The following is a 55,866-nucleotide window of genomic DNA, read 5'->3' as shown; positions in this document are numbered from 1 at the left end:
GCGACAGCAGCGGGTGGCGGCGTGCGGTGGCCATCGCGACGGTGGTCGCGGCGAGCCCGCCGAGCAGTTCCCACGGCGCCGCGTTCTCCCGCGTCTCGTAGCCGCACACGGCGCAGACGGCCAGCCAGACGCCGACGTCGACCAGCACGGCGAGCCGACGGCGCCCCCTCTCGTTCACGGCAGCACGCTATCCGGCGCCACCCCGCCGCGACACTGCCGAAAGTCAAGTGTCAGGCGCCGGTGGTCACGCGGATGAAGTCCAGCGCCTGCGGCCACGACAGCGCGTAGGCGCGCTCGTTCACCTCGTTGCCATGCCTGCCGCGGTCGCTGAAGCCATGCTCGGCGTGCGGATAGAGGTGCACGATGCTCGGCCCGCTCGCGCGGGACTGCAGCGCCTCCTGCAGCCGGGCGAAGCTCTCCCACGGCACCAGCGAGTCGGCTCCGGGGTAGAGCATCAGCACCGGCGCGGCGATGCGGCCGGTGTGCTCGACGGCGTCGAGCGTGTGGTTCGGCGCCGGGGTGCCGGGCACGGTCGGGTGGTAGGCCACCACACCGGCCACGCGCTGGTCCCGCGCGCCGAAGAGCAGCGCGTACCGCCCGCCCATGCACCAGCCGATCACCCCGACCCGGTCCAGGCCGAGCTCACCGAGCATGTGGTCGAGCAGCCGCCCCGCCTCGGCCAGGCAGTTCTCGTCGTCGAGCTCGGCCATCAGCTCGAACAGCCGCTCGCGGGGCGTGTCGTCGATGCTCGGCCCGTGCCACGGGTCCCAGCTCAGCGCCGTGACCCCGGCCCTGGCGATGTCGTCGGCGAACTCGCGCAGCTGCTGCCCGATCCCGGTGACCATGGGCAGCAGGAGCATTCCGCTGGTGCCGCCGGTCACCGGGCGGGAGAGGTAGGCGTTCAGGTCGCCGACCGCGACGGTCGACGTCTCGATCTCCGCTGTCATGCCCGGCACGGTAGTCCCACCATCAGGCATGATGATCGGCCGGAGGTGGTGCTCATGACCCGCCCGAGGCGCACCCTGGCCGAACAGCTCGGCGGACCGCTGCCCACCGGGATCGAGGCGCTGGCCGACGAGCACAAAGAGCTGCTCGGCGAGGCGCTCCACGCGGCCCGCAGGCGGCAGGCCGCCGCGCTGGCGACCGCGGCGGAGGGCTCGCTGGACTACGTGCCGTTCTTCCTGCGCGGCGCCGTGCGGAAGGCGGTGGGTTTGTGAGCGAGGCCCTGCGCGCGCTGGAGGCGCAGGCCGAGATCCGCAAGCTGGCCAGGGTCCTCGGCGAGCCCGCGGAACGGCTCGGCTTCCTCGCCGAGGTCCCGCCCGGGGACATCCAGGCCCTGCGCGAGCGGGCCACGACCGTGCTGTTCGACGCCAACGTGGCCGTGCTGCGGCGGATGGCCGCCGCGAGCAGGCTGCTGCCCGCCTCCGTGCTGGCGCGGATCGCGGAGAAGGTGTTCGGCCCGCTGCTGTGCGCCCGCATCGCGGGCCTGGTGGACGCGCACCGGGGCGTGGAGATCGCGAGCCACCTCCCCGCGCCGTTCCTCGCCGACGTCGCCGCCGAGCTCGATCCGCGCCGGGCCAGCGCGGTCCTCGCGGGCATCCCGACGAGCACGGTCGGCGCCGTGGCCCGCGAGCTCGCGCGCCGCGAGGACTGGATCACCGTCGGCCGGTTCGTCGGGCACGTGCCGGCCGAGGCCGTGGCCGCGAGCATCGACGTGCTCGACGACGCCGCCGTGCTGCGCGTGGCGTTCGTCCTCGACGACAAGTCGCGGCTGCCTGCCGTGCTGCGGCTGCTGCCCGCCACCCGGCTCGACGGCGTGGTGCGCGCCGCCGTGCGGGAGGGGCTGTGGGCGGAGGCGTTCGACGTGCTGCTGCGCCTCGAACCACCGCTCGCCGGCGACCTGGCCGCGGCCGTCGCGGCGCTGCCCGCGACCGACCGGGAACGGGCCGCGGCGAAGGCTCGTGCGCTGGGGCTGCTCGACGAGCTGGGCCCCGCCCGCGACGCGCTGCTCAGCTGACGCGCCGCCCCTCGCGCCACACGGCCCAGGTCAGCGGGACCCCCGGCCGGTAGGCGAGGTGGGTGACCGACGGCGCGTCGAGCACGTGCACATCCGCCCTGGCGCCGACGCGGAGCACGCCGACCGCGCCGTCCCCCGCGTCGCGGCGCAGGGCCCGCGCGCCGCCCGCCGTGGCCGCCCACACCGCCTCGTCGACCGACAGGCCCATCTGCAGCACGGCGGTGGCGACGCAGAACGCCATCGACGTGGTGTAGGAGCTGCCCGGGTTGGCGTTGGTCGCGAGCGCGATCGTCGCCCCGGCGTCGAGCAGGCGGCGCGCCGGGGCGAGCGGTTGCCGGGTGGACAGGTCGCACGCGGGCAGCAGGGTGGCCACGGTGTCCGAACCGGCGAGCGCCTCGACGTCGGCGTCGGCGAGGTGGGTGCAGTGGTCCACGCTGGCCGCGCCGTGCCGCACGGCGAGCCGCACGCCGGGGCCCCGGCCGAGCTGGTTGCCGTGCACGCGCAGGCCCAGCCCGCGGTCGGCCGCCGCCCGCAGCACGCGCGCGTTCTGCTCCTCGTCGAACGCGCCGGTCTCGCAGAACACATCGGCCCACCGCACGTACCCGGCCACGGCGTCGAGCATCTCGCCGCACACGAGGTCCAGATAGGAGCCGGGGTCCGTGCCCTCCGGCACCAGGTGCGCGCCGAGGAAGGTGACCTCGTCGGCCACGTCCGCCGCGATGCGGGCCGCACGCCGCTCGTCGGCGACGGTCAGCCCGTAGCCGGTCTTGGTCTCGACACAGGTCGTGCCCTGCCGGGCGGCCTCGGCGAGGTGCCGGGCGAGGGTGGCGGCCAGCTCCTCGTCGCTCGCCTCCCGGGTGGCCGCCACGGTCACCGCGATGCCGCCCGCCGTGTAGGGCGCCCCGGCCATCCGCGCCTCGAACTCGGCGGTGCGGTCGCCCGCGAAGACCAGGTGGGTGTGGCTGTCCACCCAGCCGGGCAGCACGGCCCGGCCTGCCACGTCGACGGCCTCGTCGGCGAGCGGGGCGGCCGCCGCCTCGCCGACCCACGCGACGCGCTCGCCCTCCAGCACCAGCGCGGCGTCCCGCAACCGGCCCAGCCCGGGCTCGTTGGTGGTGAGCTCACCGATGTTGGTGAGCAGCGTCGATCTCCCGGTCATGTCCCCGACCACAGCCTCCCGATCTCCTCCGCCAGCACCGCGGCGGGCCGCTCGACCAGCAGATGTTCGCCGCCGCGGACCACCTCCCGGCCCGCGACCAGCACGTCCCGCACGTCGGCGGCCGTCGCGGCCATCGGCGCGCCGCCCGGCTCGGTGCCCGCGGTGCGCACCGACGACAGGTCGACGCCGACCAGGTCGGCGGCCGCGCCCGGGACCAGCTCACCGACGCCGGTCCAGCCCAGCGCCCGGTGGTCGGTGGCGGCGGCCAGCAGCTCGGCGGGGGTGAACCGGCCGCGCGACTGCGCGGCCAGCCGCTCGTCCAGCTCCAGCGCCTGCAGCTCGGCGAAGGGGTCCACCACGGCGTGGCTGTCGCTGCCCAGGCACAGGCGCACGCCCGCGTCGTGCAGCGCGCGGGCCGGGCCGATGCCGTCCCCGAGGTCGCGTTCGGTGGTCGGGCAGAAGCAGGCGCGGGTGCCGGACCTGGCCAGTGCCGACCGGTCGCTCTCCCCGACGTGGGTGGCGTGCACGGCGACCGTGTCCGGCCCGAGCACACCCGCGTCGGACAGCACGGCGGTGGGGCTGCGGCCGTGGTGGCGCAGGCATTCCTCGTTCTCGGCGCGCTGCTCGGACAGGTGCACGTGCAGGGGCTTCCCGCGCGCCCACCCGGCCACGACCGGCAGCGCCCACACCGGGACCGCGCGCACCGAGTGCACGGCGGCGCCCAGCCGCACGTGCCCGCCCTCGGGACGGAACGCCTCGACCCGGCGCACCCAGCCCTCGGCGTCGCCGTCGCCGAAGCGCACCTGGTGCTCGTCGAGGTCCCGGCCGAAACCGCCGGTCAGGTAGCAGGTGTCGAGCAGGGTCAGCCGGATGCCCGCGTCCGCCGCGGCGGCGACGAGCGCGGCGCCCATCGCGTTCGGGTCGGCGTAGGGCCTGCCGAGCGGGTCGTGGTGGAGGTAGTGGAACTCGCCGACGCTCGTGTACCCGGCGAGCACCAGCTCCGCGTAAACGCCGCGGGCGAGCCGGTAGTAACTGTCCGGGTCGAGCCTGCCCGCGAGCGCGTACATGCGTTCCCGCCAGGTCCAGAACGTGCCGCGGTCGTGGTGGGTCCGGCCGCGCAGCGCCCGGTGGAAGGCGTGCGAGTGGGCGTTGGCGAAACCGGGCAGCACCAGTCCGGAAAGGACGGTTCCGGTGCGCGGGGCGTCCGGCGTGACCTCGGTGAGCCGTCCTTCCGCGACGCCGAGCCGCACCGCCCGTGCCACCCCTCCGGGCAGCCACGCGCGCTCGCACCAGTACGTCACCGGCACAGGTGCTCCAGCACGTCGGTGAGCGCGGCGGCGCCGCGTTCCACGTCGGCGGGCTCGGCGTGCTCCTCGGGCGCGTGGCTGACCCCGGTGGGGTTGCGGACGTAGAGCATCGCGGAGGGCACGTGCGGGGCGAGGATCGCGGCGTCGTGCCCGGCGCCGGTGGCCAGCTCGGGCACACCGCCGAGCAGGCCGCCGAGCTCGGCCCGCAGCCGGTCGTCGAACGCGACGGTGTCCGAACAGGATTCCTGCCGGACGGTGAGCGCGCAGCCCTCGTCCGCCGCGGCGGCCCGCGCCGCGGCGGTGATGTCGTCGACCAGCGCCTGGGTGCCACCGCCGGGCACGCGCGCGTCCAGCCACAGGTCCACGGTGGAGGCGATGACGTTGGTGCCGCCGGGGCTGGGCACGAGCCTGCCGACGGTGGCCCTGGCGTCCGGCACCCCGGCGGCGAGCCGCCGCACGGCCGCGACGGTGGCGGCGGCGGGCAGCATCGGGTCGCGGCGGTCGGACAGCGGGGTGGCCCCGGCGTGGTTGCCCTGGCCGGTGAAGGTGAACCGCCACCGCCCGTGCGCGATCACGGTGCTGCCCACCGCCACCGGTGAGCCCAGGTCGATGAGCCCGCGGCCCTGCTCGACGTGCAGTTCGACGAACGTGCCGATGCGGCCGAGCGCCTCCGGGTCCGGTCCGATGCGGGCGGGGTCGAGCCCGGCGGCGCGGGCGGCCTCGGCGAAGGTGACGCCTTCGGGGTCGCGCAGGTTCCGCGCGGCTTCGGCGTCGATCGCACCGGTGAGCAGCCGCGAGCCGAGGCACGGCACGCCGAACCGGCCACCCTCCTCCTCGGCGAACACCACGACCGCCAGCGGGCGGGCGGGGGTGCCGCCGCGGGCCCGCAGCGCGCCGACGGCCGTGAGCGCGCTCGCCACCCCGAGCGGCCCGTCGAACGCGCCGCCGCCGGGAACCGAGTCGAGGTGGCTGCCGGTGACGACCGCGCCGGGGCCGGGCGTGCCCCACCACGCCCACACGTTGCCGTTGCGGTCGGTCTCGGTGTCCAGGCCGAGCCGCGCGGCGTGGTCGGCGAACCAGCCACGCAGTTCCCGCTCGGCACCGTCGAACACGTGCCGGGAGTACCCGCCACGCCGCCGGTCGCACCCGATGTCCGCGATCTCCGCCAGCAGCGCCGACGCCGAGGGGCAGTGAAGGCCACCTTCACTGCGTTGGACGCAGTGAAGGTGGCCTTCACTGCCCGCGCCGGTCACGGCTCCTCCCGCATGGGCACGCGCAGGCCGCGGGCGGCGGCCACGTCGGCGGCGGTGTCGTAGCCCGCGTCGGCATGCCGCAGCACCCCCATGCCCGGGTCGTTGGTCAGCACGCGCTCGATCTTGGCGGCCGCCAGCGGTGTCCCGTCGGCGACGCACACCTGCCCGGCGTGGATCGACCGGCCCATGCCCACGCCGCCGCCGTGGTGGATCGACACCCACGTCGCGCCGGACGCCGTGTTGACCAGGGCGTTGAGCAGCGGCCAGTCCGCGATGGCGTCGGAGCCGTCGGCCATGCCCTCGGTCTCCCGGTACGGCGAGGCGACGCTGCCCGCGTCCAGGTGGTCGCGGCCGATCACCACCGGCGCCGCCAGCTCGCCCGAGGCGACCATGTCGTTGAAGCGCGCCCCGGCGAGGTGCCGCTCGCCGTAGCCGAGCCAGCAGATCCGCGCGGGCAGACCCTGGAACGCCACGCGCTCGCCCGCGAGCCGGATCCAGCGCGCGAGGGTGTCGTTGTCGCCGAACAGCTCCAGCACGGCACGGTCGGTGGCGGCGATGTCGGCCGGGTCGCCGGAAAGCGCGGCCCAGCGGAACGGGCCCTTGCCCTCGCAGAACAGCGGGCGGATGTAGGCGGGTACGAAGCCGGGGTAGTCGAACGCCCGCGCGCAGCCGCCGAGTTTCGCCTCGCCGCGCAGCGAGTTGCCGTAGTCGAAGACCTCGGCGCCGGCGTCGAGGAACCCGACCATCGCGTCGACGTGCTCGGCCATCGAGTCCCGCGCGCGGTCGGTGAACTCGTCCGGCTTGGCGGCGGCGTAGTCGGCCCAGTCGTCGACGGCCACGCCCCTCGGCAGGTACGCGAGCGGGTCGTGCGCGGAGGTCTGGTCGGTGACGATGTCCACCTCGATCCCCCGCCGGAGCAGTTCGGGCAGCACCTCGGCGGCGTTGCCGATGACCCCGACCGACAGCGCGCGCCGCGCGGACTTCGCCTCGGTGACGCGCGCGACCGCGTCGTCGAGGTCGGCGGCCAGCTCGTCGAGGTATCCGGTGCCGAGCCTGCGCCGGGCCCGCCGCGGGTCGCACTCGACGACGAGCACGGCGCCGCCGTTCATGGTGACGGCGAGCGGTTGCGCGCCGCCCATGCCGCCGAGCCCCGCGGTGACGGTGAGCGTGCCCGCGAGGCTGTCGCCGAACCGTTTCGCGGCCACCGCGGCGAACGTCTCGTAGGTGCCCTGCAGGATGCCCTGCGTGCCGATGTAGATCCACGAGCCCGCGGTCATCTGGCCGTACATCGTGAGCCCGAGCGCCTCGAGCCTGCGGAACTCCGGCCAGGTGGCCCAGTCACCGACCAGGTTCGAGTTGGCCAGCAGCACGCGGGGCGCCCACTCGTGGGTGCGCAGCACGCCGACCGGCCTGCCCGACTGCACGAGCAGGGTCTCGTCGTCGGCGAGCGCGGTGAGGCACCGGGTGATCGCGTCGAAGCTCGCCCAGTCCCGCGCGGCCTTGCCGGTGCCGCCGTAGACCACCAGGTCCTCGGGCCGCTCGGCGACCTCGGGGTCGAGGTTGTTGTGCAGCATCCGCAGCGCCGCCTCGGTCTGCCAGCCGCGTGCCGTGAGCGCCGTGCCCCGCGCCGCCCGGACACCCGGGGCCTTCTTCGTCATCGTTGCCTCCTCGCGTGGGGGTCGTGAATGGGAAACGTGGTTCTCACGACGTTCCTCACTCACGAGGGCAGGTGCTCGGTCACCGCGTCGAGAACGGCGCCCGACGCGATCAGCTCCTCGGCGGCGGCGATCTCCGGCGCCAGGTGCCGGTCGGGTCCCGGTCCCGCCACGCTGGTCCGCAGCAGGTCCCGCACCGCCGCCGTCACCGGCGCGGGCCGCAGCGGCGCCCGGAAGTCCAGCGCCCGCGCCGCGGTCAGCAGTTCCACCGCCAGCACGGTCGTGAGCCCCCGCACCGCCCGGCGCAGCTTGCGCGCGGCGCCCCACCCCATCGAGACGTGGTCCTCCTGCATCGCGCTGCTCGGGATCGAGTCGACCGACGCGGGCACGGCGAGCCGCTTCAGCTCGTTCACCACGGCCGCCTGCGTGTACTGGGCGATCATGTGGCCCGAGTCGACGCCGGGGTCGGCCGCGAGGAACGCGGGCAGGCCGTGCGAACGGGAGATGTCCAGCATCCGGTCGGTGCGGCGCTCGGCGATGCTCGCGACGTCGGCGGCCGGGATCGCGAGGAAGTCCAGCACGTAGGCCAGCGGCGCGCCGTGGAAGTTGCCGTTGGACTCGACCCGTCCGTCGGCGAGCACCACGGGGTTGTCCACGGCCGAGGCGAGCTCCCGGTCGGCGACCACCTCGGCGTGCGCGAGCGTGTCCCGCGCGGCCCCGTGCACCTGCGGCGCGCAGCGCAGCGAGTAGGCGTCCTGCACGCGGGTGCACTCGGGCCCGCGGTGGCTCGCGACGATCTCCGATCCGGCGAGCGCGGCGAACATGCGGCGGGCCGACTCGGCCTGGCCAGGGTGCGGCCGCAGCGCCTGCAGGTCGGCGGCGAACACCCGGTCGGTGCCGAGCAGCGCCTCGACGCTCATCGCGGCGGTCAGGTCGGCGACATCGAGCAGCCGCCGCAGGTCCGCGGCCGCCAGGACGAGCATGCCGAGCATGCCGTCGGTGCCGTTGGTGAGCGCCAGCCCTTCCTTCTCGGCCAGCGTCACCGGTTCGAGGCCTGCCTCGTGCAGTGCCTGCCCCGCGGGCACGCGGCTGCCCTCGGCGTCGAACACCTCGCCCTCGCCCATCAGCGCGAGCGCGACCGCGGCCAGCGGCGCCAGGTCGCCGGAGCAGCCCAGCGAGCCGTGCTCGTGGACCACCGGGGTGATCCCCGTGTTGAGCAGGGACGCCAGCGCGGCGGCCGTGCCGGGCCGGATCCCCGTGTGCCCGGTCGCGAGGCTGCGCAGCCGCAGCAGCATGAGGGCCCGCACCACCTCCGGCTCCACGGCCGCGCCGGCGCCCGCGGCGTGCGAGCGGATGAGCGAACGTTGCAGGTCGCTGCGCCGTTCGCCGGGGATGTGCCGCACCGCCAGCGCGCCGAATCCGGTCGAGACGCCGTACGTGGGCTCGTCGGCCCCGGCCAGGGCCTCGACGTGCTCCCGTGCCCGGGCGATGCGCTTCTCGGCCGCTCCGGCCAGTGCCACGGGCGCACCCGCCCGCGCCACGGCGAGCACCTGCTCCCGGCGCAGGGGTCCGCCGCCGACCTCGACGGGGGCCGGTACGTCGCGCTCGTGTGCCATGTCCCTATTTCACCGTCCCCGGCGCGGGTGCATCATCGGCGGAGAGCCGGAACCGTCTGGGATCTCAGACACAGCCGGTCGTGGAGGAACAGATGGGCGGCACGAACGTCCCCGCGCTGCGGCGCGGGCTCGCGGTTCTGGGTGTGCTCGCCCGCCACGCGGGTCCGGTGTCGGCGGCGGCGATCGCGCGCGAGCTGGCGTTGCCGCGCTCGACGACCTACCACCTGCTCGCGGAACTGGAGGCGGCCGGTTTCGTGGTGCACCTGCCCGCCGAGCGGCGCTACGGGCTGGGTATCGCCGCGTTCGAGCTCGGCTCGGCCTATCTGCGGCATGATCCGCTGGAGCGGCTGGCCGGCCCGTTGCTGCGCAGGCTCGTCGACCAGGTGGGGCACACGGCCCACCTGGGCGTGCTGCACGGCAACGAGCTGCTGTACCTGCTCAAGGAGCGGCCCGCGCGGCCGCAGACCCTCGTCACCGATGTCGGGGTGCGCCTGCCCGCGCAGCTCACGGCGTCGGGCACCGCGATGCTCGCCCACCTGCCGCGCGCGCACGTCCGCGCGCTGTTCCCCACCGCGTCGGCGTTCGTGCGCCGCACCGGCCGCGGGCCGAGGGGACCCGCCGAGCTGCGGCACCTGCTGAGCGCGCTGCGCCGACGTGGCTGGGCGGTGGAGGACGGCCACGTCACCCCCGGCTTCGCCTCGGTCGCCCATCCGGTGTTCGACCACGGTGGGCGGCCGATGGCGGCGATCAGCGTGACGTTCCGGCACGTGTGCGACGGAGCGGAGTGCGGCGGTACGTGGCCGGACCTGGCCGACCAGGTCCGGCGCACGGCGACCGAGTTGACCACCCGCATCGGCGGGCGGCCCGGTTGAGTCAGGACTTCAGGTCGCCGGAGCTGCCCGCGTCGACGAGCTGGCGCAGCTCGTCCGGTAACGACTCGCGGACCTTGCCCAGCACGCCCTGCGTGGCCTCCCCGGTCACCTCGAGCACCACGCGGGAGCCGTAGACCGCGTCGGGCTGCTGCAGGTGCCCGCGCTCGGCGACGCGCTGGGCGAACTCGTCGAACCCGAACCGCTCGCCGGTGCCCGCACCGCCCATCGTGACCGTGCGGCGCAGGTGCTCGCCGATCTCGGTGGGCAGCTGGTCGGCGAGGTGGGTCGCGACCTGCTCCGGGATGCGCTCCCCGAGGGTCTCCAGCGTCGCCCGGGTGATGCCCTCGGCCTCGCCCCGGCTCGACAGCTGGGCCCGCGCCTGCACCTGGCCGATGAAGTGGTCGTGTTCCATCGTGTCAGCCCTCCGACAAGCGCTTGGCCAGAAGTTCCTTGCCCTGCTCGCCTGCCTTGCGGTTGTTCTCCTGGATCTTGCGGAACCAGGTGGCCAGCTCCTGGTCACCCTGCTGCTCGGCGTCGGCGATGTAGGTCTCCATCTGCCAGACGTAGTGCAGCGACGCCTGCAACACCGAGATCAGGTTGTAGTTCTTGTCCTTCAGGGGGCTCTGCGGTTCGTTCGCCATCTGCGTCTCCCTTCGTCGCAATGGCAGACTTGCCCGTCGACCCGAAGTCCAAACGAGCGGAGGAGACGACGATGGAGGAGCGTGTGCTGGGCCGGACCGGCCGGGAGGTCGGTGTCGTGGGGCTCGGGGCCTGGCAGCTCGGCGGTGCGGAGTGGGGTGCCGTGGACGAGGAACAGGCGTTCTCCGTGCTCGCCGCCGCCGTCGACGCGGGGGTCACGTTCATCGACACCGCCGACGTGTACGGCGACGGCCGCAGCGAGCGGTTGATCGGCGAGTTCCTCCGGTCGCGGGGCGGCGCGGGGCTGACCGTCGCCACCAAGATGGGCCGGAGGGCGTCGCCGCACGAGCCCTCGGGCTACACGCTGGACAACTTCCGCAGGTGGACCGACCGCTCCCGGGAGAACCTGGGCGTCGACACGCTGGACCTGGTGCAGCTGCACTGCCCGCCGACGCCGGTGTACTCCACCGATGCCGTGTACGACGCGCTCGACACGCTCGTGGAGGAGAAGCGCATCGCGGCGTACGGGGTGAGCGTGGAGACGCGCGCCGAGGCGCTGACGGCGATCGCGCGGCCCGGTGTCGCGACGGTGCAGATCATTCTCAACATGCTGCGGCTGGGCCCGCTCGAGGACGTCATGCCCGCGGCCAGGGAGGCGGGCGTGGGCGTCATCGCGCGGGTCCCGCTGGCCAGCGGGCTGCTGTCCGGGCGGTACGACGAGCACACGACGTTCGCGCCGGACGACCACCGCCACTTCAACCGGCACGGCGAGAAGTTCGACGTCGGCGAGACGTTCTCGGGGGTGGACTTCGCCACCGGGCTGGCCGCTGTGCGCAGGCTGGCGCCGCTGGCGCCCGAGGGCGCGACGATGGCGCAGTTCGCGCTCCGCTGGATCGTCGACCAGCCCGGCGTGAGCGTGGTGATCCCCGGCGCCCGCGACGCGGACCAGGCGCGGGCGAACGCGGCGGTGGCCGACCTGGCGCCGCTGCCGGAGGACACCCTGCGGCAGGTGCGGGAGGTCTACGACGAGCTGATCGCGCCGGAGGTCGCCGGCCGCTGGTGACGCCGCGAGACGCGGACGCACCACCGCGCTTCGCCGCACACCGCAGGCGGGGAACGACACTGCTCCATCCGGGTGCTCTCGCGCGGCGAGCGCGGCAACGCGCCCCGGATTGTCGGGGGTGGCGGGCACCGTGTACCGCACCGTTGACCGTGAGTCGCGTCGTGCGTACGGCGCGCGGTTTCTGGGGTGAGGTGCGTGCTCGAGATCGCCGCCGGGGTTCCGGTATGGGGAGCGTGGGGCAAGGCCGGGTCGGCCGAGCAGCCCCACCCCCTGATATGCCACATGATCGACACGGCGGCCGTGGCGGAACGCCTGTACGACGTTCTGCTGGGGCCGGCGGTGCGGGCGGACCTGGAGTCGGGACTGGCCGCGCTCGGAGACGTGCGGTCGTGGGTGGCGGTGCTGTGCGGACTGCACGACATCGGCAAGTGCAGCCCGATCTTCCAAGCCATCCGGGGGAAGCTGGCGATCCGGTACCTCGGCGAGGAGGTCCGCGAGCTGATGGGCGTCCTGGACCGGGGCGCGACCGACCGGGAGGCCCGCACCGAGCACGGCACGGTGACGGCGGTGCACCTGCGGCGATGCCTGGGGCAGTGGGACGCGCCGCGCAAGCTCGGCATCGCGCTGGCCGTCGTCCTCGGCGGCCACCACGGGTACCTGCTGTCGGCCAAAGCCGTGCTGGACGCGGAGGTCCGGAAGGGACATCTTGGCGGGCCGCGATGGCACGACCTGCGGTGCGAGCTGGTGCGGGCGGTGGCGGAGCTGTGGGGACTCGGCGATCCGGCACGGGCCGGCTGGCGTGCGGTGTCCCTGGACGTGCCCGCACTGGCCGGGCTCGGCGGGCTGGCCTCGGTTTCCGACTGGATCGCCTCCGACATCAGGAACTTCGCCTACGCCGAGCTTCCGCTGACCGACCTGGTCGCCTACCGGGACGAGGCCCGCGGACGGGCAGGCAGGGCAGTGCACGGTCGGCTGCGGTGGAAGCCGTGGCGCCCGCCAGGGGACACCACGCACGCGGCGCTGTTCGGCGAAGAACCACGCCCGCTGCAGCGGGCGGTCGGGGAGCTGGTCGCCGACCGCGACGAGCCCGGGGTGCTGGTGATCGAGGCGCCGACCGGGGAGGGCAAGACCCGCGCCGGGTTCCAGGCAGCGGCCACGCTGGTGCGCGGGCTCGGCCTTTCGGGGCTGTACTTCGCGCTGCCGACCCGGGCCACGGCCGAACACGTGCACGCCGAACTGGCGGCGGCCGCGCGGGCGCTGCGGCTCGAGGAGCCTCCCGGCCTGGTACACGGCGGCGATCAGCTCTCGCCGTCCTCGGTCAACGAGGACGGGGACGGGGACGGCGATGGCGACGAACGCGCGTGGTTCACCCGCAGGCGCGGGCTGCTGTTCCCGGTCGGGGTGGGCACGATCGACCGCGCGCTGCAGGCGGTGATCCGTTCGCGGCACGTGTTCGTCCGGCTGACCGGCCTGTCCGGGAAGGTGCTGGTGGTCGACGAGGCACACGATGTCGACGCCCACATGACCACGCTGCTGCGCAGGCTGATGTGGTGGTGCGGCCGGCTGGGCATCCCGGTCGTGCTGATGTCGGCCACCCTCCCCGCCGACGACCGCGAGCAGCTCATCGCGCACTGGCGCGCCGGACGGCGCAAGCTCCTGCCCGGCCAGGTCGAGCCACGTCCGGCCGGCTGGGTGGGGCCGGGCGTCACCTGGGCCGGCGCCGAAGGCGAGCCAGTGCGCAGGCCCGTCGAGCTCTCCCCCGTCAACGCCGATCGTCCGCCGATCCGCGTGCACCACCTCGGCGACGGCCAGCTGCCCACCTGGTTGCGGAGCAGGGTGGAATCCGGCGGATGCGCGCTGGTCATCCGGAACCTGGTGCGCGATGCCGTGGGGACCTACGACCGGCTTCGCGAGGAGACCCGGACGTGGGAACGCCAGCCCGAGCTGGTCCTGCTCACCGGCCAGGTCCCGGCGGACTGGCGGGCCCGGACCGAGACATGGTTGCGCGAGAACTTCGGTCCGCACAGCGCAGATCGCCCGCACGCCATCGTGGTCGGCACCCAGGTGCTCCAGCACAGCCTGGACGTGGATTTCGACCTGCTCGCCAGCGACCTGGCGCCGATCAACGAGCTGGTCCAGCGTCTCGGCAGGACACACCGCCACCCGAGGGCGGCGCGCGCCTGCCCGGTGCCCGAGCTCGCGCTGGTCCAGCCTCCCGAGGGCCGAAGCGGCCCCGTCTTCCCGCGCGGGCTGCACACCGTCTACCACCAGGCGCTGTTGCTCCGCACGCTGTCGGTGCTGCACGAGCGGACGGAGCTGAGGTTGCCCGCCGAGGTTCCCCAGCTGGTGCACCACGTCTACACCGAGCCGGTCCCACCGCAGGGCCCGCTGCGGGAACGCTTCGAGAAGGCCGAAGCCACCCTGGTCGCGCGGGACAGCGAGGACGAGGCGCGAGTCCGCCGCTTCTACCTGCCCGCGCTGCGGCCCGGGGACCAGATCCGCGACCTGACCAGGTACCCGACCATCGCCGCACGCACCCGCAAGGACACGCCCTGGAGGCGCAGGTGACCGACGACCCGATACGCCCGGAACCGTTCGATGTCGTGCTGCTCCTGCCGGGCGATCCGCGTCCGGCAGCGCTCGACGGCACCCCGGTGGATCTGTCCGATGTGCACGAGCTGACCGACGCCGAGCAGCGGGCACTGCTCGGCTCCGCCGTGCGGATCTTCCCCGAGGACCTCACCCCGCGCGCGTACCAGGAGGTGGCCGGGTTGCCGATCCCCCGCTGCTTCGCACGCTCCGGCTGGCTGCACGAGCATCGCGCGCTGGTGCTGGACGAAGCCGCCCGCACCGGCCCGGTGCGCTTCGACCTGCACGAGGTCCTCGGCCTGCGCATCGAAGACGACGAAACGTAACCGCATCCGCGAACGAATCCCCAGGGCAGCAGCCGGAGTCCGGGGATCAGCGCGAGAGGAGCACAACAATCGTCAGCAAGACCACCAGCCCGGCCAGGACGACCATCGCCAGCGCCGTTCCAGAGAAGTGCGCCGCCACCCACATCCCGTCCGGGTCGCGACGCCTGCGCCGTTCTTCGCCTCGCTCCGGGTCACTCGGTTTGACCATGGGGACGGATGCTAGCAGAAGCATGAACATGTCCTAGAGAGTCAAGGACGATTGAGTAAGGTTGATATGTGCGCCATCCATTACTCTCAATCCGGTCCCTGGTGCCTCAGGGGTGATCCACATGAACATGTAGTGGATAGCCAACTGATGTCGAGATCCCCGCGCACGCGGGGGCGCCACCGGTCGGGAGCGCGACCGCATGCTCGTTCGCGCCCCGACCGCGTCACAGCGCTACCTGGACGGATCCCGTTCCCTCACACCGCACCAACCAGGAGATGCCGTGCGTTTTCCCCTCGCCGAGGAGCCGTGGCTGCCGGTGGTCGACCTGCGCGGCCACGCGTTCTCGGTCGGGTTCCGCGAGCTGCTCACGCGGGCCCACGAGCTGCGCTGGCTCGACGCGGAGGCGCCGCCCGTCACCGCCGCGCTGCACCGGCTGCTGATCGCACTGCTGCACCGCGTTCTGGACGGCCCGGCACACCATGACGAGTGGGCCAGGTGGTGGAAGGAACCGGCGTTGCCCGCCGACCGCATCGCCGCCTATCTCGACGAACACGCCGGGGAACTCGACCTGTTCGACCCGCGGCGGCCGTTCCTGCAGTGCCCTGCGCTGGGGCAGCTGGCGCCACGGTCGGCGGCACAGCTGGTGCATTTCCGGTCGGTGGGCAACAACGTGACGTTGTTCGACAAGACCATCGCCACCGACACGCTGCGCCTCTCCCCGGCCGAGGCGGCGCGCTGGCTGGTGACCGTGCAGTGCTACGACCCCGGCGGGCTGAAGACGCCGTTCACGAAGACCAAGCATTCACAGTCCGCGCTGGGCAACCGGTTCGGGATGGTGCTGGTCGAGGGCAACACCCTCAAAGAGACGCTGCTGCTGAACACCTGCCGGTATGATCCCGCCGCCGACCTGCCGTGGCGGTCGGCGGACGCGGCGGGCGGCGACCGTCCCGCCTGGGAGGCCGAGCCGGACGGGCCCGAACCGGACGAGCGACTGCCCCGCGGGTGGCTGGACCTGCTGACCTGGCCGTCGCGGCGAGTGCTGCTCCATCCGGCCACCGACGGAACCGGCCTTGTCGACGGCGCGGTCATCACCCCGGGCACGACGCTGAAGGGCGAACTGCACAACATCGAGCTGATGGTCGCCTTCGGCCGACAGCCCACCAGGTCCGCCAGGTCCACAAAGGAGCCTCCGCCGTGGAGCCCGGTGCGGCTGCACGAGCTGCGCGGCGTGTGGCGGCACGCGCGCACGATGCTGCTCGACGAGGACCAGCTTGTGCATCACCGCCCCAGGGCGCTCGACGAGGTGGCCGAGCGGGTCCAGGAGGATGTGCTGTCCCGGCACCAGGTGTTCACGATCCGCGTGTTCGGCCAGCAGCTCGACGACAGCGGCGGCGGCTCGGTCTACGCCTGGCTGCAGGAACAGCTCCCCGCCCCGGCGGCCCTGCTGGCCGCCCGGCGACCCGAGGTCGGCCCGGTGCTGGGCAGCTGCGTCGCGCTCGCCGACCACCTCGGCAACGCGCTGACCGGCCTGGCGACGGCATGCCGCAGGGCCTTCCATGCCGAGCACCCACCCGCGGCCAAGCGCGCGGCCCAGCGCAACGTCGGCCCGGCCCAGGACTACTGGCCGAGGCTACCGTCGCCGTTCGCGACGCTGCTGCTCGATCTCGGCACGGCGGAGGAAGCGGAAACCACGCCGAAGCCCCCGGTGCGGCAGTGGCGGGACACCGTCCACCGGCTCGCCACGGAAACCGCCGACCAGCTGGTGGCCCAGCTGCGGGAACGCCAGGGCCGGCATCTCTACGAGATCTCCGGCGCATACGAGCGCTTCGAGCGCGACGTCAAGGCGCGGTGCCAGACCTTCGACAACCAGATCGCCGGAATCCTGCCCTAGGGAGGAACGACCTTGACCCACGTTGCGGAGCTTCCCCCCGTCCACCAACGGCGGCAGGAGTTCGTCAAGCACCTCGAACGGCTCGCCCACGATCTGTCGTCCGGAACGGACCACCGGATCCGGGCGGCGCGGCGCACGTTGGCCCAGCTGCGGCGTTCGGCCACCGGGCAACTGGACGAACACGAAGCACTCGCCCTCGTCTTCGAACACCACGCGCCACGGCAGGAGGAGCGGATCTGGCTCACCGTCGCCGGGCTGTTCGCGCTCAACCCGCGAATCGACGGACATCGGCTGCGTCTCGGCGCCGCGCTCGGCGAACTCGAACGACGGCAGCCTCGCGGCACCGCGCAGAAACGGCTCCGGCAACTGCTGGCCGCCGACACCGGTGCGCTGCCGCAGCACCTGCGCACCACACTCCAGCTGCTCGCGAACCACGACATCCGGGTCGACTTCTACACGCTGCTGGACGACGCCGTAACGCTGCTGGACCCCCACCACGACGAGCAGCGGGGGCGGGACATCCGGTGGCGATGGGCCAGGGACTTCCATCAGCGGAGAAACCGCAAAGCCGACAACAACGCCTCCCAGGAGAACGACGAGTGATCCTCGAACTGCACCTGCTCCAGTCCTTCCCCGTCAGCAACCTCAACCGCGACGACCTCGGCCAGCCCAAGAGCGCGACGTTCGGCGGCGTGCCACGCGCCCGGATCTCCAGCCAGTCGCTGAAGAGGGCGGCACGGAATCGCTTCACCGAACACGGGCTGGCGGCCGAGCACCTCGGCACACGCACCAAGCGCTTGGTCTCCGCGACCGCGGAGGTACTCACCGAACGCGGCCGCGATGCCGAACTCGCCCCCGAGGTCGCCGCCGTGGCCCTGCACCAGCTGGGGTTCGGGGTCGAGAAGACGGAGAAGAACCAGCTGACCCAGTACCTGCTGTTCGTCGGCCACGACGCGGTGACGCTGCTGGCCGACTTCTGCGAGGAGAGCTGGGACACGATCGCCGAGGCGGTCGCGAAGGCCGAGAAGGCGAAGAAGCAGCCCGGCCAGGTGGCCAAGATCGCCAAGGTCAAGCCCGGCAGGGAGATCGCCGCCGCCGCGAGCCGGATCTTCGACGCCACCCGGGCTGCGGACATCGCGTTGTTCGGCCGCATGATCGCCGACAACACCGACTTCAACGTCGACGCCGCCTCGCAGGTGGCGCACGCGATCTCCACCCATGCCGTGGCGACCGAGTTCGACTTCTACACCGCGGTCGACGACCTCAAACGCGAGGACGAGCCCGGCGCGGACATGATCGGCACGATCGACTTCAACACGGCCTGCTACTACCGCTACGCCAACCTCGACCTGGCTCAGCTCGCGGGCAACCTGCGCGGCGACCACGAGCTGGTCGCGCACGCGGCACGGGCGTGGCTCGGCGCGTTCATCCATTCCACGCCCGAGGGCAAGCAGACCACCACGGCCGCCCGCACCATGCCCGAGACACTGCTCGGCACCGTGCGCACGCATGGTGCGTGGAACCTGGCCAACGCGTTCCTGCGCCCGGTCACCGGCACCGACGTGCTCGGCACCTCGACCGAACGGCTGTTCGCCCACTTCCAGACGCTGCGCGGCTTCTACGGCAGCACGGACCTGCGGACCGTGGCCGGCGCGGCGCTGAGCTGCGACCCCGCGCCGCTGCCCGCCGAGGACACCGTCACCGACCTCGACGAGTTCGTCTCCCGGCTGCTGGACACCGCGCTGGACACCGCATGACCCACACCCTCGCACTGTGCCTGGACGCTCCGATGCAGTCGTGGGGGCTGCGCTCGCGGTTCTCGAGCCGCGACACCGCGCAGGAACCCACCAAGTCGGGCGTGGTCGGGCTGCTGGCCGCCGCCCTCGGGATCCAGCGCGACCAGGACGACGAGATCCGGCACCTGGCCGCGGCCCGGATGGGGATACGGGTGGATCGCGAAGGCTTCGTCGAACGCGACTTCCACACGGTCGGAGACGTACCGAACACCGAGGGCAGGGCGCACCGCACGGTCGTCAGCCACCGCTACTACCTCGCGGACGCGGTGTTCCTCGTCGCGCTGGAACACCCTGACCGCGAGCAGCTGCTGCGCTGGCACGCCGCCCTGCTCCGCCCGCACTGGCCGATCTACCTGGGCCGCAAGGCGTTCGTGCCCGCGCGTCCGCTGGTCAGCCAGGAGCCCGAAGACGACTGGCTCGGCGTCACCGCATCGTCCGTCGCGGACACCCTGGAACGGCACGGCTGGCTGGAGAACCGGCCCTCGTATCGCGAGCGCGTGCTGAGGGCGGTCCGCGAAGGGCGGGCGCACCCGCTCCGGACCCTCGTCGACACCGAGCCGACCGATCCGCTGGCCGAGCCGCGACGCGACGTGCCGGTGTCCTTCCGCCCGCGGAACCGCCTGTTCGGGACCCGCTCCGTCCGCACGGGGCACGTCCAGCTTACCGAACCGATGATCCATGCCGGAGCACAGCCATGTACCTGAGCCGCCTCGTCCCGGACCCCAGCTCGCACGACTTTCTCCGTGACCTCGGCGACCTGCAGCATATGCACCGCACCGTCATGTCCGGCTTTCCCGAGGTCACCGGGGACACCCCGGCGCGCTCGCACCACGCGGTGCTGTGGCGACTGGACCGTGCCCGGACCAGCCAGACCCTCTACGTGCAGAGCGGCACCCGGCCCGACTGGGGCCACCTCGGTGACTACCTCGCCCGCCCGGCCGAGGTCCGCGAGCTGTCCCCCGTGCTGGACGCCCTGCGTCCCGGCCGTCTCCTGGCGTTCCGGCTCCTCGCCAACCCGACCAAGCGCCAGCACCCGGAGCATCAGCGCGACCCGGGCTGGCGGGGCGGCCGGAGGGACAACCGCTACCCGATCCGCAAACCCGAGGACCAGCTCGCCTGGCTCATCAAGCAGGGGCAACGACACGGCTTCATCGTCCCGGCCGGGGCGGACACCCGCCCGGACGTCGCGGTCTCCCCGGCGGCGCGGCGCACCGGCCGCCAGACCGGCCGGCGAGCGAACACGATCACCGTCGACCCGGTCCGGTATGACGGGCATCTCGTCGTCACCGACCCTGACGCCTTGCGCGAGGCCCTCGGCACCGGTATCGGACCCGCCAAGGCCTACGGGTGCGGGTTGCTCACTGTCGCGCCGCCGCGCTCGGCCTGACGGGAGCCGCCGGGCACCCGTGCCGGGCTGGCTGGGTTCGAGGAGCAGACCAGAACACGAAAAGCCCTCTCGGTCAGGCTCGTGCCTGGCCGAGAGGGCCTCATTCACAACGTGGAGGTGCCGGGAATCGAACCCGGGTCCTCTGTCGCCTCTCCAGGGCTTCTCCGTGCGCAGTTCGCTGTGCCTCTGCTCGGCCCCACCGGTCACGCGAACAAGCCGGTGTGACGGGCCCAGCCACTGTTGGTTTCCCTACCGGTCCCCGTGGCCGGGACCGGCGGTGAGCCTCCTAGCTGATGCCGGCAGACCGGGTCGGAGGCTTACCCGGGCCGACAGACTCGCACTCGCTCAGGCGGCGAGGGCGAAGTCGCGCTGACTGTTCGTCTTGGCGCTTATTTTAGTGCGACGACGCTTAACGGTGGTCTCTCGCCTGCACCGGCACGCTTCCCCTGGATCAACGTCCAGAGTCGAAACCGTTCACCCCCTTGTCGGCGGAACCTTCTTGCTGTTCCACCCAGGATAACGCCCGGGGCAACCGGGTAATTCCGGCGGCCGAGGTAGGGCTGTCCCCACCCGGGAGCGACCGGCTCGCACCATGGTTTCCCCAGGTCGGCGACGGGATGCTGGGATGGTCGGCCACAGAGAGGGGAACTCGGTGAGGAACGAGACGACCACCGGCACCGCCCGGCCGCCGATCGGCGGGTCACTGGCCTACCTGCTGCTCAACCTCCCGTTCGGCATCGCGGGCTTCGTCCTGCTCGTGACACTGGGCGCGGTGGGGGTGTCCACCGCGATCGTCTGGGTGGGCGTCCCGGTCGGCGCGCTGGCGGTGCTGTGCGCGCGCGGCGGCGCCCGGCTCGAACGGGCCCGCATCCGGGCGCAGCTCGGCGTCGTCATCCCGCACCCGTACCGGCCGCTGCCGGACGGTGGCCAGCGGAAGCGCTGGGCCGCCCGGTTGCGCGACTCGGCCACCTGGCGTGACGCCGCCTACCTGCTGCTGCTGTTCCCGTTCGGCATCGTGCAGTTCACCGTGGTGGTGACCACGTGGTCGGTGAGCCTGGGCCTGCTGACCCTGCCGATCTTCTACCGCTACCTGCCGGACGGGGCGTACTACTTCCCCGGCTACGACCTGCGCTGGATCACGGTGGACTCCGCGGTGGCGGCGCTGCCGTGGGCGGCGCTGGGTGTGCTGTTCGGCGCGGTCGCGGTGGCCGTGACCCGCGGGCTGGCGACCGGGCACGCCACGTTCGCGCGGGCGCTGCTGGGCCCATCCGCGGGCAGGCAGCGCGAGGCGGAGGGCGCATGGCACGCCGTGCCGACCGCGGCTCCGGTGGCAGGATGACGGTCGGTGCGGTGACGGAGGGACCGGCGATGACGGCGGAGCGGGCGGAGGCGGAGCGGACAGAGGCGGCGCAGCCCAGGCCGGGCGCGGTCCGGACGGTCGCCTTCATGGTGGTGAGCTTCCCGCTGCGGCTGGTCCAGTTCGTCCTGCTCGTGGGCCTCATGGCGATCGGCATCGCGACGACGGTCATCTGGGTGGGCCTGCCGCTGCTGTTCGCGGCCACCCAGCTCGCCCGCTGGTTCGCCGACGTGGAGCGGCGCTGGGTGCGCACGATGCTGCGAACGCCGGTCCCGGACGCCGAGCGGCTGCCCGCCGATGGCCCGCTCCTGCAGCGCTGGCGCGTGCACCTGACCGACCCCACGACGTGGCGAGACCTCGGCTACCTGATGGCGGTGTTCCCGATCGGGGTGATCGAGTTCGCGCTCGGGCTGGCGGCGATCGTCCTGTTGCCCGTGGCGGTCTGGGTGGCGCCGGGACTCGGCTGGATCCACGGGCACCTGGCCCTGTCACTGCTGGGTCCGCCGAAGGCGCACCGCCTCGCGGCGCGGGCGTCGCGGCTGCAGGCGTCGCGGGCGCGCGGGGTGGACGCGGCCGAGGCGGAGCGGCGGCGCATCGAGCGGGACCTGCACGACGGGGCGCAGCAGCGGCTGGTGTCGGTGGCGATGAACCTCGGCCGGGCGAAGGCGAAGGTCGGCGACCCGGATTCGCTGCAGGAGATCCTCGACGAGGCCCACGCGGACGCGAAGCTCGCCGTGTCGGAGCTGCGGGACCTCGCCCGCGGGATCTACCCCGCGGTGCTGGGCGACCGGGGGCTCGACGCGGCGCTGTCGGCGCAGGCCGCGAAGTCGCCCATCCACGTCGACGTGACGGTGGACGTGGACCCGCGGCCGCCCGCGGCGGTGGAGACGACCGCGTACTTCATCGTGGGCGAGTCACTGACCAACGTCGCCAAGCACAGCGGCGCGACCGAGGCGGGAGTGCGGGTGTGGCGGGACGGCGACACCGTGGTGGTGGAGGTCACCGACAACGGGCAGGGCGGCGCCGAGCTGCGGCCGGGCGGTGGCCTGGCGGGGCTGGCGGATCGCGCCGCGACCATTGACGGCATCATCACGGTCGTCAGTCCACCCGGCGGTCCCACCGTGATCCGCGCGGACCTGCCGTGCACCTGGTGAGCCGCCGCCGAAGCACTGGGGAGTGCCGATGCGTGTGGTCATCGCCGAGGACGCCGTCCTGCTGCGAGCGGGGGTGCAACGGCTGCTGGCCGACGAGGGGATCGAGACGGTCGCCGCGGTCGGCAGCGGCGAGGAGCTGCTGGACGCGGTACGGGAGCACCGGCCGGACCTCGCGATCGTGGACGTGCGGATGCCGCCCACCTTCACCGACGAGGGCCTGCGCGCGGCGCTGCGGGCCCGCGAGACCGTGCCCGGCGTTCCGGTGCTGGTGCTGTCGCAGTACGTCGAGGAGACCTACGCGGTCGAGCTGCTGTCCGGAGGCGCCGGCGGCGTGGGCTATCTGCTCAAGGAGCGGGTCGCCGACGTGGCCGACTTCCTCGACGCGGTGCGCCGCGTCTCCACGGGCGGCACGGCGATCGACCCGGAGGTGATCGCGCAGCTCATGGCACGCGGCAGGAAGAACCCGCTCGACGCGCTGACCGCGCGCGAGTCCGAGGTGCTGGGCCTGATGGCGCAGGGGCTGTCCAACACGGCGATCGCGAACACGCTCGTGGTCTCCCACGGCGCGGTCGAGAAGCACATCGGCAACATCTTCACGAAACTCGGCCTGGAGTCGAGCACGGAGGAACACCGCCGCGTCCGCGCGGTCCTCACCTACCTAGGCCGCTGACCCCCTCCCCCGGGGGGAGCGAGGGAGCTTTACTCCCGTCTGGCGGTAGTAAAGCTCCCTCGCTCCCCCGTCGGTGGGGCGGGTGGGGCACGTGGGGCTGGTGGGTCACCGGGCCCAGGGCGGGTCGATGGTCCGGCCGTGCACGGTGCCGCGCATTCCCCGGGACGTGCACACGGTGAGCCGCGCCGGCCGGTCCGCCGGGTTGCGCAGCCGCACCGGGGTGTCCGGCGGCACGATGACCGCGTCTCCCGGGGTCAGCTCGTGCCGGTCGTCCCCGACCTCGACCGCCATCCGCCCTTCGTGCAGCACGAGGACCTCCTCCCGGCTGACCGTGTGCCGCTCGCTCTCGGCTCCGGGCGGGGCCTCGAGTGCCCACACGGCGAGCTCCGCCGAGCCGCGGCTGGGTACCGCGAGCGGCCGGAAGACGAAGCCCGCGTTCTCGAACCTCGGGGCGCAGGCGAGGGTCGCCAACGTCATCGCACACCTCCACGAGTAGTCAACCAACTTGACTAAGTTTAAGGTAAAGAAGATGGACCATCCAGTCAAGGAGGTTGACCAGTGTCCGGTGAGCTTCCCGCCCTGCTCGCGGTCACCTTCCGCGCCGTGATGGATCACGTCCACACGCGGCTCGCCGCCGAGGGCTTCGGGGACGTCCGCCCCGCCCACGGGTTCGTGTTCCAGTACCTGTCGTTCCACCCGGAGGCCACCGCCGTGGAACTCGGCGAGCACCTCGGCGTCACCAAGCAGGCCGCCGTCCAGCTGGTCGACGAGCTCGCGCGGCGCGGCTACGTCGAGCGCCGCCCGCACCCCACCGACCGCCGCAGCCGGGTCGTCGCGCTCACCGCCCGCGGCTGGGCCTGTGTCGAGCGCGTGACTGCGCTCTGGCGGGAGACGGAACGCCGCTGGGCGGAGCTGATCGGCGAGGACCGGCTCGGCGCGCTGCGGGAGGACCTCACCGCCCTCGCCGCCGACGCCGCGGGCGGCAGGCCCGTGCCCCTCCGGCCGCTGTGGTGACGTCACCTCACCCGTTGCGCCGAGGCCCCGCGCGCCCCGGCTCGCCTACGATGGAGCGATGTGCCGATGTCCGAGGAGGCGAGCATGACGACCCACCAGGTGCGCTTCCTCGGCGGCCCGCTCGACGGCCGGGTCCAGCCGCTCGGCGGCGAGCCCGTGTGCGGCAGCATCCTGCGCCACGTCCACCTGCACGAGGGGCCGAAGATCGAGACGTACTACCAGCTCGGCTACACCGACGTCACCGGGTGGACCTACCGCCTCTACGGCAGGCCCGCCCCGGAGGAGATCGCGGGCACGGCCAGCGCGGACGAGGTCGGCGAACGCTGAGGGTGGGGGCTGCCCCACCGGTGGCGCGGGGTGAACCGGAGCGGCAAGACGCCCGCTGACCGGCGTGTTTCCGCGCCGGTCGGCGACCAGGCTTGCGGGCATGCAGACCACGCCCGCGAGAGACGTCCTCCTCGACCTCGTCCGTGCCGCCGCCATCGTCGCCGTGGTCGTCCAGCACTGGACGATGCCGGTCCTCGCCTACTCGGACGGCGTGCTCACCACGGGCAACGCCCTCACCACCCCCGGCTGGTGGGTGTTGACCTGGCTGTCGCAGGTCATGCCGCTGGTGTTCTTCGCGGGCGGCGCCGCCAACCTGCTGTCCCTGCGCACCGCGGGCTCCGCGCGCGACTGGCTCGCCCGGCGCACCCGCAGGCTGCTCCTCCCCGTGCTGCCGCTGCTGGCCGTCTGGCTCGTTGTCCCGCGCCTGCTGCGCGATCTCGGCGTCCCGGCACAGCCGGTGGAGATCGCGGGCGACATCGCCGCCCAGCTGCTCTGGTTCCTCGCCGTCTACCTGCTGACCGTGCTGGCGACCCCGCTCATGGCGGCGCTGCACCGCCGCGCGGGCTTCGGCGTGCTGATCGGGCTCGCCGCGGCGGCGGTCGTGGTCGACGTCGTCCGCTTCGAGGTGACTCCCCTCGCGGGGTACGTCAACGCGGTGTTCGTCTGGCTGGCGGTCCACCAGCTCGGCTTCCACTACGCCGAGGGCAGGCTGCGCACGCTGTCCCGCCGGGGCGCGCTCGGCCTCGCGGCGGCGGGGTTCGGTGGCACCGCGCTGCTGGTGGCGTTCGGCCCCTACGCGGCGAGCATGATCGGTATGCCGGGTGCGCCCGTGTCCAACATGAGCCCGCCCGCGGCCTGCCTGATCAGCCTCGCGGCGGGGCAGATCGGCCTCGTCCTCGCGGCGAGGTCCACGCTGGTCCGGCTGGTGCGCACACCGTTCGTGGGCGCCGCCGTGGGCTGGCTCGGCCCCCGTTTCATGAGCGTCTACCTCTGGCACATGCCCGCGCTGGTCGTCGTGTCGGGAGGCACGGTGCTCGCGCTCGGGTACGCCACGCCGGAGCCGGGCACACCCGCGTGGCTCGCCACGACGCCCAGCTGGCTGGTGCTGACAGGTGCCGTGCTGGCCGTCCTGCTGCGGGTGTTCGGCCGGTTCGAGACCCCGCGCGGCAGCGCCGCTCCCCCGCCGCCCGCGGGCCAGCTCGCCGCGGCCTGCCTGCTCGCCTCGGCCGGGCTGCTGGGCCTGGCCGCGACCGGATTCTCCGCCGAACCCGCGAGCGGGCCGGTGCTCTGGGTGAGCCTGATCGCCGCCGGCTACCTGCTCGGCACGCGCCCGGTGCGGGTGACCGCGCCGGCCATCCGGGGCTAGCAGCCGAGTAGCTTCGCCGGGGTGTCGTGCAGGACGGCGCGGAGGAACGGCTCGCCGAGGCGGTCGTCCGCCTCCGCCCAGCCTGCGATGGCACGCAGCTGGGCGGCGTAGGGATACGGGATGTTGGGGAAGTCCGTGCCCAGCACCACCCGGTCGGCCACCGCGACGAGCCGCTGGGGCCAGTCGGCGGGCAGCGGCGTCAGCCGCTCGGTGAACGGCACCCCGACCATGGTGGTGTCCAGGTACACCCGCGGATACCGGTCGACCAGCCGCAGCGCCTGCTCGTACTCGGGCATCGCGGCGTGCGCGAGCACGGCGACCAGCCGGGGATGCCGCTCGAGCACACCGGCGAACACGTCGACGCCGGTGTGCGCACCGCGCAGCGGCCCGTGTCCACAGTGGATCACCACGGGCACGCCGGCGTCGGACAGCGTTCCCCACACGGCGTCGAGCAGCGGGTCCCTGGGGTCGTAGGCGCCCACCTGGACGTGCGCCTTGAAGCAACGGGCACCGGCCCGGAGAGCGGCGTCCACATACGACGGCGCCGAGGCCTCCGGGTAGAGGGTGCCGGTCGGCAGGGCGTCCGGCTCCCGGCGGGCGAAGTCCAGCGCCCACTCGGTGAGCCACTCCCCCCATCCCCGGCTTGTGGGGGTACACCAGCGGCGCGAACCGGCGCACGCCGAGCGAACGCAGGGTGGCGAGCCGCTCCTGCTCGGGCGTCCGGTAGTGCACCGGCCATTCGACGCCGTAGTGCTCGGCGGCCTGGTCGAAGTAGGCCCACACCTTGCGCATCACCCGGTCGGGCAGGAAGTGCACGTGCAGGTCGACGAGGCCGTTGAGGCCGAGGTCGCGCACCCAGCCCGCCACCTCGGCGTCGGTCCCGGGCCCGGTCAGCGGTACTTGCCCTTCGCCGCGCGGCCCATGGCCTTGGCCATCTCGCGCTGGGCGTCCCGCTTGGCGATCGCCTGCCGCTTGTCGTAGGCCTTCTTGCCCCTGGCCAGAGCCAGCTCGACCTTGACCTTGCCGTCCTTGAAGTACATCGACAGCGGCACGAGGGAGAGCCCGCTCTCCTTCGTCTTGCCGATGAGCTTCTCGATCTCGCCGCGGTGCAGCAGGAGCTTGCGGGTCCGCCGGGGCTCGTGGTTGGTCCAGGTGCCCTGCGCGTACTCCGGGATGTGCAGCCCGCGCAGGAACACCTCGCCGTCGTCGACGGACGCGTACGCGTCGGCCAGCGACGCCTTCCCGGCTCGCAGGCTCTTGACCTCGGTACCGACGAGCACCACGCCGGCCTCGTAGGTGTCGATGATCGAGTAGTCGTGCCGAGCGCGGCGGTTCGACACGATCACCTTGCGACCGGTTTCCTTGGGCATGGTTCGACTTTACGTCAGTGGCGCACGTACAGCCGCAGCGTGACGTACCCGGTGACGGCGGAGATGAGAATCGAGACGCCGAGCAGGACCGGCGCCACCGGGAACAGCACCTCCACGAGCTCGATGCCGGGGATCGCGCCACCCGTGGCGGCCAGGAGGCGGTCCAGCACGATGTACTTGAGCGCGATCAGCCCGCCGATGCCGAGGATCGCGCCGGTGACACCGGCCACGCACGCCTCGAGGAGGAACGGCAGCTGCGTGTACCAGCGGGTGGCGCCGACCAGCCGCATGATGCCGACCTCGGTGCGCCGGGTGTAAGCGGAGACCTGGATGGTGTTGGCGATCAGCAGCACGGCGGCGAGCGCGGCGATGAGCGCGATGATGAAGGTGCCGTTGCGGCCCGCGTTCAGCAGCTCCAGGAAGCGCTCGAGGAACTTGTTCTGGTCGTCGACCTTGTCCACGCCGGGCTGGCCGCTGAACTCCTGCACGATCACCCCGCTGCGCGCGGGGTCGAACAGCTTGACGTGCAGGGACGCGGGCAGGGCCTCCGGCCTGGCGAGCTCCACCAGCTCCGGCTGGCCCTCGAAGATCCGCTTGAACCGCTCGTAGGCCTCGGCCCGGTTCTCGAAGACGACCGACTCGACCGCCTGGTTGCTCTCCAGGGCCTGCCGGATGGACGAGCACGGATCACCGGTGCAGCCGGGGTCGTTCGCGCTGATGTCCTCGGTGAGGTAGACGGTCACCTCGACGTCGTCGAGGTAGTTCACCTTCATCTTGTCGATCGTGCGGACGAACAGGAGGCCGCCGCCCAGCATGCCGAGCGAGATGGCGGTGGTGAGGATCATCGCGATGGTCATCGTGACGTTCCGGCGGAGACCGGTGATGACCTCGCTGAACACGAAGCTGGCGCGCATCGGAGGGACGTTCCTTGTCGGGGCTGTCGGGGATTGCGGGGGCGGGGAAGCGGGGTGGCGGGTTGCCGAGGGCGCTGTCGGGGGTCAGCGGCCCACGCCGTACACACCTCGCTTGTCGTCACGGATCACCCTGCCGAGGTGCAGCTCGACCACCCGGCGTCGCATGGAGTCGACGATCGAATGGTCGTGGGTGGCCATGAGGACCGTCGTACCGGTGCGGTTGATGCGCTCCAGCAGCAGCATGATGTCCTGGCTGGTGTCCGGGTCGAGGTTCCCGGTGGGCTCGTCGGCGAGCAGCACGAGCGGGCGGTTGACGAACGCGCGCGCGATCGCGACCCGCTGCTGCTCACCGCCGGAGAGCTCGTTCGGCATCCGGTCGGCCTTGCCTTCCAGTCCGACGAGCTCCAGCACCTCGGGCACGACCTTCGTGATCGTGTGCTTGGGCTTCCCGATGACCTCGAGCGCGAAGGCGACGTTCTCGGCGACCGTCTTGTTCGTCAGCAGCCGGAAGTCCTGGAACACGCAGCCGATGGTCTGGCGCAGGCGGGGCACCTTCCGGCGGGGCATCTTCGCCACGTCGAAGTTCGACACCATCACCCGGCCCTTGGTGGGCGTCTCCTCGCGGAGGAGGAGCCGCAGGAACGTCGACTTGCCGGAGCCCGAGGGGCCGATGAGGAAGACGAACTCACCCTTGTCCACGTCGACCGACACGCCTTCGAGTGCGGGGCGCGTCGAGGTCTTGTAGACCTTGGAAACAGAATCGAGCCGGATCACGGTGCGCCATCCTACTCATGTCACCCGTTAAGACGAGGTTGCCTCCGCAAACCCCCACCCACCCCGCGGGTGAGCAAGGGAGCTTTACTCCCGTCTGGCGGTAGTAATGCTCCCTTGCTCGCCCACGGGGCGGCGGGGTGAACGGGCGTGTCGCGGCGCGGTCAGACGTTGGCCGTCTGCTTGCGCCAGCGGATGCCCGCCTCGAGGAAGCCGTCGATGTCGCCGTCCAGCACCGCGGTCGGGTTGCCGACCTCGTGCTCGGTGCGGATGTCCTTGACCATCTGGTACGGGTGCAGCACGTAGGACCGCATCTGGTTGCCCCAGCTGGAGCCGCCGTCGCGGAGCGCCTCCATCTCGGCGCGCTCCTCCTCCTTCTTGCGCTGCAGCAGCTTCGCCTGGAGCACCTTCATCGCCGCCGCCCGGTTCTGCAGCTGCGACTTCTCGTTCTGGCAGGACACGACGATGCCGGTCGGCAGGTGGGTGATCCGCACGGCCGAGTCCGTGGTGTTGACGCTCTGCCCGCCGGGGCCGGAGGAGCGGTACACGTCGATGCGGATGTCCTTCTCCGGGACGTCGACGTGGTCGACTTCCTCGACCTCCGGCAGCACCTCGACGTGCGCGAACGAGGTCTGCCTTCGGCTCTGGTTGTCGAACGGGGAGATCCGCACCAGGCGGTGGGTGCCCTGCTCCACCGAGAGCGTGCCGTACACGTACGGGGCGCTGACCTTGAACGTCGCGGACTTGATGCCCGCTTCTTCGGCGTAGGAGATGTCGTACACCTCGGTCGGGTAGCCGTGCCGCTCGGCCCAGCGGAGGTACATCCGCAGCAGCATCTCGGCCCAGTCCGCGGCGTCGACGCCACCGGCTTCCGCGCGGATGGTCACCACGGCGTTCCGCTCGTCGTACTCCCCGGACAGCAGGGTGCGGACCTCGAGCGCGTCGATCTCCTTCGCGAGGTCCTTGAGTTCCTTCTCGGCCTCGTCCCGGCTGGCCGCATCGCCCTCGGCGACGGCGAGCTCGTGGAGCACGGCGAGGTCGTCGAGCCGCTGGCGCAGCTCGGTGACCCGGCGCAGCTGGGCCTGCTTGTGCGAGAGCCGGCTCGTGATCTTCTGCGCCTCTCCGGGGTCGTCCCAGAGGTGGGGGTCGGCCGCCTGTTCCTCGAGCGCACCGACCTCATTCCGGAGGGCTTCCAGATCCATGACGGCCTCGACCTGCGACAGCTTGCCGCCGAGGTCCTTCAGGTCTGTTTCGAACTCAGCACTCACAACCCACAAGGTTACGGCAAATAGTGCGGCCGCTGACGGCGGCCGCACCTACCGCCGTGCTCAGTCCGGGGAAACGGCGTCGACGAGCTTCAGCGCCGCCCTGGCGTGGGCCTGACCGAACTCGGCGACGGCCTTGGCCACCGGATCCGGCGCGGCTTTCGCCGCCGCCTTCGCGTCGTCGAGCTGCTGGGCGTAGGTGGCCCTGGCGTTCTCGAAGAGCGTGGCGCGCTGCTTGGGCGTGAGCACCCCGGCGTTGACCACCCGCAGGATCAGCGGGCTGCGCAGGTGGTCGGGGCCGGGCTCGCTGGTGAGCCACGCCTTGAAGGCCTTCTTCCCGGCTGCGGTGATGATGTACTGCTGGCTGGAACGCGGTCCCTGCTTGCCCAGCCGGACGAGGCCGGCGTCGGCCAGAGCGGGCAGCTCCCGGTAGACCTGGCTCCTCGTGACGCTGAAGAACGTACCGAAGTGTTCCTCAGCCCCCGCGACGAGCTGGCCCCCGGTCGCCGGACCGTCGTGAAGCAAACCAAGCAGTGCTGCGGCAGTAGCGTTCAAATCGGACACGCATATACGGTGCCACGTCTCGGCGAATCTGTCCACAGTGGTCTAGGCCCCGTCCATTGTGGAACCCTCGGTTCAGCAGCCGAGCACCCCCGCTGAACACGGCAAAGGCCCGGACCACGTGGGTCCGGGCCTTTGCGACGAAAGTAGCGGGGACAGGATTCGAACCTGCGACCTCTGGGTTATGAGCCCAGCGAGCTACCGAACTGCTCCACCCCGCGTCGATGTGTACTTGCTGAAGTCTACCTCATCCCCCGATCCGGCTATCGGCCGGGGGTCCGGGACCGCGGCCCCGACCGGGGAATCGGACCCCGGCCAATGCGGAGGATGCCGAGGCCTGCGCGATCCGCAGACACTCGACACCCGGCATCTGTAGCGGGGACAGGATTCGAACCTGCGACCTCTGGGTTATGAGCCCAGCGAGCTACCGAACTGCTCCACCCCGCGTCGGTGACACCCACTTTACGCCCCGGTTTCCCGGAGACGCAAAGTGGGTGCCGGTTACGTTACGTATCTCACCCGCCGGAGTTCTGCAGCTCTTCGTAGCGGCGCGCGGCGGCGTCGAGCTCGGAGAGCGCTTCGCCCTGCTGGTCGAAGTCACCCGACTGCTGGGCCGACCTGAGCTTCTGCAACGCCGCCTGGATGTCGGCGATCGCCTGGTCGAGCTCGGCGTTGCCGCCGCCACCGTTGTCCGGCGCCTGCTGGTTGCCGGTGTCCGGCGGAGGCGACGTCGGCGACGAGGTGTCGGTGTCGTTGCCGTTGTCCGGGCTGCCCTGAGCAGGTCCCGTCGCCGCCTCACCGGTGCCCTCACCGAACACCTGGTCGAGCGCGCCGTTCAGCGTCGAGTCGAACCCGATCTTGTCGCCGAAGGACACCAGCACCCGGGCCAGCTGCGGATAGCTCTGCGCGTTGCGCTGCTGGATGTAGATCGGCTCCACGTACAGGAAGCCGCCCGCGACCGGCAGCGTCAGCAGGTTGCCGTAGATGATGTTGACGCTGTCGTTGCCGAGCAGAGTGCGGTCCTGGGTGAACCGCGGGCTGCTCTGGAACCGGTTCTGCACCTGCACGGGGCCGTCCAGCTGGATACTGCCGTCCGTGGGCAACCGCAGCACGTGCATGTCACCGTAGTTGCCGGGGTCCGACGACACCGTCACCCACGCGGCGAGGTACTGCCGCGCCAGCGGCGTGAGCGCGCTGGTGAGCTGGAAGTTCGGCTGTTCCTGACCCGGCGACTGCGCGTACACGTAGTACGGCGGCTGCTTGGCACCGTCGGAGTTCGGGTCGAGCCCGCCCTCCTGCGTCGGGTCCTGCGGGACGTTCCAGAACGTCTGCGTGGAGTAGAACTCCTGCGGGTTCTCCACGTGGTACTTGGTCAGCAGCTCCCGCTGGACCTTGAACATGTCCTCCGGGTAGCGGAAGTGCTGCCGCAGCTCGTCGGAGATCTCCGAGCTCGGCTTGACCATGCCGGGGAAGACGTTCTTCCACGCCTTGAGCACCGGGTCCTGGTCGTCCATCGTGTACAGGGTCACGGTCCCGTCGAACGCGTCCACCGTGGCCTTCACCGAGTTCCGGATGTAGTTGATCTCGTTGTCCTGCTGCCGCGCGACGCCGCTCAGCGAGTCCGAGGTCGCGTCGCCGAGGTTCGTCTTCTGCGCGTACGGGTAGTTGTTCAGGGTCGTGTACCCGTCGACGATCCACTTGATCTCGCCGTCGATCACCGCCGGGTACGGGTCGCCGTCGACCGTCAACCATGGCGCCACCTTCTGGACGCGCTCGCGGGGGTCCCGGTCGTACATGATCTTCGAGCCCTCGCTGATGGCGTCGGAGAACAGGATGTTCCGCTCGCCGTACTGGGCCGCGAAGACCAGCCGGTTCAGCCAGTTGTCGATCGGGACGCCGCCGTCGCCCTGATACAGGTAGCTGCGGTCGGTCGCCGTGTCGTATTCGCCGGGCGCCGTGCCCTCCTGGCCGCCGACGATCGCGTAGTCGGTCGCCAGCTCGCCGAAGTAGATCCGCGGCTCCTTGACGGCGATCCCATGCGCGCCCTCAGGGTTCTGGGTGTCGCTGGTACGGGCCAGCGGGTAGCCACCGTCGCTGTCCGCCTCCTCGATGGCGCGGTCAATGGTGTTGGCGGGAGCCGCGACGAACCCGTTGCCGTGCGTGTAGACGAGGTGCCGGTTGATCCACGTCCGCTGGTTCTCGCGCAGGCCGTTGGTGTTGATCTCCTTGGCCGCGACGATGTAGGCCTGCTTCTCGCCGTCCACCGTGTAGCGGTCGACGTCCAGCTTCTCCGGGAACCCGTAGAAGTTCTCCCGGCCGACGCGCTGGGTGAAGGTCGGGCTCAGCACGTTCGGGTCGAGCAGCCGGATGTTCGGGATGGTGCCCTGGTCGGTGCGGACCTCCTCCGGCGATGCCGTCGACCTGCCCGTGTAGTCGGTGTACTGGACACCGTCCAGCCCGAACGCGTACCGGGTCGCGTTCATGTTGCGCTGGATGGACTCGGCTTCCTTCTCGTTGGCGTTCGGGCGCACCGAGAACTGCTCCAGCACCGCGGGCCAGGCGACGCCGATGATGATGCCCGAGAGGATCAGCAGCACCAGCGCGATGGCCGGGAGCTGCAGGTTCCGCAGGAAGGCCCCCACGAAGAACGCCACCGCGCAGAACACCGAGATGCACAGCAGGATCAATTTCGCGGGCAGCACCGCGTTGAGGTCGGTGTAGGTGGCGCCGGTGAACAGCGGCTCGTTGCGACCGGACAGCAGCAGGTAGTACCGGTCGAGGAAGTATTCGGCGGCCTTGAACAGCACGAACGTGCCGATCAGGACGGAGAGGTGCACCCGGGCGGGGCCGGAGACCTGCCCGCCGCGCCCGGCGAGCCGGATGCCGCCGAACAGGTAGTGCGCCAGCAGCCCGCCGATGAACGCCACCACGAGCGCCACGAAAAGCCAGCTGAGCAGCCAGCTGTAGAACGGCAGGTCGAAGACGTAGAACCCGATGTCGTTGCCGAACTGCGGGTCGGTCCTGCCGAATTCGGTGCCGTTGAAGAACAGCTGCACCCGCTGCCAGTCGCCCTGCGCCGACGCACCCGCGATGAGGCCGGCGGCCACCGGGATGCCGATGCCGAACAACCGGATCCGCGCGACCACCGTCGAGCGGTAGCGCGCGAGCGGGTCGTCGGCGCCCGTGACGGGCACGAACACCGGCCGCGTGCGGTAGGCGATCGCCAGACTCACCGCGAGCAACCCACCGACCAGCACCCCCGCCCCGACGAAGAGGGCGATCCGGGTGAACAGGATCGTGGAGAACACGCTGCGGGCGCCGACCTCGCCGAACCAGAGCCAGTCGACATAGGTGTCCAGCAGTCTGGCGCCCAGCAGCAGAGCCAGCACGATCACAGCCGCGAGGATGAGCAGGATGCGGCTGCGCCGGGACAGCTTCGGCATGCTGACGGGGGGCCGAGTGGCCACTGCGCACACTCCTGTTGTCGTGATCGAAAAGTTACCGGGGCGCCAGCGCTGCGAGCGTCCCTGAACACCTAACTCTACGGATGCCCGTCCGAGTTCCCGAAAGCCCCCAAACCGGACGCGTATGTCGGGTCCGGCGAGATCCTGCCACGATGGCCTCATGACAGGCAGCGAGAACCGGGCGGCGGCTTCGAGTGTGGCCGCACTCGCCCGCGAAGTCGAGGAGTTCGTCGCGACCGCGGGATGGGATCAGCAGCCGCAGCTGTTCGCGCTCGTCCCCACCCGGGAGCTGCTGCGCCAGCAGCCCGAGCTGGCGGATCAGGTCGACACGGAGAGCCCGCTGACTCCGGTGGCGCAGGAACCGCTGCCCGAGGGCGACCTCGCCGAGTCCCTCGGGCGGATCGCCTGGCCGGAGACCGTGGAGGGCTGCGCGCTCGCCCAGGAGATCATCGTGCTGCCGCCGGACGCCGAGTCCGAGCTGCCGGACGTCGGCGAGACGACCGGGGAGGAGGACGTCGACCGGCTCCGGCGGGCAGCGGCGGACCACCCGAGCCGCACCGAGGCCCGGCTGGTCGCGGCGGTCCTGCGGGACGGAACGGCGGCGTGCGTCATGCGCCTGCGCGGGGTCCGCGCACCGGAGGGCGGTGACGAGGGCGACGTCGACGAGATCGTCGAGCACCCGGAACTCGCCCCCAACCTGGTCGACGCCCTCCGCGCCACCCTGCAACCCTGACCACCCCGCCCCAGCGGGTGAGCAAGGGAGCTTTACTCCCGTCTGGCGGTAGTAAAGCTCCCTTGCTCGCTCCGTGCGGAGCGGGCGAGCGGGCTCAGCAGGTCGAGACCGGGCGCCCGGCGCTGAGGTTCTCGAGGGCGGTCACCGCGTCGTCGAGGTCGGACACCTTGACCAGCTCGAGCCCTTCCGGGGCCGCCGAGACCGCTTCGGCACAGTTGCGCTCGGGCACCAGGAAGGCGGTCGCCCCGGCCTCCCTGGCCGCGACCAGCTTGAACGAGATGCCGCCGATGGCGCCGACGGAGCCCTCGTCGTCGATCTCCCCGGTACCCGCCACGTGCTCCCCACCGGCCAGCGCACCCGGCGTCAGCCGGTCGACGATGGCCAGCGCGAACATCAGTCCCGCCGACGGGCCGCCGACGTCCTCCAGCGAGATCCCCACCTCGAATGGCACGTCGGCCCGGTCGACCGGCTGGAAGCCGACGAAGCCCTGGTCGCCGTCCGGGTGCTCGGCCAGCGTGATCCGCTCGGTACGAGTCTGGCCCTCATGCTGGAACGTCAGCGTCACCTGCTGGCCGGGGCGGGTGTTCGCGAGCGCTTCCCGGACATCGTCCTCATTGGTGATCTTCTCGCCGTCGATCCGCAGGATCCGGTCACCGGGCGCGAGCACACTGTCCGCCGGGCTGTCCGACACGACCTCCTGCACGACCACCTGCACCGGGTAGCCCAGCCGCCGCAGCGCGGCGACCTCGGCGTTGCTCTGGGAGTTCCGGAACTGCTGGACGTTCTCCCTGCGGACCTCCTCGTCCGTTTCGCCCGGCGCGAAATACTCCTCTCGCGGCGCCAGCGCGTACCGGCCGCTCGCCCACAGCCCGAGCGCGCCGAACAGCGTCACGTTGTCGTTCAGCGACACCGTCGTCATCCGCAGCTCGCCGGAGGTGGGATAGGTCCGTTCGCCGTCGATCGCCACGACCTGCGTGCCGTCGACCTTGCCGAGGGTGTCGTAGGTCGGCCCCGGCCCGAGCGCGACGTAGGGCACCCGGACGAACGCGCCGAGCAGGCCGAACACCAGCACCAGCACGAGGCTGAGCACGAGCGTCCAGCCCCTCCGGCTCAGTCTGGTGCGCGCGTCGCCGGACCCGCCCGGTTCGTCCGGGCCCGCCGAGGGCTCCGCGGACACGGGCTTGCGCTCGGGCTCGGCGCTCGCCTGCCCGACTCCTCCGCCTGGCGCGCTGTCGCGGGACTCGCTCACAGCAACACAGCGTACGGTGGCCCTGGCACGCCGACGGCGCAGGCCACGCCCATCGCCCGGCTCGTCCGCGTACGGTGGTGACATGAGCAACCCACCGTTCGGTTTCGGACCCCCCGATCCCGACAAGCGTCGCGACGACGAGTCGCCGGGTTCCGGCGGCGAGCAGCAGCCTGGTTCGGGCGCCGACGCGTTCAACCAGCTGGGACAGATGCTCAGCCAGCTCGGTCAGATGCTCAGCCAGGCAGGCAGCTCCTCCGGGCCGGTCAACTACGACCTGGCCAAGCAGATCGCCATGCAGCGGCTCTCCAGCTCGTCGAAGCTGGGCTTCACCCTCGACGACAAACCCGCCGACACCGCGGTGCGGGACGCCGCTCACCTGGCGGAGCTGTGGCTCGACGCGGCCACCATCCTTCCCGCCGGCGCCAGCACGACGGTCGCCTGGACGTCCCGGGACTGGGTGGAGAAGACCCTGCCCACCTGGCAGCGGCTCTGCGACCCCGTGGCGAAGCAGGTGTCCGGCGCCTGGATGCAGGCGTTGCCCGACGAGGCCAAGCAGGCGGCGGGGCCGCTGCTGTCGATGGTCGGCCAGATGGGTGGCATGGCTTTCGGCTCGCAGCTCGGTAACGCACTGGCCGAGCTCGCCTCCGAGGTGCTGACGTCCACGGACGTCGGCCTGCCGCTGGGCCCGGCCGCCACGTCGGCCCTGCTCCCCGCGAACATCGAGAAGTTCACCGAGGGCCTGGAACGGCCCGCGAGCGAGGTGCTCGTCTTCCTCGCCGCCAGGGAGGCCGCGCACCAGCGGCTGTTCGCGCACGTCCCGTGGCTGCGGCAGCGGCTGCTCGCGACGGTCGAGGAGTTCGCGCACGGCATCACCGTCGACACCTCGGCGCTCGAGCAGCTGGCTGGCCAGGTCGACCCGAGCAACCCGGCGAGCATCGAGCAGGCCATGTCGTCCGGACTGCTGGAACCGCAGACCACGCCGGAGCAGCAGGCCGCGCTCAACCGGCTGGAGACCCTGTTGGCCCTGGTCGAGGGCTGGGTCGATGTCGTGGTCGCGGAAGCCGTCGGCGACCGGCTGCCCGGCGCCGACGCGCTGCGGGAGACACTGCGGCGGAGGCGGGCTACGGGCGGCCCCGCGGAGCAGACGTTCGCGACACTCGTCGGGCTGGAGCTGCGGCCGAGGCGCATGCGTGCCGCGTCCGCGCTGTGGAAGCTGGTCGGCGACCAGCACGGCACGGAGCAGCGGGACCGGCTCTGGTCGCATCCGGACCTCATGCCGACCGCCGACGACCTCGATGACCCGATGGAGTTCGCCGAGCGGCTCGGCCGCTCGGGCGAGACCGGTGAGGGCATGGACCCGATGGCCGAGCTGGAGCGCACCCAGCGGGCCGAGGAGGCCTCGTCCGGCGACGAGGACCCCGGCACCGAGGGTGACGGCCGCGGCGACGACCAGCGGTGACCGCGCGACGGTCCTGGCCGGCGCCACCGGCCAGGACCGCGGGGTGGCCTCATTCGTCGTCGGCGTCGATCCCCGTGATGCCCAGCCCGGCGGCTGACGACAGGCCCTCGAGGTAGCCGATCGCGCGTTCCGTCTTGGGATAGCGCCGGACCAGCGCCCAGAACTTGGCGTTGTGCCCGGCGACCCTCAGGTGGGCGAGTTCGTGCACGAGAACGTAGTCGAGCACCCACGACGGCACGTCCCGCAGGCGTTCGCTGACGCGGATCGTGCGGTCGACCGGGGTGCACGAGGCCCACCGCGTGCGCATCGGCGGTACCCAGCGCACGCTGGCGGGCATCGTCGTGGAGTCGAGGTAGCGCCGGGAGAGTTCGACGCACCGCGCCAGCAGGGCCTCGTCCGATTTCCGTGCGGGCGAGGCCCGCCTGCTCTCGGTGCGCTGCAGCTTGCGCTGCATCTCGGCGACCCAGTGCTCCTCCTCCGCCCTGCTCATGGTCGCGGGAATCAGCACGACGAGCGTGTCGCCGTCCCGGTACGCGGTCACTGTGCGGCGCCGGCGCGCGCTGCGGCGCACCTCCACCTTCTCCTGAGGGGCGGACGGCTGGCGTCCGTTCCGGCCCCGATCTCTCAACGAGGGCACCCGTGCATCGGCCACGCATCCACCGTAAAGGCACGGACCGACATCGAGGATGGCTCGATCGCACAGACCTCGAGTTGTCCACAACTGAGTTTTCCTGTGGACAAATCGCGACTCCCGCTGTGCACGGGCAGCGATGACCAGTCACTCTGGGCGACATGACCGAATCGCTACCGAACGTCACCCTGCCGTCACGGCCTCGCCTGGTGCCCGGCCTGGACGTCATCGAGCGCCGCGCCGACGAGGTGCAGATCGGCCTCGACCCCCGGCACGCCGTCGTCGCCACCGGCCTGCCTCCGGTGCTCGTCGACGTGCTGCGCAGCCTCGACGGCAGCCGGAGCATCGGTTCCCTGCTCGCCCTCGCGCGCGACGAGCACGCCGAACGGCTCCGCGACCTGCTCACCGGGCTCACCGCCCGTGGACTGATCGAGGACGCCGAGCCGGCACGGCAGCACGGCCGGACCGACGAGCCGGATCTGTGGTCGCTACACCTCGGGCGCCGATGCCAGGACACCGCCGCCAACCGGGCGCGCAGCACGGTACTGGTGCATGGTGGCGGAAGGCTGGCGGTCGCGGTGGCGACGCTGCTCGCCGCGGCCGGCGTCGGCCACATCGAGGCGGCCTCGACCGGGCGGGTCAGTCCCGACGACCTGGGATCCGGGCACCTCGACGCGGACATCGGCAGACCACGGCGGCAGGCCATCGCCGACGCGGTGCGAAGAGCCAACCCGGCCGCGCGGACCGGCCGGATCGGCGGCGATCGCAGTCCCGACCTGGTCCTGCTCACCGACGCCGTCGTACCGGCGCCTGAGGTGGTCCGCGAGCTCACCGGCAGCGGGCAGCCGCACCTGGCGGTACGGGTGCGCGACGGCATCGGTCTCGTCGGCCCGTACGTCGTGCCGGGCCGGAGCAGCTGCCTGCGCTGCGCCGACCTGTATCGCACGTCGCTGGACTCCTGCTGGCCCCGGGTCGCCGGGCAGCTGGCGGGGCGCTACCAGCGGGCCGACCTCTGCAGCGTGCACGCCGCCGCGGCGCTCGCCGCCGGGCAGGCCCTGCGCATCCTCAGCCCCGAGGACGAGCCGCCGCCCACCTGGAACGGCACGCTCGAGATCGACTCCCACGCGGGCACGCTGCGCAGGCGGGACTGGCCTCCGCACCCGGACTGCGGGTGCGGCGCGTACCGGCCGCGGAGGGTGACCTAGCACCCCAGGAGACCGCGGCGGCTGCGCGCACCGTGATCGGCAAGGCAGAATCGCTGACGTGACAGAATTCCGCGACTCGACCGACGACCGCGTCGACACGGCGATGCCGCGCCGGACGGCCATGCGCACGGCCAAGCTGGCCAGTCTGCCGCTGGGCATCGCCGGGCGTGCCGTCGGAGGCTGGGGGAAGCGCCTGACCGGGCAGAGCGCCGAAGAGGTCAACGCCGCGCTCTCCGCCAAGGCCGCGGAACAGCTGTTCGAGGTGCTGGGCACGCTCAAGGGCGGCGCCATGAAGTTCGGGCAGGCGCTCAGTGTGTTCGAGGCCGCGGTTCCCGAGGAGATGGCGGCGCCGTACCGGGAGGCGCTGACGAAACTGCAGGCCGCGGCGCCGCCGATGTCGCCGAAGCAGACCCGGCGGGTGCTCGCCGAGCAACTCGGCCGCTCCTGGGCAGACCGGTTCGCCGAATTCGAGGACGAGCCCGCGGCCGCGGCCAGCATCGGGCAGGTGCACCGCGCGGTGTGGCACGACGGCCGCGAGGTCGCGGTGAAGGTCCAGTACCCGGGCGCGGACGAGGCGCTGCACAGCGACCTGCGCCAGCTGCAGCGGTTCAGCAGGCTCTTCCAGGCCCTGGTGCCGGGCACGGAGGTCAAGCCGCTGCTCGCGGAGCTGTCCGCGCGCATGAGCGAGGAACTGGACTATCGCACGGAGGCCGACAACCAGCGCGCCTTCGCGAAGGCCTTCCACGGCGACGGCCAGGTGTTCATCCCGAAGGTGGTGGCCAGCGCACCGAAGGTCATCGTGTCGGAGTGGGTCACGGGGACACCGCTGGCGGAGATCATCCGCGACGGCACGCCGGAGCAGCGCAATGAGGCTGGGCGCCTGCTCGCCGAGTTCCACTACTCGTCGCCCGCACGTGCCCGCATGCTGCACTCCGATCCGCACCCGGGGAACTTCCTGCTGCTCGACGACGGCCGCCTGTGCGTCATCGACTTCGGAGCGGTCGCACGACTGCCGGAGGGGGCGCCGCCGACGCTGGGTGTGATCATGCGGCTCGCGCTGCAGGGGCGGTCCGAGGAGCTGCTCGACGCGCTGCGGGCCGAGGGGTTCGTCCGGCCCGGCACGGAGCTCGACGCGGACGACGTGCACGCGTATCTCCTGCCGCTGATCGCCCCGCTGACGGCGGACCGGTTCCACTTCACCCGCAGGTGGGCGCAGAAGCAGGCGATGCGGATGGGCGACACCCGGAGCACCGACTTCCACACCGGCCGTTCGCTGAACCTGCCCCCGAACTGGCTGCTCATCCACCGCGTGACGGCCGGGGCGGTCGGCATCCTGTGCCAGCTCGACGCGGAGCTCGAGCTGCGCGCGATCGTCGAGCGCTGGCAACCCGGCTTCGCCGCCTGACCCCCTCTCCCAGCCCCACCCACCGCCTCGTAAGGATGAGCAAGGGAGCTTTACTCCCGTCTGACGATAGTAAAGCTCCCTTGCTCACCGGTCTCCCGCCGAAGTGAGTTGTCCACAGGGACAGCGGATGATGCGCCTGGGTACCGTTCGCGGCGCCGAGTTGTCCACATTTCCGGCGAGCACTCCCCCGCCACCCGCGACCGGGCGACGCTGACGGACATGACCCCGTCAACCACCGCGGCCCCGATCGCCGCCAACACCGACAACACCGGCCACACCGACAACATCGCCACGGTCGCCCAGCTGCGCGCCGGAGGCCTTTCCGAACGTGCCATCGCCACCCGGTGCCGACCGGGCGGTCCGTGGCGCAGGCTCCTGCCGGGTGTCGTGCTGCTCGCGGCCACCGAACCCACGCGGCGGCAGCTCCTGCGCGCGGCCTCCTGCCACTACGGCCGCGAAGGCGTCCTCACCGGCGTCGACGCGCTCATGGCCCACGGACTCGACCTGCCGCGACCCCGCCGCATACACGTGCTCGTCCCGTCGTACCGGCGGACGCTGCCGCCCGAGTTCGTCCTGCTGGAACGCACCCGACGACCGCCGGACCCGGTCTCCGTCCACGGCCTGCCGTTCGCGCCGCCTGCCCGCGCTGCCCTCGATGCCGCCCGGCGGACGGACGACCCCGACCTGCTCCACGACCTGTTGACCTTGCCCGTTCTGGAAGGCCTCTGCGACCTCGACCAGTTGCGCGCCGAGCTTGACGCGGGCAACCAGCGCGGCTCGTCGGCGGTGCGGTCCGAGCTGCGCCGCCTGGCGCAGAACCGCGACAGCTACGTGCACGGAATGGCACGCCGGCTCCTGCTGCGGTCTCCGCTGCCGCCGCCGAGGTGGAACACCACCGTCTGCGACCTGCGGGGCCGGCCGATCGGTTTCGTGGACGCGTGGTGGGACGAGTTGGGACTCGGCTGGCAACTCATCCGGCCTGCGGCGGAGGAGTCCCACGGACGGCTCGGGCATCTGGCACTGACCGCGGCCGGGGTGGTTGTCCTCCGCACGTCCGTGGAACGGCTCCGGGACGCGCCCGGTGACGTCGTCCGCGAGCTCGCGAGCGCGTTCCGGACCGCGTCTCAGCGGCCGCGGCCGCAGGTGCAGTGCGAGGTGCCCGGGGTGGCGGCGTGACCGGACGGCATCCGGTCACCAGTAGTCGGTCGGCAGCTTGCTCTCGATGTCGCGAACGTGCCTGCCCGCGCATTCGGGGCACAGCCAGCGCGCACCGTCGTTCTCGTTCTCCCGAACCCACGCGAGGGCGCGCAGCGGGTCGGCGAAGGTCCGGGTCGTGCCGCACACCCGGCACGCGACCTGCTCGGAGTCCGTCACGTTCGATGCCCGTAGTGGACGGTACGAGCGGAGAGGACGAAGACGTCGTCGCGGTGGCCGAGGTACTCCGGGGCCTCCGGGTCGAGGAGCCGCCGCGCGGCATCGCTGTCCTCGGCGCTCACCCGGTCTTCGGCGATCTCGGCCAGCCAGCCGAGTCGTTCGGCGGCGAACTCCTGGACGAGCGGCCCGCCGGGGGCGGGATGATCGATCAGGTACGTGAAGGAGCTCGTGCCGACAAGCCCGGCGCGACGCAGCGCGGTGGTCCAACCGTGGGGCATCCGCACGGCTTCGGGCATGCCCGCACGCAGCTCACCGAACCATGCGTTGCGCGCCGCGTTGAGCCGCTGCTCCAGTCCTGGGGTGCCCACGCCGACGTCCCACGGAAGGCAGGACGTCTCGAGACCGCCCTCGGCCACTGCCAGCAGGCCACCCGGCCGCAGCATCTCGGCGAACCGGTTGACGGCGGCCTGCTGGTCGGGAAGGTGGTGGACGACAGCGGATCCCCAGACGAGGTCGGCTCTCGGCAGCAACTCGGGCAACTCCGCGGTGGCCGCGTCGGCGACGACGGTTTCGACGCGAACGTCCGCGCCGGCCTCGGCCAGCGCGGACTCCCGAGCGGCGGCGAGAAGCTCGTCCACCGCGTCCACGAGTACGAGCGTGCCCCCGCCCCGGCCGCGTAGGGCCGCGGCCAGTGCCGCACTCATGCCCCCGCTTCCGCTGCCGATGTCCACCACTGTCGCGGCGTCGGGCAGGTCGGCGGTAAGGCGAGCGGCGACGGCCGCGAGCGGCTCTCGTTCTAGCTGGTCGAGCCGTCGCATGGCAGTGAGGCGGGCGACCCAGTCGACATCGTCGTGTGTATGTGCTGACACCCGGCCATTGAACACCGGTGGTCAACCACATTTCCGAACCGCCGGGCTGGGTGGGCGGTGCGCCCACCCAGCCCCGCGATCATCGGCTGAGCTGTCCGGATCGGCGGCTCGCCCAGGTGGCCAGCCTGCCCCACCTGCGTGCCGCGCGAGCACGCCGGACGTACCTCCGTCCGTCCAGGCCGTGGTGCAGCTCGCGTATTCGCGATCTGGCGAGTTCTTCGTAGATCAACATTTGGGTGTTCTCCTGAGTCGTCATGTCGATACCGTTCGCTCCGTCAAGCGGGTTGGCGGGACGGTGGTCGGTGCTGGTTCGCGTGGTCATGCCGCGCTCCGTTCGTTCACTGGCTGCTCGACGACAGGGTTCTTACGTGGACGCCCGCGCGGCCGCTTACGGGCCACGACGGCGCCGCGCTCGAAGATCTCCCCGCCCCAGACGCCCCAGGGCTCGCGCCGGTCCAGCGCGCCCTGCAGGCAGGCGGAGCGGACCGGGCAGTCGGTGCACAGCACCTTGGCCCGCTCCAGGTCCGCCGGGGCTTCCGCGAACCAGAGGTCCGCGTCGCCGGATCGACAGGGCAGTTCGACCTCGGGTGCGGAAACCGCGTCGAGCAACTCACCGACACCCGTGCTGCCGGCGAGAACCTCGGGTAACGCCCCCTCTGACGCGAAGGCGGTTGCCGATGGCATTCCCGTTCTCCTTTGTGGTTGTGGTTTCTTGCGTTCGATTCGTCCTCGAACAACACGAAGGCCGCGGATCCGATGAACGGTTCCGCGGCCTTCGTGAGCCTGATCCCTGACGGGAGTGTCAGGGGCATCTCTCACGTGAATACGGCGGAACCAGGGCCTGCTCGCGGGCCTGCTTGCGGATCGGCAGGGCGAAGGTGGACGGTCGGACGGCGAGGGCGGCGAACCCGGGCGCACCGAGATCGCGAACACGCACTCCATGGGGGCGGGCAAACGCCCCGTCGTACTGCTGACCGAGCCAGACCATGCCGGTGTCACGGCGCACAGCCGTGCGCATCTCCGCATCGGGGGACAGCGAGGTGCAGGCATTGCCGAACAGAGCATCGAGCTTCATCGCCAGCACCTCCTCTCGCCGCCTGTAGGCACACCGATACGTCGGTGGCCGGAACATGTGCGGTGACTTCCACCCAGTGCATGCAGGCTATTGCTCCTGGGCACGGCAAGGCAACCGAATTTAGAGAAAACTGCTCGCAAGGGGGAGGAAATCCGCTGACCAGGTGTTTCGCCGCCGCACCGTGCCCGGACGGCTACGACTCGTGAGCCTCTCGCACCACGGCCAGGACTTCCGCGCCGAACCGTTCGAGCTTGGTCGCTCCGATGCCGGAGATGGCGACCAGCGCGCGGTCATCCGTCGGCCGCTGCTCAGCGATCGCGAGCAGCGTCGCGTCGGTGAACACGACGTACGCGGGCACCTTGAGCTGTCGAGCCCGGTCACCGCGCCACTCCTTGAGCCGGGCGAGCAGGTTCTCGTCCACGTCGGCCGGACAGTTGGTGCACCGACCGAGCTTGACCTCGAGGGTGGCGTTGAGCGCGCTGCCGCACAGCCGGCAACGGCTCTTGGATCCGGCGGCCCTCGGCTGCGTCCGCGGGACGCGGGCGGCGGGGTGGTCCTCCGGGATCAGCCCATAGAGGAACCGGCTGCGCCTGCGGTGGGGCCTGCCGCCCGGTGACCGCGACAGCGCCCACGACAGGGACAGGTACTGCCGTGCCCTGGTCACGCCGACGTAGAACAGCCTGCGCTCCTCCTCGATCGCGCTGTCGTCACCGTCGGCGCGCTGGATCGGCAGCGTGCCCTCCGCGAGCCCGACGAGGAAGACGGCGTCCCACTCCAGCCCTTTGGCGGCGTGCAGCGACGCGAGCGTGATGCCTTCGACCGTGGGCGGGTGTTGCGCGGACGCCCGCTGTTCGAGCTCGGCGACGTACCGGGCGAGGGTGGCTCCCTCGGTTGTGGCCGCCAGCTCCTCGGCCAGCTCGACGAGTGCCAGCAGCGCGTCCCAGCGTTCCTTCGCCGCACCGCCGGGCGGTGGTTGCTCCGTCAGCCCGACCCCGGCGAGAATCCTCCGTACGAGCGGCACGAACTCGCCGTCCGGCTCACCGGCCGCGGCGGTACGCAGGGCCGACATCGCCTGCCGCACCTCCCTGCGGGCGAAGAACCGCTCGCCGCCGCGCACGAGGTACGGGATGCCCGCTTCCGACAGCGCCTGCTCGTAGGCCTCGGACTGGGCGTTGACGCGATACAGCACGGCGATCTCGCTGGCGGGCACATCCGCGTCCAGCAGGTCCCGGATCCGGCCCGCGACGGCCGCCGCCTCGGCCGCCTCGTCGTCGTACTCGGCGAACCGGGGCGGGGGCCCGTCGGGCCGCTGCCCGACGAGCCGCAGCCGGGACCCGGCCGGCCTGCCGCGCGCGGCTCCGATCACCTGGTTGGCCAGCGAGACCACCTGGGGGGTGGAGCGGTAGTCCCGTTCCAGCCGCACCACGGTGGCCTCGGGAAACCGTCTGGTGAAGTCCAGTAGCGGGCGCGGCGACGCGCCGCCGAACGAGTAGATCGTCTGGTTGGCGTCGCCGACCACGGTCAGGTCGTCCCGGCCGCCGAGCCATGCGTCCAGCAGCCGCTGCTGCGCCGGCGTGACGTCCTGGTACTCGTCGACGACGAAACAGCGGTAACGGTCGCGGAACTCCTGCGCGACCGCGCTGTGTTCCTCCAGTGCCGCCGTGGTGTGCAGCAGGAGGTCGTCGAAGTCGAGCAGCTGTGCCTCGTTCTTCAGCTTCTCGTACATGCGGTAGAGCTCGGCGATCCGCGTGCCCGGTTCGGGCAGGTCCCGGCCGAGCCGGGATGCCACGGCCGGGTAGTCGTCCGGGCCGACGAGGGAGGCCTTGGCCCACTCGATCTCCCCGGTGAGGTCACGCAGCACCTCGGCCTCGGTGGGCATGCCGAGCCGGTTCGCCGCCTGACCGACGAGGCGCAGCTTGTTGCCGTCGATCAGGTCCCACTGCCGGTCACCGACGACCCGCGGCCAGAAGTACCTGAGCTGGCGCAGCGCGGCCGCGTGGAACGTCCGGGCCTGTGCGCCCTCGACCCCGAGCGCCCGCAGCCGGGCGCGCATCTCCCCCGCTGCCCGGGCCGTGAACGTGACGGCGAGCACCTGCCCCGCGGCGACGTGGCCGGAACGCACCAGGTAGGCGATGCGGTGGGTGATGGTCCGCGTCTTGCCAGTGCCCGCCCCCGCGAGCACGCACACCGGGCCGCGCGGTGCGCAGGCCGCCGCCCGCTGTTCGGGGTCGAGGCCCTCCAGCAGGCCCGGTCGAGACGTCGATCGAGCTGCGCTACCCACGGCCGCATCCTCGCAGAGGGGACCGACGGGTCCACGCCTGGGCACGCGGCCGTATCCTGATTCATATGGCGGGAAAGCAGGACAAGGAAGCTGCCAAGCAAGCCAAGCGGGAGCGACGCGCGCAGAGCAAGGCGAAGCGCGGGCAGATCTTCCAGGCGTTCAAGATGCAGCGCCAGGAGGACAAGGCCCTCATCCCCTGGATGCTGGGCTCCTTCCTGGTCGTCGCGGGCGTGGTGTTCGGGATCGGCTGGCTGCTGGGCATCGAGTGGTTGCTGCTGCCGATCGGCATCATGCTCGGCCTGCTCGCCGCCGTGATCATCTTCGGCCGCCGGGTGCAGAAGACGGTGTACAGCAAGGCCGAGGGCCAGCCTGGTGCCGCGGCGTGGGCATTGGACAACCTGCGTGGTCGCTGGCGGGTGACGCAGACCGTGGCGGCCACGACCCAGCTGGACGCCGTGCACCGCGTGCTGGGCGGGCCCGGGGTGGTGCTGGTGGCCGAGGGCGCGCCGCACCGGGTGAAGGGCCTGCTCGCGCAGGAGAAGAAGCGCATCGCGCGGCTCGTCGGTGACACGCCGATCTACGACGTGACGATCGGCAACGGGGAGGGGCAGGTGCCGTTGCGGCGCCTGCAGAGCCACCTGATGAAGCTGCCGCGCAACCTCAAGCCGAAGCAGGTGGACGCCCTGGAGGCGAAGCTGGCCGCGCTCGGCAACCGCGGTGCGGCGATGCCGAAGGGCCCGATGCCCCAGGGCGCCAAGATGCGCAACGTGCAGCGCACCATCCGCCGCCGCTGACCCCGCACCACCAACCCACCACTCACACCCCCGCGAGGGAGCAAGGGAGCTTTACTACCGCCTGACAGCAGCAAAGCTCCCTTGCTCACCGCGACCACGCGGAAACTGTCAGTGGCTGGTTGCATGATGGCGCTGTGACACGGCGATGCGCCATCGCGCACGATGAGCTGCGGAAACGGTTTCCGGGAGGGGTCGCTCCCCGGGCCGTTCTCGTCGCGCTGGGCATGTCGCACTCGGCGATCTCCCGCCGTTGCCGCGCCGGCGGTCCCTGGCGCAGGCTCATCCCCGGAGTCGTCCTCCTCAACAACGGCACCCCGACTCGCCACCAGCTCGACCGGGGCGCTCTCGTCCACGCCGGACCAGGCGCCATGATCACCGGGATCGAGGCGGCCCGGCTGCACGGCGTCCGGCACCTACCGTCCGACTCCCGGGTCCACGTCCTCATCCCGCACGACCGCCGCGTCGCCACCCGCGGTTTCGCCGTCGTCGAGCGCACCATCCACCCGCCGGAGCCGGAGACCGTCGACGGGCTCCCCGTCGCGCCGCTCGCCCGTGCCCTCATCGACGCCGCACACCGCATGGACAGCCTGAACGACATCCGGGCGATGATCGCCGATGCCGTCCAGCGCGAGCTGTGCCATCCCCGCGACCTCCGACACGAGCTGGAACAGGGCACCACCATCGGATCCGCGCTTCCGCGCATCGTGGTCGAGGAGATGGACCGGGGCATCCGCTCCGCCGCCGAGGCCTGGGCCGCCCGCGTCGCACGGCGGAGCACGCTGCCCGAGCCACAGTGGAACGTCGAGATCCACGACGAGTTCGGCACGGTGCTCGGCATCGTCGACGCGTGGTGGCCGGAGGCGGGACTCGCATGGGAGATCGACTCGCTCGACTTCCACCTCAACCCGAACGACTACGAAAGGACGGTTCGCAAACACTCGCGGCTGACCGCGGCCGGTGTCGTGGTCATGCACACGCTGCCGACACGGCTCCGCAGGAATCCGCAGGGAGTGATAGCCGAGCTCCGCGCCGCCTACGCCCAGGCGAGGAGCCGCCCACCCCCGAACGTGCGCGCCCGACTGTGGCGCCCGGCCGCGTGAGGCACGGGCGCCGCCGTCAGCGCATGCGGATCACGACGGTCCCAGTGAGGCGGTCGTGCCAGCCGCGGTTGTCCGCGTTGCGCACGGCTGCCGGGATGACGAAGAAGGTGAGCCCGGCTCGCACGAGCGCGCGCCACACCCCCACCGCGACGCGGCCGTCCAGCCTGGCCACCCGGAGCGCCCAGACCGCCATACCCGGGGTGAAGCCGAAGATCGCCACGGGCACCGCCGTGATCGTGGCCCACACGACGAGCGACCACAGGTTGAACTGCTGCATCACCATCGGATCGGCCACGTCCGGACGGATGAACAGCGCCGTCAGCAGCGACGCGAGCACGAGGTCGACCACGAGGGCGAGGAACCGCCTGCCGTTGCCCGCGGCAGCACCGACACCGTCCTCCGGGAGCCCCAGCCGCTCGCCGGGCCAGCGTGGCGGCTCCTCGTCACCACCCATGCGCGTCGTCGCTGGTGACGAAAGCCACTCACCGGTCCATCTAGCCACCCGTCCAGGGTATGCCGCTGGCGGGACGTGCGCGCGACCTGGTCGACTGTCCTGATATCCGCCGACCCGTTAACACCGGCGAAACATTCGGGTGACGGTCGGGCAACACCGCGCTCTTAGCGTGAGCCGAAGAGGGTACTGCCGAACGAGCTCGAACACAGAGGAGTCACCGAGGGTGTCCACTACTCCAGACGATGTCCAGCGTCTCATCGCGGACGAGGACGTGCAATTTGTCGACGTGAGGTTCTGTGACCTGCCGGGTGTCATGCAGCACTTCACCGTCCCCGCCAAGGCCTTCGACGCGGACGCCTTCGAGGAAGGTCTGGCTTTCGACGGGTCGTCGGTGCGTGGATTCCAGTCGATCCACGAGTCGGACATGCTGCTCCTGCCGGACGCGGCGACGGCGCGGATCGACCCGTTCCGCAAGCACAAGACTCTGTCGATGAACTTCTTCGTGCACGACCCGTTCACGCGGGAGCCCTACAGCCGTGACCCGCGGAACATCGCGCGCAAGGCGGAGCAGTACGTCACCGAGTCCGGTATCGCGGACACCGTGTTCTTCGGCCCGGAGGCAGAGTTCTACACCTTCGACTCGGTGCGGTTCGACTCCTCCGAGAACGCGACCTTCCACGAGATCGACTCGATCGAGGGCTGGTGGAACACCGGTCGCGACGAAGAGGGCGGGAACAAGGGTTACAAGACCAAGTACAAGGGCGGCTACTTCCCCGTTCCCCCGGTCGACCACTACGCCGACCTGCGCGACGACATCACCCGGAACCTGATGTCGTCCGGCTTCGAGATCGAGCGTGCTCACCACGAGGTCGGCACGGCGGGCCAGGCGGAGATCAACTACAAGTTCAACACGCTGCTGCACGCCGCGGACGACCTGCAGCTGTTCAAGTACATCGTGAAGAACACGGCGTTCGCCGCGGGCAAGACCGCCACGTTCATGCCGAAGCCGCTGTTCGGCGACAACGGCTCGGGCATGCACTGCCACCAGTCGCTCTGGAAGGACGGCGAGCCGCTCTTCTACGACGAGTCGGGCTACGCGGGCCTGTCCGACACCGCGCGACACTACATCGGCGGCATCCTGACCCACGCGCCGAGCCTGCTCGCGTTCACCAACCCGACGGTGAACTCGTACCACCGGCTCGTGCCGGGTTTCGAGGCCCCGGTCAGCCTGGTGTACTCGCAGCGCAACCGGTCCGCGTGCGTGCGTATCCCGATCACCGGGAACAACGCGAAGGCCAAGCGCATCGAGTTCCGGTGCCCGGACTCCTCCGGTAACCCGTACCTCGCGTTCGCCGCGATGATGATGGCCGGCCTGGACGGCATCAAGAACAAGATCGAGCCGCCGGAGCCGATCGACAAGGACCTCTACGAGCTGCCGCCCGAGGAGGCCAGGAACGTCAAGCTGGTGCCGAGTGACCTCGGCACGGTGCTCGACACGCTCGAGTCCGACCACGAGTTCCTGCTCGAGGGCGGTGTGTTCACGCCCGACGTGATCGAGACGTGGATCAGCTTCAAGCGGGAGAACGAGATCGACCCGCTGCGGCTGCGCCCGCACCCGTACGAGTTCGCCCTGTACTACGACGTCTGATCGGTCGCCGACCGCGGGCTGCGCCGGCGGCGGGGAGTGGAGAGCACCCCCGCCGTCGGCGTTTCTTCATGATCAGTTCTCGCCACAGAGCAGCTTCAGGTCGGCCCCGGCCTGCTCGAACCGGCCGCGCGGGTCCGTCACGAGCTTGCGCCGGTCGAGATCCATGAGACCCACGACGCACTTGATCTCCGCCGACAGCGTGCCGTCGGCTTTGTAGATGTCGGAGTTCATCTGGAAAGTCTTGCCCGAGCCGAATTTGGCGGTGCAGGTCACGTCGACCTCGTCGCCAGCGCGCAGTTCCCGCCGGAAGCTGATGGTCGACTCCAACAGGACCGCGGCGAGTCGCTGACGTTGCAGCTCACCGTCGAGACCGCCTGCCTGCTCCATCAGCTCCAGCCGGGCGACCTCGCCGTAGGAGTGGTACACGGCATGGTTGACGTGGCCCAGGGTGTCAAGCTCGTAATGCCGCACCTTGATCCGGACCCGGAATGGTTCGCGTTCGGTCACGGCCTCACCCTAAGTTCACCGCCGCCTCCCGTCGCCCAAAGGTGAGCAAGGGAGCTTTGCTCTCGTCTGACGGTAGTAAAGCTCCCTTGCTCGCCCCAGGCTCGGGTTGAGAGGGTCGCGGTTCAGCTTTCGTAGAACAGGCGCTCCACCACGGCGTGTGCGCGACGGGTGGTCCGGCGGTAGGAGTCGAGGAACTCGCCGGGGTCGTCGTCGGCCGAGTAACCCAGTACTCGTGCGACGGCGGCGAGCTCACGGCCGGACGACGGCAGCTGATCGACCGCCTTGCCCCGCACCAGCATCGCCGCGTTTCGGGCCCTGGTCGCAAGCAACCAGGCGTCGAGGAGGAAGTCCACGTCCGTCTGCTCGGCCAGCCCGGCCTCCGCCAGCGCGCGCAGCGCATCGAGCGTGGAGGTGGTCCGCAGCGCGGGCACCTCACCGGCGTAGCGCAGCTGGAACAGCTGCGCCGTCCACTCGACGTCGGCGAGCCCGCCGCGCCCGAGTTTGGTGTGCGTGGTCGGATCGGCGCTGCGCGGCAGCCGCTCGTTCTCCACACGAGCCTTGATCCGCCGCACCTCTCGCACCTTGGTGGCGTCGAGGCCGCCGTCGGGATAGCGGACGGGTTCGATGAGCGCCATGAACCGATCCCCCAGCTCCGGGTCTCCCGCCACGAACCGGGCCCGGAGGAGCGCCTGCGCCTCCCACACTTCGCCCCAGCGCGCGTAGTACGCCCGATAGGACTCCAGCGTGCGTACGAGAGGACCGCTGCGTCCCTCCGGCCGCAGGTCAGCGTCCACCTGGAGGGCGGGGTCCTGGCTCGGCGCGCCGAGCGACTGCCGCACGGTCTCGGCCACGGACGTGGCGAACCGCAACGCCTCGGTATCGGCGGCACCGGGCGCGGCTTCGCACACGAACAACACATCCGCATCCGAGCCGTAACCGAGTTCCTCCCCACCGAGACGACCCATGCCGATGACTGCGATGCGGGCTGGTTCGGCGCCGATCTCGGCCGCACGTTTCCGCACCGCCGCCGCGAGTGCGCTCTGCAGCACCGCGCCCCAGACGGAGGACAACGCCGTGCACACGGCGGGCACGTCGAGTAGGCCCAGCAGATCGGCGCACGCTACCCGCAGCATCTCGTGCCTACGCAGCGATCGCGCGGCGGTGACCGCGGCGGCGAGGCCGGGCTGCCTCCGCGCGGCCGCCCGCAGGGACCTCGCCACCTCCTCGGGTGCGCGCCCGGCCAGCCGGTCCGGATCACCCAGCAGCTTGAGCACCTCGGGCGCCCGCACGAGCAGATCGGGCACCAGCCGCGACGTACCGAGCAGGGTGGCGAGGCGCTCGACGACAGCGGCCTCGTCCCGCAGGACCCGCAGGTACCAGGGCGTGTCCGCCAGCGCTTCCGACACTCTCCGGTACGCGAGCAGCCCACCGTCGGGGTCGGGTGTGTCCGCCAGCAGATCGAGGAGCACGGGCAGCAAGGCCTGCTGGATCGACGCTCGCCGCGACACCCCGGACGTGAGGGCCTTGATGTGCTGCAGAGCGCCGTCAGGTGCCGCGTAGCCGAGGGCGGACAGCCTGCTCGCGGCCTGCTCGGTGGTCAGCCGGAGCGCGGCGGTTGGCACGCGTGCCACCGCGTCGAGCAGCGGACGGTAGAAGAGCTTCTCGTGCAGACGACGGATGCGCCGGACGTTCGTCCGGTACTCGGAGAGGAGGATCTCGCTCACCGAGCGGCCCCGGGCCGCGCCAAGCCCGCATGCCCTGGCGAGCCAGCGCAGTTCGGTGGTGTCGTCGAAGTCGGGGAACAAGTGTGTACGGCGCAGGCGGCGTAGCTGCAGCCGGTGCTCCACCGTGCGCAGGAACTCGTACGACGACTCGAGTTCGGCGGCGTCCGCCCGGGCGACGTATCCCCCTTCGCCGAGTGACCGCAGCGCGTCGAGGGTGGTGGCCGACCGCAGTTGCGGGTCCACGCGACCGTGCACCAGTTGCAGGAGCTGCACGGCGAACTCGACGTCACGGAGACCGCCGCGGCCGAGTTTCAGCTCACGGTCGGCGATCTCCGCGGGCACGTGCCGTTCCACCCGCCTGCGCATCTGCTGGACGTCGGCGACAAAGTTCTCGCGTTCCGACGCAGACCACACCATCGGTGCGACCAGTTCCGCGTACCGCCGGCCGAGCTCGGCGTCCCCGGCGACCGGTCTGGCCTTGAGCAGCGCCTGGAACTCCCAAGTGCGGGCCCACTTCTTGTAGTACGCCTCGTGCCCGTCGAGGGTGCGGACGAGAGCGCCCGCCTTGCCTTCCGGCCGGAGCGCGGCGTCCACCTCGAAGCAGGCCGTGCCGACCACGCGCATCATCGCGGTGGCGACGCGGGTGGTGATCTGGATGTCGCCCTCACCGACGAACACCACGTCGACGTCACTCACGTAGTTGAGTTCACGGCCACCGCACTTGCCCATGGCGATCACCGCCAGCGTGCCGTGCGCGGCGTCGGCGACCTCGTGCTCGGCGATCGTGAGGCCCGCGCGGAGCGCTGCCTCGGCGAGTGCGGTGAGCGCGCTCGCGACCTCGGGGTATGTCGGTCGCTCGAGGTCTCGTTCGACGAGGCTGCCGAGGTCGACGGCGGCGATCTCGAGCAGCAGCCCGCGGTAGCCCGAGCGCAGCGCCTGAGCGGCGTCGGTACCGGTGAGCACCTCGCCGTCCGGCCGGATCGCGTCCTGCAGGACCGCGGTGTAGTCGGCGGTGTCCGTGCAGTCGGGGTTGGCGAGCCGGTGCCATTGCCGAGGCGACATCACCAGGAAGTCGGCGAGCGCGCTGGACGCGCCCACGGCGGCGATGAGCCGTCCACGAAGAACGGGATTGTCCCGAAGTGCTGCGGACAGGTCCGGCCAACCGGCCACGTCGGCCTCGCGGATGCGGTCAAGTGATCGGAGCGCGAGGCTCGGGTCGGGCGCGCGGGACAGCGCGGACAGGATCGGCTCGCAACCGTTGACGGGACCTTCGTCGTCCCACCACCCGGCGGCCCGGAGCTCGATTTCGGCTCGATCGTCGGTGAAACCGAACCTCGCCGCTGACGCGGACGATCTGACACGCTCTGCCATCGGCTACCACCGTAGCCCGCCGGGCGCCCAGACCACGCCATGCCACTGGGTGAGCAAGGGAGCTTTACTCCCGTCTGGCGGTAGTAAAGCTCCCTTGCCCCCTCGGGGTCAGGCGAGGGGGAGGGTGCGCGGGTGGTAGGCGGCGGGGTCCAAGTCGCCGGCCGCCAGGCGCACGAAGCGGTGGGCGAACGGACGCCACGTCTCTTCCAGGTCGGTGTGGACGCTGGCGAGCCGCTCCTCGGTCAGCGCGTCCTCGCGTGCGGAGGCGGCGATACCCGGCGCGTTGGCCGCCCATGTCCGGACGACCTCCGGGGTGGTCTCGATGTGGAACTGCACACCGTAGGCGCACCGGCCGATCCGGAACGCCTGGTGCGGGTACTTCGGGGCGGAGGCGAGGAGTTCCGCACCACCCGGAAGCTGCTCGATGACGTCCTGGTGGAACTGCAGCACGTCCTGCATCAGCGGCAGGTCCGCGCAGAGCGGGTCCTTCCACGCCGCATCCTTCTTCGCGACCAGCGCCGGTCCCACCTCCGGCCCGGCGGACCCACGTGCGACGCGGCCGCCGGTGGCGACGGCGAGCAGTTGGGCGCCGAGGCAGATCGCCAGCGTGGGTGTGGCAGTCCCCGCCGCACGGCCGAGCAGCTTGCGGACGTCAGCAAGCCAGGGATGCTCGCGGTCGTCCTCGGCACCCATGCCGCCGCCGAGGCAGACCACGCCGTCGTACCGGTCCAGGCCGTCCGGGAGCTGGTCACCTGGTGGCTGCCGCACATCGAGTTCGGCGCCGGCTTCGGTCAGCCAGTCACCGAGTGGCCCGAGCGGGTCCGATGGGTCAGGTTGGATGGCCAGCAGGCGTGCGATGCTCACGCCCCCAGGGTACGGAGGCTCTTCCGGCGCCCTGTTGGGTGAGCAAGGGAGCTTTACTACCGCCTGGCGGTAGTAAAGCTCCCTTGCTCACCCGGTGGGTGGGGTGAGGGGGAGGTTGGCGAAGTCGAGGATGCGGCGGTAGCCGAGGCGCTGGTAGAGGGCGTTCGACGTGGGGTTGGCCTGGTCTGCGTACAGGACGACGTGCGCAACACCGGCGTGCCGCAGGTGGCGTGAGATCGCGGCGGAGACCGCCGCTCCGTAACCGCGGCCGCGGTGCTCGGGCGGGGTGTAGACGTAGCTGATCCGCGCCATGCCGCATTCCGGCCGGCTGGCCTGTGCGGTGGCGACCGGGGTGCCGCCCACGCACCAGAGACCGCAGGTCCGCTCGGTGATGACGGTCGCCGCGGTGCCGGCCGGGTCCGGGTCCTCAGGTTGCCAGGGCAGCGCTTCCGCGGCGAAGTCCCGCCGCCAGCGGGCGACGAGATCGACCTCGTCCGAGGTGGCGAAGCGGAACAGGCCGGGAACCGGGCGCGGATCGGACAGCTCGCCGAGCTCGTACAGGATCATCGTCCGGTCTCCGGTCACGGACGCCCCCGTCAGGCCGGTCCAGGCGGACACGAACGCTTCCGCTTCGGCGCGCGGACCGTTGACGGCGCCGAGGGCGGTGGTCATCTCCGCGACCGCCGTGGCGACGACGCGACTCGCCTCGACCGGCACCCCGCTCACCGGAACCGGCAGCGGGCGCGTCCACGGGAGTACCGCACGGAGCCGTCCCTCGTCGTGCGCGGTGACCAGGGCCGACTCCGCACCGCCGCGCCGGAGGCCGCTGACGGCACTGAGCGCAGACGTGTGCCGGACCGGATCCCGCCCAAAAAAGGGCATCGCGAGGGAGGCGAACGCGGCCACATCGGAATGCACGGTGCTTCTCACAACAGCACCGTACCGAGCACAAAGAAAACCCCGGAAGTGGCGGGAGAACTTTACGTTCTCGACCGGACCACTTCCGGGGTTTCTTAGGTTATGTACGGCGGTGTCCTACTCTCCCACACCCCTTCGGGTGCAGTACCATCGGCGCTGGTGGGCTTAGCTTCCGGGTTCGGGATGGGTCCGGG

Annotated in this window: 54 protein-coding genes, 2 tRNA genes, 1 rRNA gene, 1 other RNA gene and 1 pseudogene (1 of these 59 only partly in view); 25 read left to right on the top strand and 34 right to left on the bottom strand. The window is 71.7% G+C overall.

Annotation, left to right across the window (positions count from 1 at the left end; all coding sequences use genetic code 11):
• Both B0I33_RS28150 and B0I33_RS28145 read right to left on the bottom strand, forming a co-directional pair.
• Window positions 1-178 carry the 5' portion of a sensor histidine kinase gene (locus tag B0I33_RS28150; RefSeq protein WP_106182160.1) on the bottom strand. 1,388 nt of this gene lie to the left of the window's left edge, so only the first 178 of its 1,566 coding nucleotides appear in the window; the start codon lies at window positions 176-178; its stop codon lies beyond the left edge, outside the window.
• 52 nt (window positions 179-230) lie between these two features.
• Window positions 231-947 (bottom strand): dienelactone hydrolase family protein, encoded by a 717-nt coding sequence (locus tag B0I33_RS28145; RefSeq protein WP_106182158.1) that lies wholly within the window; start codon window positions 945-947, stop codon window positions 231-233.
• A 54-nt stretch (window positions 948-1,001) separates the two neighbouring features.
• On the opposite strand from B0I33_RS28145, the gene B0I33_RS28140 reads away from it, so the two are divergent.
• On the top strand, window positions 1,002-1,217 hold the full coding sequence (locus tag B0I33_RS28140; protein WP_106182156.1) for a hypothetical protein: 216 nt from the start codon (window positions 1,002-1,004) through the stop codon (window positions 1,215-1,217).
• Entirely contained in the window at window positions 1,214-2,017 is an 804-nt protein-coding gene (locus tag B0I33_RS28135; protein ID WP_245901147.1) for a hypothetical protein, read from the top strand. Before B0I33_RS28140 ends, B0I33_RS28135 begins: the two co-directional genes overlap by 4 nt.
• Here B0I33_RS28135 and hutI read toward each other — a convergent pair.
• The 5 genes from hutI to hutH form a co-directional block, all read right to left on the bottom strand.
• Window positions 2,010-3,176: an imidazolonepropionase gene (gene hutI, locus B0I33_RS28130; RefSeq protein ID WP_106182352.1), complete on the bottom strand. Its 1,167-nt coding sequence runs from the start codon at window positions 3,174-3,176 to the stop codon at window positions 2,010-2,012. The two genes, B0I33_RS28135 and hutI, sit on opposite strands and share 8 nt — an antisense overlap.
• A complete protein-coding gene (locus B0I33_RS28125; RefSeq protein WP_106182351.1) occupies window positions 3,173-4,477 on the bottom strand; it encodes a formimidoylglutamate deiminase in 1,305 nt (434 codons plus the stop codon). The genes hutI and B0I33_RS28125 overlap by 4 nt, the downstream gene beginning before the upstream one ends.
• On the bottom strand, window positions 4,474-5,655 hold the full coding sequence (locus tag B0I33_RS28120) for an allantoate amidohydrolase (protein WP_245901165.1): 1,182 nt from the start codon (window positions 5,653-5,655) through the stop codon (window positions 4,474-4,476). The genes B0I33_RS28125 and B0I33_RS28120 overlap by 4 nt, the downstream gene beginning before the upstream one ends.
• A 77-nt stretch (window positions 5,656-5,732) precedes the next feature.
• Window positions 5,733-7,394, bottom strand: a complete 1,662-nt coding sequence (gene hutU, locus B0I33_RS28115) for a urocanate hydratase (protein ID WP_106182153.1) — start codon at window positions 7,392-7,394, stop codon at window positions 5,733-5,735.
• Window positions 7,395-7,453: 59 nt separating this feature from the next.
• Window positions 7,454-9,007 (bottom strand): histidine ammonia-lyase, encoded by a 1,554-nt coding sequence (hutH, locus tag B0I33_RS28110; RefSeq protein WP_106182151.1) that lies wholly within the window; start codon window positions 9,005-9,007, stop codon window positions 7,454-7,456.
• A gap of 92 nt (window positions 9,008-9,099) precedes the next feature.
• Here hutH and B0I33_RS28105 point away from each other — a divergent pair, with 92 nt between their 5' ends.
• Complete coding sequence (locus B0I33_RS28105; protein WP_106182149.1) at window positions 9,100-9,879, top strand: IclR family transcriptional regulator; 780 nt, start codon at window positions 9,100-9,102, stop codon at window positions 9,877-9,879.
• 1 nt (window position 9,880) lies between these two features.
• On the opposite strand, the gene B0I33_RS28100 is transcribed toward B0I33_RS28105, so the two are convergent.
• Window positions 9,881-10,291: a DUF2267 domain-containing protein gene (locus B0I33_RS28100; RefSeq protein ID WP_106182147.1), complete on the bottom strand. Its 411-nt coding sequence runs from the start codon at window positions 10,289-10,291 to the stop codon at window positions 9,881-9,883.
• 4 nt (window positions 10,292-10,295) lie between these two features.
• Complete coding sequence (locus tag B0I33_RS28095; RefSeq protein WP_106182146.1) at window positions 10,296-10,520, bottom strand: hypothetical protein; 225 nt, start codon at window positions 10,518-10,520, stop codon at window positions 10,296-10,298.
• 71 nt (window positions 10,521-10,591) lie between these two features.
• On the opposite strand from B0I33_RS28095, the gene B0I33_RS28090 reads away from it, so the two are divergent.
• The 3 genes from B0I33_RS28090 (at window position 10,592) to B0I33_RS28080 (ending at window position 14,496) form a co-directional block, all read left to right on the top strand.
• Complete coding sequence (locus B0I33_RS28090) at window positions 10,592-11,581, top strand: aldo/keto reductase (protein ID WP_106182144.1); 990 nt, start codon at window positions 10,592-10,594, stop codon at window positions 11,579-11,581.
• Window positions 11,582-11,767: 186 nt separating this feature from the next.
• A complete protein-coding gene (gene cas3, locus B0I33_RS28085; RefSeq protein ID WP_342750092.1) occupies window positions 11,768-14,149 on the top strand; it encodes a CRISPR-associated helicase Cas3' in 2,382 nt (793 codons plus the stop codon).
• Window positions 14,146-14,496, top strand: coding sequence for a hypothetical protein (locus tag B0I33_RS28080; protein WP_106182141.1), 351 nt, complete (start codon window positions 14,146-14,148; stop codon window positions 14,494-14,496). The genes cas3 and B0I33_RS28080 overlap by 4 nt, the downstream gene beginning before the upstream one ends.
• Window positions 14,497-14,542: 46 nt before the next feature.
• On the opposite strand, the gene B0I33_RS28075 is transcribed toward B0I33_RS28080, so the two are convergent.
• Window positions 14,543-14,734 carry a hypothetical protein gene (locus tag B0I33_RS28075; RefSeq protein WP_106182139.1) on the bottom strand — a complete coding sequence of 64 codons (192 nt, stop codon included), beginning with the start codon at window positions 14,732-14,734 and terminating at the stop codon, window positions 14,543-14,545.
• A 250-nt stretch (window positions 14,735-14,984) separates the two neighbouring features.
• Here B0I33_RS28075 and casA point away from each other — a divergent pair, with 250 nt between their 5' ends.
• The 5 genes from casA to cas6e are packed head-to-tail and all read left to right on the top strand — an operon-like array spanning window position 14,985 to window position 19,778.
• Window positions 14,985-16,595: a type I-E CRISPR-associated protein Cse1/CasA gene (casA, locus tag B0I33_RS28070; protein WP_181193481.1), complete on the top strand. Its 1,611-nt coding sequence runs from the start codon at window positions 14,985-14,987 to the stop codon at window positions 16,593-16,595.
• A 12-nt stretch (window positions 16,596-16,607) separates the two neighbouring features.
• Window positions 16,608-17,198 carry a type I-E CRISPR-associated protein Cse2/CasB gene (gene casB, locus B0I33_RS28065; protein ID WP_106182135.1) on the top strand — a complete coding sequence of 197 codons (591 nt, stop codon included), beginning with the start codon at window positions 16,608-16,610 and terminating at the stop codon, window positions 17,196-17,198.
• A complete protein-coding gene (gene cas7e, locus B0I33_RS28060) occupies window positions 17,195-18,352 on the top strand; it encodes a type I-E CRISPR-associated protein Cas7/Cse4/CasC (RefSeq protein ID WP_106182134.1) in 1,158 nt (385 codons plus the stop codon). Before casB ends, cas7e begins: the two co-directional genes overlap by 4 nt.
• The gene (gene cas5e, locus B0I33_RS28055) at window positions 18,349-19,095 is read left to right on the top strand and encodes a type I-E CRISPR-associated protein Cas5/CasD (RefSeq protein ID WP_106182133.1); all 747 of its coding nucleotides are present in this window, start codon (window positions 18,349-18,351) and stop codon (window positions 19,093-19,095) included. Before cas7e ends, cas5e begins: the two co-directional genes overlap by 4 nt.
• Window positions 19,086-19,778, top strand: a complete 693-nt coding sequence (gene cas6e / locus B0I33_RS28050) for a type I-E CRISPR-associated protein Cas6/Cse3/CasE (RefSeq protein WP_106182132.1) — start codon at window positions 19,086-19,088, stop codon at window positions 19,776-19,778. Before cas5e ends, cas6e begins: the two co-directional genes overlap by 10 nt.
• 109 nt (window positions 19,779-19,887) lie before the next feature.
• On the opposite strand, the gene ssrA is transcribed toward cas6e, so the two are convergent.
• Window positions 19,888-20,260, bottom strand: a transfer-messenger RNA (tmRNA) gene (gene ssrA / locus B0I33_RS28045).
• Window positions 20,261-20,430: 170 nt separating this feature from the next.
• Here ssrA and B0I33_RS28040 point away from each other — a divergent pair.
• The 3 genes from B0I33_RS28040 to B0I33_RS28030 are packed head-to-tail and all read left to right on the top strand — an operon-like array spanning window position 20,431 to window position 22,959.
• Entirely contained in the window at window positions 20,431-21,117 is a 687-nt protein-coding gene (locus B0I33_RS28040) for a sensor domain-containing protein (protein WP_245901145.1), read from the top strand.
• 29 nt (window positions 21,118-21,146) lie between these two features.
• On the top strand, window positions 21,147-22,289 hold the full coding sequence (locus tag B0I33_RS28035; protein WP_106182349.1) for a sensor histidine kinase: 1,143 nt from the start codon (window positions 21,147-21,149) through the stop codon (window positions 22,287-22,289).
• Between the two features lie 28 nt (window positions 22,290-22,317).
• Entirely contained in the window at window positions 22,318-22,959 is a 642-nt protein-coding gene (locus B0I33_RS28030) for a response regulator transcription factor (RefSeq protein WP_106182129.1), read from the top strand.
• Between the two features lie 105 nt (window positions 22,960-23,064).
• Here the strand turns inward: B0I33_RS28030 and B0I33_RS28025 are convergent, their stop codons facing one another.
• Complete coding sequence (locus tag B0I33_RS28025) at window positions 23,065-23,436, bottom strand: cupin domain-containing protein (protein WP_106182128.1); 372 nt, start codon at window positions 23,434-23,436, stop codon at window positions 23,065-23,067.
• Window positions 23,437-23,517: 81 nt separating this feature from the next.
• On the opposite strand from B0I33_RS28025, the gene B0I33_RS28020 reads away from it, so the two are divergent.
• The 3 genes from B0I33_RS28020 to B0I33_RS28010 all read left to right on the top strand — a co-directional run bounded on the left by B0I33_RS28020 (window position 23,518) and on the right by B0I33_RS28010 (window position 25,666).
• A complete protein-coding gene (locus tag B0I33_RS28020) occupies window positions 23,518-23,973 on the top strand; it encodes a MarR family winged helix-turn-helix transcriptional regulator (RefSeq protein WP_245901143.1) in 456 nt (151 codons plus the stop codon).
• An 84-nt stretch (window positions 23,974-24,057) separates the two neighbouring features.
• Window positions 24,058-24,300: a hypothetical protein gene (locus B0I33_RS28015; protein WP_106182345.1), complete on the top strand. Its 243-nt coding sequence runs from the start codon at window positions 24,058-24,060 to the stop codon at window positions 24,298-24,300.
• 100 nt (window positions 24,301-24,400) lie between these two features.
• Window positions 24,401-25,666 carry an acyltransferase family protein gene (locus B0I33_RS28010; RefSeq protein WP_106182127.1) on the top strand — a complete coding sequence of 422 codons (1,266 nt, stop codon included), beginning with the start codon at window positions 24,401-24,403 and terminating at the stop codon, window positions 25,664-25,666.
• On the opposite strand, the pseudogene B0I33_RS28005 reads toward B0I33_RS28010, so the two are convergent.
• The 9 genes and pseudogenes from B0I33_RS28005 to B0I33_RS27965 all read right to left on the bottom strand — a co-directional run bounded on the left by B0I33_RS28005 (window position 25,663) and on the right by B0I33_RS27965 (window position 34,014).
• A pseudogene (locus B0I33_RS28005) lies at window positions 25,663-26,560 on the bottom strand (amidohydrolase family protein). The gene B0I33_RS28010 and the pseudogene B0I33_RS28005 sit on opposite strands and share 4 nt — an antisense overlap.
• Window positions 26,557-27,036, bottom strand: a complete 480-nt coding sequence (smpB, locus tag B0I33_RS28000; protein WP_106182125.1) for an SsrA-binding protein SmpB — start codon at window positions 27,034-27,036, stop codon at window positions 26,557-26,559. The pseudogene B0I33_RS28005 and the gene smpB overlap by 4 nt, the downstream one beginning before the upstream one ends.
• Before the next feature lie 14 nt (window positions 27,037-27,050).
• Window positions 27,051-27,950, bottom strand: a complete 900-nt coding sequence (ftsX, locus tag B0I33_RS27995) for a permease-like cell division protein FtsX (RefSeq protein WP_106182123.1) — start codon at window positions 27,948-27,950, stop codon at window positions 27,051-27,053.
• Window positions 27,951-28,034: 84 nt separating this feature from the next.
• Window positions 28,035-28,724 (bottom strand): cell division ATP-binding protein FtsE, encoded by a 690-nt coding sequence (ftsE, locus tag B0I33_RS27990; RefSeq protein WP_106182122.1) that lies wholly within the window; start codon window positions 28,722-28,724, stop codon window positions 28,035-28,037.
• A 161-nt stretch (window positions 28,725-28,885) separates the two neighbouring features.
• Window positions 28,886-29,989, bottom strand: coding sequence for a peptide chain release factor 2 (gene prfB, locus B0I33_RS27985; RefSeq protein ID WP_106182120.1), 1,104 nt, complete (start codon window positions 29,987-29,989; stop codon window positions 28,886-28,888).
• Window positions 29,990-30,049: 60 nt separating this feature from the next.
• Entirely contained in the window at window positions 30,050-30,550 is a 501-nt protein-coding gene (locus B0I33_RS27980; protein WP_106182119.1) for a PadR family transcriptional regulator, read from the bottom strand.
• 144 nt (window positions 30,551-30,694) lie between these two features.
• Window positions 30,695-30,768, bottom strand: a tRNA-Met gene (locus B0I33_RS27975).
• Between the two features lie 152 nt (window positions 30,769-30,920).
• Window positions 30,921-30,994 (bottom strand) — tRNA-Met (locus B0I33_RS27970).
• 68 nt (window positions 30,995-31,062) lie between these two features.
• The gene (locus tag B0I33_RS27965; RefSeq protein WP_106182117.1) at window positions 31,063-34,014 is read right to left on the bottom strand and encodes a UPF0182 family protein; all 2,952 of its coding nucleotides are present in this window, start codon (window positions 34,012-34,014) and stop codon (window positions 31,063-31,065) included.
• A gap of 157 nt (window positions 34,015-34,171) precedes the next feature.
• Here B0I33_RS27965 and B0I33_RS27960 point away from each other — a divergent pair, with 157 nt between their 5' ends.
• A complete protein-coding gene (locus B0I33_RS27960) occupies window positions 34,172-34,744 on the top strand; it encodes a PPA1309 family protein (protein ID WP_106182115.1) in 573 nt (190 codons plus the stop codon).
• A 94-nt stretch (window positions 34,745-34,838) separates the two neighbouring features.
• Here B0I33_RS27960 and B0I33_RS27955 read toward each other — a convergent pair whose 3' ends face one another.
• Entirely contained in the window at window positions 34,839-35,993 is a 1,155-nt protein-coding gene (locus B0I33_RS27955) for a YlbL family protein (RefSeq protein WP_245901142.1), read from the bottom strand.
• An 82-nt stretch (window positions 35,994-36,075) separates the two neighbouring features.
• Here B0I33_RS27955 and B0I33_RS27950 point away from each other — a divergent pair, with 82 nt between their 5' ends.
• Window positions 36,076-37,452 (top strand): zinc-dependent metalloprotease, encoded by a 1,377-nt coding sequence (locus B0I33_RS27950; protein WP_106182112.1) that lies wholly within the window; start codon window positions 36,076-36,078, stop codon window positions 37,450-37,452.
• Window positions 37,453-37,501: 49 nt separating this feature from the next.
• Here B0I33_RS27950 and B0I33_RS27945 read toward each other — a convergent pair whose 3' ends face one another.
• A complete protein-coding gene (locus B0I33_RS27945) occupies window positions 37,502-38,029 on the bottom strand; it encodes a M48 metallopeptidase family protein (RefSeq protein WP_106182110.1) in 528 nt (175 codons plus the stop codon).
• A 215-nt stretch (window positions 38,030-38,244) separates the two neighbouring features.
• Here B0I33_RS27945 and B0I33_RS27940 point away from each other — a divergent pair, with 215 nt between their 5' ends.
• The 3 genes from B0I33_RS27940 to B0I33_RS27930 all read left to right on the top strand — a co-directional run bounded on the left by B0I33_RS27940 (window position 38,245) and on the right by B0I33_RS27930 (window position 41,869).
• Entirely contained in the window at window positions 38,245-39,288 is a 1,044-nt protein-coding gene (locus B0I33_RS27940) for a ThiF family adenylyltransferase (RefSeq protein WP_106182108.1), read from the top strand.
• Between the two features lie 103 nt (window positions 39,289-39,391).
• Window positions 39,392-40,693 (top strand): ABC1 kinase family protein, encoded by a 1,302-nt coding sequence (locus B0I33_RS27935; protein ID WP_425440529.1) that lies wholly within the window; start codon window positions 39,392-39,394, stop codon window positions 40,691-40,693.
• Window positions 40,694-40,912: 219 nt separating this feature from the next.
• A complete protein-coding gene (locus B0I33_RS27930; RefSeq protein ID WP_245901140.1) occupies window positions 40,913-41,869 on the top strand; it encodes a type IV toxin-antitoxin system AbiEi family antitoxin in 957 nt (318 codons plus the stop codon).
• Window positions 41,870-41,884: 15 nt separating this feature from the next.
• On the opposite strand, the gene B0I33_RS27925 is transcribed toward B0I33_RS27930, so the two are convergent.
• From B0I33_RS27925 to B0I33_RS27905, 5 genes are all read right to left on the bottom strand, one after another.
• Window positions 41,885-42,067 (bottom strand): response regulator, encoded by a 183-nt coding sequence (locus B0I33_RS27925; protein WP_106182105.1) that lies wholly within the window; start codon window positions 42,065-42,067, stop codon window positions 41,885-41,887.
• Window positions 42,064-42,885, bottom strand: coding sequence for a class I SAM-dependent methyltransferase (locus tag B0I33_RS27920; protein WP_245901138.1), 822 nt, complete (start codon window positions 42,883-42,885; stop codon window positions 42,064-42,066). The genes B0I33_RS27925 and B0I33_RS27920 overlap by 4 nt, the downstream gene beginning before the upstream one ends.
• 369 nt (window positions 42,886-43,254) lie before the next feature.
• Window positions 43,255-43,620 carry a WhiB family transcriptional regulator gene (locus B0I33_RS27915; RefSeq protein WP_106182103.1) on the bottom strand — a complete coding sequence of 122 codons (366 nt, stop codon included), beginning with the start codon at window positions 43,618-43,620 and terminating at the stop codon, window positions 43,255-43,257.
• Window positions 43,621-43,738: 118 nt separating this feature from the next.
• Window positions 43,739-44,011, bottom strand: a complete 273-nt coding sequence (locus B0I33_RS27910) for a hypothetical protein (protein ID WP_146147574.1) — start codon at window positions 44,009-44,011, stop codon at window positions 43,739-43,741.
• A 193-nt stretch (window positions 44,012-44,204) separates the two neighbouring features.
• Window positions 44,205-46,292, bottom strand: a complete 2,088-nt coding sequence (locus B0I33_RS27905) for an ATP-dependent DNA helicase UvrD2 (RefSeq protein ID WP_106182100.1) — start codon at window positions 46,290-46,292, stop codon at window positions 44,205-44,207.
• A gap of 65 nt (window positions 46,293-46,357) precedes the next feature.
• Here B0I33_RS27905 and B0I33_RS27900 point away from each other — a divergent pair, with 65 nt between their 5' ends.
• Window positions 46,358-47,086, top strand: a complete 729-nt coding sequence (locus B0I33_RS27900; RefSeq protein ID WP_106182098.1) for a DUF4191 domain-containing protein — start codon at window positions 46,358-46,360, stop codon at window positions 47,084-47,086.
• Window positions 47,087-47,220: 134 nt separating this feature from the next.
• The gene (locus B0I33_RS27895) at window positions 47,221-48,186 is read left to right on the top strand and encodes a hypothetical protein (protein WP_106182097.1); all 966 of its coding nucleotides are present in this window, start codon (window positions 47,221-47,223) and stop codon (window positions 48,184-48,186) included.
• Window positions 48,187-48,202: 16 nt separating this feature from the next.
• Here the strand turns inward: B0I33_RS27895 and B0I33_RS27890 are convergent, their stop codons facing one another.
• Window positions 48,203-48,688 (bottom strand): RDD family protein, encoded by a 486-nt coding sequence (locus tag B0I33_RS27890; protein ID WP_106182095.1) that lies wholly within the window; start codon window positions 48,686-48,688, stop codon window positions 48,203-48,205.
• A 175-nt stretch (window positions 48,689-48,863) separates the two neighbouring features.
• Between B0I33_RS27890 and glnA the strand changes: the two genes are divergently transcribed.
• Window positions 48,864-50,288: a type I glutamate--ammonia ligase gene (glnA, locus tag B0I33_RS27885; RefSeq protein ID WP_106182093.1), complete on the top strand. Its 1,425-nt coding sequence runs from the start codon at window positions 48,864-48,866 to the stop codon at window positions 50,286-50,288.
• A 72-nt stretch (window positions 50,289-50,360) separates the two neighbouring features.
• Here glnA and B0I33_RS27880 read toward each other — a convergent pair whose 3' ends face one another.
• The 5 genes from B0I33_RS27880 to rrf all read right to left on the bottom strand — a co-directional run.
• Window positions 50,361-50,795, bottom strand: coding sequence for an acyl-CoA thioesterase (locus tag B0I33_RS27880; RefSeq protein WP_106182091.1), 435 nt, complete (start codon window positions 50,793-50,795; stop codon window positions 50,361-50,363).
• A 122-nt stretch (window positions 50,796-50,917) separates the two neighbouring features.
• Window positions 50,918-53,890, bottom strand: a complete 2,973-nt coding sequence (locus B0I33_RS27875; protein WP_106182090.1) for a bifunctional [glutamine synthetase] adenylyltransferase/[glutamine synthetase]-adenylyl-L-tyrosine phosphorylase — start codon at window positions 53,888-53,890, stop codon at window positions 50,918-50,920.
• 108 nt (window positions 53,891-53,998) lie between these two features.
• Window positions 53,999-54,748, bottom strand: coding sequence for a type 1 glutamine amidotransferase (locus B0I33_RS27870; protein ID WP_106182340.1), 750 nt, complete (start codon window positions 54,746-54,748; stop codon window positions 53,999-54,001).
• Window positions 54,749-54,841: 93 nt separating this feature from the next.
• A complete protein-coding gene (locus B0I33_RS27865) occupies window positions 54,842-55,684 on the bottom strand; it encodes a GNAT family N-acetyltransferase (RefSeq protein ID WP_146147573.1) in 843 nt (280 codons plus the stop codon).
• A 92-nt stretch (window positions 55,685-55,776) separates the two neighbouring features.
• A 5S ribosomal RNA gene (gene rrf / locus B0I33_RS27860) occupies window positions 55,777-55,866 on the bottom strand; the annotation flags it as partial.

Source organism: Prauserella shujinwangii, assembly GCF_003001955.1.
Classification (GTDB): Bacteria; Actinomycetota; Actinomycetes; order Mycobacteriales; family Pseudonocardiaceae; genus Qaidamihabitans; species Qaidamihabitans shujinwangii.
Note: the sequence above shows the minus strand (reverse complement) of the source record. Positions and strands in the feature narration are given on the sequence as shown.

What these genes read in the sequence shown, in the direction of transcription:
- B0I33_RS27935 (WP_425440529.1), top strand. Translation starts at nt 39,392, where the DNA reads ATGCCGCGCCGGACGGCCATGCGCACGGCCAAGCTGGCCAGTCTGCCG.
- B0I33_RS27875 (WP_106182090.1), bottom strand. Translation starts at nt 53,890, where the DNA reads ATGGCAGAGCGTGTCAGATCGTCCGCGTCAGCGGCGAGGTTCGGTTTC.
- B0I33_RS28010 (WP_106182127.1), top strand. Translation starts at nt 24,401, where the DNA reads ATGCAGACCACGCCCGCGAGAGACGTCCTCCTCGACCTCGTCCGTGCC.
- smpB (WP_106182125.1), bottom strand. Translation starts at nt 27,036, where the DNA reads ATGCCCAAGGAAACCGGTCGCAAGGTGATCGTGTCGAACCGCCGCGCT.
- B0I33_RS28030 (WP_106182129.1), top strand. Translation starts at nt 22,318, where the DNA reads ATGCGTGTGGTCATCGCCGAGGACGCCGTCCTGCTGCGAGCGGGGGTG.
- B0I33_RS28095 (WP_106182146.1), bottom strand. Translation starts at nt 10,520, where the DNA reads ATGGCGAACGAACCGCAGAGCCCCCTGAAGGACAAGAACTACAACCTG.
- B0I33_RS27900 (WP_106182098.1), top strand. Translation starts at nt 46,358, where the DNA reads ATGGCGGGAAAGCAGGACAAGGAAGCTGCCAAGCAAGCCAAGCGGGAG.
- B0I33_RS28035 (WP_106182349.1), top strand. Translation starts at nt 21,147, where the DNA reads ATGACGGCGGAGCGGGCGGAGGCGGAGCGGACAGAGGCGGCGCAGCCC.
- B0I33_RS28075 (WP_106182139.1), bottom strand. Translation starts at nt 14,734, where the DNA reads ATGTTCATGCTTCTGCTAGCATCCGTCCCCATGGTCAAACCGAGTGAC.
- hutH (WP_106182151.1), bottom strand. Translation starts at nt 9,007, where the DNA reads ATGGCACACGAGCGCGACGTACCGGCCCCCGTCGAGGTCGGCGGCGGA.
- B0I33_RS28145 (WP_106182158.1), bottom strand. Translation starts at nt 947, where the DNA reads ATGACAGCGGAGATCGAGACGTCGACCGTCGCGGTCGGCGACCTGAAC.
- hutI (WP_106182352.1), bottom strand. Translation starts at nt 3,176, where the DNA reads ATGACCGGGAGATCGACGCTGCTCACCAACATCGGTGAGCTCACCACC.
- B0I33_RS28140 (WP_106182156.1), top strand. Translation starts at nt 1,002, where the DNA reads ATGACCCGCCCGAGGCGCACCCTGGCCGAACAGCTCGGCGGACCGCTG.
- B0I33_RS27910 (WP_146147574.1), bottom strand. Translation starts at nt 44,011, where the DNA reads ATGAAGCTCGATGCTCTGTTCGGCAATGCCTGCACCTCGCTGTCCCCC.
- B0I33_RS27930 (WP_245901140.1), top strand. Translation starts at nt 40,913, where the DNA reads ATGACCCCGTCAACCACCGCGGCCCCGATCGCCGCCAACACCGACAAC.
- B0I33_RS27915 (WP_106182103.1), bottom strand. Translation starts at nt 43,620, where the DNA reads ATGCCATCGGCAACCGCCTTCGCGTCAGAGGGGGCGTTACCCGAGGTT.
- cas6e (WP_106182132.1), top strand. Translation starts at nt 19,086, where the DNA reads ATGTACCTGAGCCGCCTCGTCCCGGACCCCAGCTCGCACGACTTTCTC.
- B0I33_RS28100 (WP_106182147.1), bottom strand. Translation starts at nt 10,291, where the DNA reads ATGGAACACGACCACTTCATCGGCCAGGTGCAGGCGCGGGCCCAGCTG.
- B0I33_RS28025 (WP_106182128.1), bottom strand. Translation starts at nt 23,436, where the DNA reads ATGACGTTGGCGACCCTCGCCTGCGCCCCGAGGTTCGAGAACGCGGGC.
- B0I33_RS27950 (WP_106182112.1), top strand. Translation starts at nt 36,076, where the DNA reads ATGAGCAACCCACCGTTCGGTTTCGGACCCCCCGATCCCGACAAGCGT.
- B0I33_RS27920 (WP_245901138.1), bottom strand. Translation starts at nt 42,885, where the DNA reads ATGCGACGGCTCGACCAGCTAGAACGAGAGCCGCTCGCGGCCGTCGCC.
- cas5e (WP_106182133.1), top strand. Translation starts at nt 18,349, where the DNA reads ATGACCCACACCCTCGCACTGTGCCTGGACGCTCCGATGCAGTCGTGG.
- B0I33_RS27960 (WP_106182115.1), top strand. Translation starts at nt 34,172, where the DNA reads ATGACAGGCAGCGAGAACCGGGCGGCGGCTTCGAGTGTGGCCGCACTC.
- hutU (WP_106182153.1), bottom strand. Translation starts at nt 7,394, where the DNA reads ATGACGAAGAAGGCCCCGGGTGTCCGGGCGGCGCGGGGCACGGCGCTC.
- B0I33_RS28015 (WP_106182345.1), top strand. Translation starts at nt 24,058, where the DNA reads ATGACGACCCACCAGGTGCGCTTCCTCGGCGGCCCGCTCGACGGCCGG.
- B0I33_RS28090 (WP_106182144.1), top strand. Translation starts at nt 10,592, where the DNA reads ATGGAGGAGCGTGTGCTGGGCCGGACCGGCCGGGAGGTCGGTGTCGTG.
- ftsX (WP_106182123.1), bottom strand. Translation starts at nt 27,950, where the DNA reads ATGCGCGCCAGCTTCGTGTTCAGCGAGGTCATCACCGGTCTCCGCCGG.
- B0I33_RS27940 (WP_106182108.1), top strand. Translation starts at nt 38,245, where the DNA reads ATGACCGAATCGCTACCGAACGTCACCCTGCCGTCACGGCCTCGCCTG.
- B0I33_RS28105 (WP_106182149.1), top strand. Translation starts at nt 9,100, where the DNA reads ATGGGCGGCACGAACGTCCCCGCGCTGCGGCGCGGGCTCGCGGTTCTG.